The following is a 56,907-nucleotide window of genomic DNA, read 5'->3' as shown; positions in this document are numbered from 1 at the left end:
GTCGTCAGGGTTCGGCAGCACCTGCACCGCGAGTGCCTGGTCCACGGACATGAAAGCGCCGAGCCCGAGTCCGATGACGCCCTGCGCCACAACGACAATTCCCAGCGTTGGGGCGAAGGCCAGCAGCAGCAATCCCAGCACCATGATCAGCCCCGCGGCGGCCACGAAGGGGCGCCGCTTCCCGATTCGGTCGGACAGGGCGCCCCCGAGAGGCGCCGACATGGAAAGGCACACGACGGATACCACGTTGACCAGGAGGATCGCCTTCGCGACGTCGGTCTCGCCGAGTTGGAACCGTTGCCCGAGGAAGAACGGGAAGAACGTTCCGATTCCGGCGTAGCCGAACATCACCAGGAAGCGGGAGGCCATCACCCACGAGAAGTTCGGGTGCCTGCGGGGGTTGAATGCGATGGAGCCCAAGAACTCCCGGACACCGTGGCGCGGAGGCGTGTCCTCGAGCTGTGGATCCTCGAGTATCACCAACAGCGGAATGACCAGCACGACGGCGACGAGTCCGGGGACGAGGAACCTGAGCAGATCGCCGGTCAGCACGGTGACAAGAGCGCTTCCGGCGAGAATGCTCAGTGGTGTGGTGACCCCGGTGATCCCGGAGACCACTCCGAGTCGGCGCGCGGGAACCTGATCGGGAATCGTCGCCTGGGCCGCGACGAGTGCCGCGCCGAAGCCGGCCTGCGCTACGCACCATGCGATCAGGACCTGCGGCATGGTGTGTGCGAGGCCCACGCACCCGAGGGCGCCCGCCCCGACGACGGCGCCCCCGAGAATCCACGGTCTCCGCCTTCCGAACGAGGACCGCGTGCGATCGGACAGACGGCCCACGACCGGCTGGGCGATCATCCCGACGATCGCGCCGGTTCCGGCCACCACGCCGAGCGCGTGCGTCGCACTCTCGATCGAGCCCGAGATGTGTTGCAGCTTGAACGCAAGTGCGAACATCACGGGGGTCATCAGGGCGAGGTAGACACCGAAGTAGGACAGGGCGAGACCGGCCAAGAATCCGCTCGGCTCGCGGAGTTCCGGACCGCGCGATGGTGTGTCGGCTCCTGGGCCGCCCTCGTCGACGGCGACGGGGAGCGTGTGGGGTTCTGACATGGGAGTCCTTGGGATGTGATCGGAGGCGGTCGGGAGTCGGGGCTGCCGCCGGGTGTCGAGCTACCGGTCGACCCGGAGCGCCTGTTCCTCGTCGAGGTCGCCCGTGAACCCATCCGTCGAGCCGACGAGGGCGCCGTCGGCCATTCGCCACAGGTCCTTGACCTGCTCCCGGAACTGGGCATGGCTGTGTTCGGGCAGGGCGAAGACGATCGGGGCGTCACGCATGATGCCCTCGACCGCGAGCCACGCGACGTCGGCGGGCTCGATCGCCATCGGGATGACATCGGTGCCGAACGGCTCCGCGGCGCGGCGACCGAACTCGGTGGGCCGGTTGCGCTGCGAGTCGAGAATGCGGGTCGCGGCCTGACCGGGGCAGAGCGCGGTGACGCCGATGTCGTCGGCGGCGAGCTCGGACCGCAGCCCGAGCGTCAACCCGAGGATGGCGTGCTTGGCCGCGGTGTAGAGGGCCGTGAACGCGGGGTCGGGTAGGAAGGCATGAGTCGACGACGTGTTCATCACGTGCCGCCATCCGCTCTGGCGACGCATCCTCGGCAGGAACGCATACAGGCAATTGAGCATGCCCTCGACGTTGACGGAGGACAGCCAGCGCCAGTCGTCCATCGATGAATCCGTGAGGTTTCCGAGCAGCAGCACTCCCGCGTTGTTGCAGAGCAGTTCGACGGAACCGAACTCGTCGTAGCTGGCCTGCGCGAGATTCTCGACCGACTCGGGATCGGCTACATCGACCTGAACACCGAGCGCACGCACACCGAGTGCGCGCACGCTCTCGGCGACCCGCTCGGCGCCGTCGCCATCGACGTCGGCGACGACGACCGACATGCCGCGTGAACCGAGCTCCGTAGCCAGTGCGGCTCCGATCCCGCTTGCCGCTCCGGTGACCAGCGCGGTTCGGCCCGCCAGCCTGTCATCAAATCTGGACATCAGGGTCCTTTCCCGGTCTTGCAGACCACTTGAAAACTAGCCAACCGACCAGGAGGTCAGTCAGTTGTGGAGGTAGCCTACCGATTGGTCAGTCGGCACGTCCCGGATTCGCGGAACTTGCGTCGAGGCGCGTCGGCGACGGGACGTAGGCTGACCGGCTGGACCGGTTGTGCGCGGTCAACCGACGGTGAGGAGATCGGACACGATGGCGACAACACGCGACGCCGAACAGTCAGGAGTTGCCCGGCGCGCCGACATTGTCAGCTCGGCCATAACCCTGTTCGCGGCCAACGGATACCGCGGGACCTCGCTCGCCGCGGTCGCGCGAGAATCAGGGATTACGAAGTCTGGTCTGCTGCATCACTTTCCGAGCAAGGAAGTTCTGCTGACCGCAGTACTCGCGGACCTGGACCGCCAAACGCTTGACTCGGTCGAGATCGACCGAGACTACGAGGGCGCGGCCCTCTTGCGTGCGCTGGACATCGTCGACGAGATCGTGGCCCGAAATCAGCAGAACCGAGAACTGACCCGGCTGGCGCACGTCGGCATGTTCAACTCCGACGACACCCCCGAGCTCGCACGAGAATGGGCGCGGGGACGGATCGAGGCCTTCCGTGCAAACCTGGCCGGTCTCATCGAAGAGGGCGTCGGGGCCGGCGAGGTACGTGCCGATGTCGACCCCGCTGCCATGGCCTCCGTGATCATCGGGGCCATCTCCGGCCTCGAGGAGCAGTGGCTGCAGGACGAGTCGTTCGACATGGTCGGCGCGATGCGAACTCTGACCACCGTGCTGCGCCGCGACCTGCCGCTCATGCGCTGACCGCCAACGCGTCCATTCACCTCGCGACGCGGTCAGTCGCCGAGCCCCGGCGTAGGTAGACCGCCCTCGGATCGAGAGGGCCTTCCCCTCGATGGTGTTCGATCGCCAGCGCGGCGCCGATGACGCCCGCAGCGTTGCCCAACTCGGCTGCGGCAACTGCGATCCGGTTCGTCAGCAAGGGAATCCATCGAGAGCCATGCTGGCTGATCTCGCCGCCGACGACGAACAGCCGAGGGGACAGCAGATCCTCGATTGCCGTCAACACTCGACTGACTTCCCGTGCCCAGCCCTCGAAGGACATGGCCCGGGCCGACTTGGCGGAGGCCGAGGCGCGATGTTCGGCGGTGACCCCGTCAACGACGAGATGCCCGAATTCGGTGTTGGGCAACAGCACTCCGTCATGGAGAATTGCAGAACCGATGCCGGTTCCGAAGGTGAGCGCAATGACGACACCTGCTGTGCCGCGCGCAGCGCCAAACCTGTATTCGGCTGTTCCGGCCGCATCGGCGTCATTGGTCACGGCCACGTCGCGGCCCCCGAGAGCGTCGGCGAACAGATCCGTCGCATCAGTACCGATCCACGACCGATCGATGTTCGCGGCAGTCTGGACGAGGCCCCCGGCGACGGCGGCCGGGAGTGCGACCCCGACTGGACCGTCGCACCTGTAGTGCTCCGCGAGATCGGAGATAGCCGTCGCCACCGCGGCAGGCGTGGACGGCCGAGGGGTGGGAACCGTGATCCGCTCCCCGACGAGTCGACCCGCTTCGATGTCCACCAGGCCGGCCTTGATCCCGGTGCCACCGACATCGATTCCCAGTCGTGTGCTCATGTCGATCTCGATTCCTTCCGTGTGAGAACGACGGTCTGTCGCTTGCTCTCGGGCGTGTGGAGTGGTTGTGCAGCCTGATCGGCCGGGCCGACGATGCGCGCCCGCCGCGAATGGTTCGGTGCCCCTAGCTCGACGGCGAGGGGCACCGCGTCTGGAATCGGGCGCCGCGTCAGTTCGCCGGGCTCAGGCAGCTGTCGAGGCCGTCGACCAGTGAGCACGCGGTCGGTGGCCTGCTCGGCTGGTAGTCGGTCGGGACTCCACCCTGTGCGATGAGCGACCGGTAGGCCGCGACCGCCTCCGTCGGCTTCCGCTCGAGCGTCGGATCGTTCTTCACGTCGACGGTGTAGAGACCGAAACGGGGTGTGTAGCTTCCCCATTCGTAGTTGTCGGTGGTGGCCCAGTAGTTGTATCCGACGACATTGATGCCGTCGTCCTTTGCGCGCTGCAGCCAGTAGGCGGCGTCGCGGAGGTGGTCGGCGCGGGCGAAACCGTCCGGGCGGGGCTTGCCGTCCTCGGTGGGCATGCCGTTCTCGACGATGTACAGGGGCTTGCCCGGGAAGCGCTTCGCGTAGTGACGCAGCGCGTAGTAGAGGCCGTCGGGTGCCGCACTGGCCTTCCAGGGCTCCGAGAAGACGTTGGCGTAGCTCAGGTCGGTGGGGGACATCGAGTAGTAGTAGTCCAGGCCGATGAAGTCGAGCTTGTGGGCGACGCGGTCGAGGAAGGTGGTGTCGATCGCGGCCTCGACCGCCTGGAAGTAGGCCACGTTCGAGGACACCTGCGCTCCGGGCTGCACCCGGTGGATGTAGTCGTAGATCCCGTTGTGGACGGCCACCCACCGGTCGAGGGCGGCCGGGGTGTTCACCGGATCGAGGCCACCGTGGCTGATCTCCTGGAACAGGTATGCCGACGGCTCGTTGATGGTGATCCAGGACGGGTCGTACTTCGCGTACCGGTCGACGACCTTGCGTGCGTTGGCCAGCCAGTCGGTGACCATGCCCGCGTTGTTCCATCCGCCACGGTCGAACTCCCACCCGGGGTACACCCAGTGGTCGAGGGTGATCATCGGTTGCATACCCGCGGCCCGGATGCTCGCGACCACGTCGTCGTAGAACGCCCAGGCGGTCTCGTCGTAGCGGCCCTGCTGGGGCTCGAGTCGCGCCCACTCGACGCCCATCCGGTACACCCTGGCCCCGAGGGCCTTGGCGTACTGGATGTCCTCTTTGTAGCGGTGACGGAAGTCGGCCGACGTGCCGACCGGGTCCTTGGTATTACCGGCCGATTCGTAGCGGATCCAGTTGCTGTCAGGCGAATAGCCCTCCGACTGGAACCCCGACGAGGACACCCCCCACAGGAAGTCGGCGGGCAGGCTGGCGACCGGCTCTATGGACCCGGTGCTGCCGGCGCCGCCCGTGCTGCCGGAGCTGCCCGGTGCGGCCGCCGCGGGCCCGCCCGCCAGCAAGGCGAGCCCCGTCAGTGCCGCCAGTAGGGCGCTCGTTCGTCGACGCATCAGTTCTCCTCGCATCCGTGCGCCGTCGGCGCGGTGGTGATGCGGGACACACTAGCTGACCGAGTGATTGGTAGGTCAGCATTGGGTCAGATGCACGTTGGGCAGCGCTTCTTCGAGCAGTGGCGGTCAGCCGACCGCGGCCACCCTCCTCAGGTGGCCGCGATCAGGGCGAGAGCGAGCGGGGGAGTGTCCCCGGGCGATCAGCCCTTCCACCACGGGCGCAGCGGCACCTCCGCCTGGCCCTTCGGGCCGAGCTTGACGGCCAGCACCTGGTGCAGCTGCACCACATTGCGTTCGAACCCGAGCCGTGAACCGGCCATGTAGAGCCCCCACACCCGCGCGGTGCCCTCGCCGACCTCCGCGACGCAGGCGTCCCAGTTGTCCACCAGGTTCTGGCACCAGGCCTTGAGGGTCAGCGCGTAGTGCTCGCGCAGGTTCTCCTCGTGCCGGACCTCGAGGCCGATGTTCTGGATCTCGGTGATGATCCGGCCCGATCCGGTCAGCTCGCCGTCCGGGAACACGTAGCGGTCGATGAACCCGCCCGCGCGGGCCTGGTGCCGGTTGTCCGGGCGAGTGATGCAGTGGTTGAGCAGCCGCCCGCCGTCCCGCAGCTTGGACTGGATGAAACCGAAGTAGGCGGGGTAGTTGTGCACCCCGATGTGCTCGGTCAGCCCGATCGAGGAGACCGCGTCGAAGCCGGTCTCGGCGATGTCCCGGTAGTCGGAGTGCCGGACCTCGGCGAGATCCGACAGGCCCTCGTCGGCAATGGCCTTCTGCGCCCACGCGGCCTGCTCGGCGGACAGCGTCACCCCGATCACCTTGACGCCGCGCCGGGCCGCGAAGCGGACCATCGAGCCCCAGCCGCATCCGATGTCGAGCAGTCGGTCGCCCGCCTTGAGTCCGAGCTTCTCGAACACCAGCCGGTACTTGTTCTCCTGCGCGTCCTCGAGGCTCTGCTTCGGGGACTTGTACGCCGCGCAGGTGTAGGTCATCGACGGACCGAGCACGTGCTCGTAGAAGGTGTTCGACACGTCGTAGTGGTGGTGGATGACCTCGGCATCGCGGGTCTTGGAGTGGCGCAAGCCTTCCGCGAGCCTGCGCCAGCGGGGGAGGGCCTCCTGCGGCGGAGGGGCGATGGGCCGCAGCAGGTCCCAGCCGAGCGAGCGGGTGATGCTCGCGATCGTCAGTGCCGACGGCCGCCGGAAGTGCAGGTCGTCGCCCATCACCCGGAGGACCTCGTACGGGTCTCCCGGGTGGACCCCGGTGGCGTCGAGATCGCCCGCGACGTAGGCGCGTGCCATGCCGAGATCGCCAGGCGCGGTCGCCAGGTAGGTGGTGCCCCGCGGGGACTTGAGCGTCAGGCCGTACTCGGCGTCCTCCGGACCCGCGGCGCTGCCGTCGTAGGCGGTGAAGCGGACCGGGATCTCACCGTCCGCCACGGTCTCGAGGATCTCGGCGATCGAGAGCTTGTGGTGGTTGCGAGTCTGGGTACTGGCGTCTTTGAACGTGGTCACTTGCGTTGCACCGCCTTCGAATACAGGTCCAATAGTCGCGAATCGGGGTCGTACTTCTGCTTCAGGATCGAGTAGTTGTCGCCGCCGTAGAGGCGGGCGAAGTCGTCAGCGTCGTAGTAGGAGTCCGAGTACAGGGACTTGTGGCCGTCGAACCGTGCGACGGTGTCCTCGATCAGCCGGTTCGCCTCGCCGTCGCGGTCGCCGGGCGTGATCGGCACCGACGACCAGAAGCCGACGTTGACATAGGTCCGCTTCGGCTCGAGTGGATACAGCGGCCACGGTCGCACGGCGGACGCGCCCGCGGGCCCGGGCTCGCGCAACCGCAGCGGGCACAGCCACAGCGGCTCGATGGGGATCTCGCGCAGGAACCAGGCCACGAAGTCCGCGGTGTGCTCGATCGGGACCTCGACGTCCTGCACGACCCGCTCGCGCGGAGGGTTGCCCTTGCGGCGTTCGAGCCGGTCGCCGATGTCGTACTTCTGGTCGAGGGCGATCAGCTTCCAATAGAAACTGCTGCGCCGGTAGCGCTTCGGCCACAGTCGCCTGATCCGCGGATTCTGCGCACCGAACGCCCGCGAGCACCAGAACCAGTCGGTGTCCCAGCGCCACAGGTAGTCCGCGATCGTGAGCCGATCCGTGGAACGCTGCTGCAGCGACCGGTAGTAGATCTGCTGGCCCGTGTAGTCGCTGACCGGACCGCCCTCGTCGGTCTGGGTGCCGAGCGTCAGGTAGGACTCGGTCGCCGAGAACACCACACCGTCGAGGTAGTCCACCGCGACGCCCTCGTGGCTGCGATCGGTGCCGATGCGGTCCATCGCCCGTTGCAGTTCGGTGAGGTCGTCGAAGCGAAGGTGCCGCAGCGCGACAAACGGTTTCACCGGCTCCAGCTCGATGCGGAGCCGGGTGGAGTAGCCGAGGGTGCCGTACGAATTGGGGAAACCCCAGAAAAGGTCCGAGTGCTCGCCGTCGGGGGTGGCGGTGATGATCTCCCCGCCGCCGGTCAGCACGTCGATCTCGAGCACCGATTCGTGCGGCAGCCCGTTCCGGAACGAGGTCGACTCGATGCCGAGGCCGGTGACTGCGCCACCGAGGGTGATGGTCTTGAGCTGGGGGACCACCAGCGGTGCCAGGCCGTACGGCAGGGTCGCGGCGACCAGGTCCTCGTAGGTACACATGCCCGCGACATCGGCGGTGCGGGCGGCGGGATCGACCGAGATCACCCCGCCGAGCCCGGACACGTCCAGTCCGGGCGCATTCGTCTTTGCCCGCGCCCGGAACAGGTTTGAGGTCTTCTTCGCCAGGCGCACCGTCGCCGACGGCGGGATCGCGTGATAGCTGGCGAGCAGACGCTCGACACCGGCACGATGGGCCGCCGCGCCGGTGTGACCCGGCGTGGATGTTCGTCGACCCAGTCGTTGCAACGCACTCTGAGAGGCAGCCACCCCCCGACGCTATCGCCTGGGTGCGACACCGGCCACCCAAGTGGAAGGCGGTCCGGCGAAACGTCACGCAAATGTTGCGAACCGGTCGCGGTTCGGGGTTCGCGGCGCCGCTGTGATCCGAGGCACACGCGGTCGAGCGGACTGGCCCGGCTGTTCGCGGAGCGGGCACGATGGCGGGGTCGGCCACCGTCAGGGTCCGGCCAGCAGATGCTAAGGAGATCCACAGTGGGACAGGTCAGCGCCAGCAGTTCGGTCGAGGTCGCGGCGGCTCCGGAGCGGGCGCTCGCCGCGCTCACCGACTACGAGACGGTGCGCCCCCGCATCCTCACCGAGCAGTACCTGGACTACCGGATCCTCGAGGGCGGCCAGGGTGCGGGCACGATCGCGCAGTGGACGCTGAAGGCGACCGAGAAGCGTTCGCGTGACATCAAGGCCACCGTGACCGTCGACGGCAACACGGTGACCGAGAAGGACGCCAACTCCACCCTCGTCACCACCTGGACCGTCGCCCCCTCCGGCGCCGGGTCCACGGTCACCACGACCACCGAGTGGAAGGGCGCTGGCGGCATCGGCGGCTTCTTCGAGCGCACCTTCGCGCCTGCCGGGCTGCGGAGGATCCAGGCGGCCGTGCTGGCGAACCTGGCCCGCGAACTGGCCTGACACCGACCGCCGCGGCCGCTGGCCGATGTGTTCGGTCAGCGGCCGTCGAGATAGCGGACGATGCCGAAAACCACGGCCTGCGCGTACCGGGCCCTGCCCTCCGCGCTGGTCACGGCGCGGGCCTCGTCCGCGTTGCGCATGTTGCCCAGCTCCACCAGGATCGACGGCCGCTCGGACAGGTTGAGCCCGCTCAGGTCCCCGCGCGGCAGCAGTCCGCCCGCCCCGACATAGGTGGACGGGGTGAGACCGGACGTCTCGAGGGCGTCGCGCATGGACTTGGCGAAGGCGACCGAGGCGCCTGCCTGGACCGCGTTCAGCGGCGGCGCCGAGAAGCAGACATGGAATCCGTGCTGGTCCGGTGCGGCGCCGTCGGCGTGGATCGCGACCACCACGTCGGCGCCCGACGCGTTGGCGTCGGCGGCCCGCCGGTCGACGCACGGGGCGACCGACGTGTCGTCGGCGCGGCTCAGCAACACCCGGGCGCCGAGATTCTCGAGCTCGGTGCGCATCTGGGCGACGACCTCCCAGTTGAGGGAGTGCTCGGGGAAGCCGCCGTCGGTGCTCGTGCCGGTGGTCTGACATTCCTTGGTGCCGCCTCGCCCGGTCGGGACCGGCGCGCTCATGCCCGCGTCGTTGGCTCCGTTGTGGCCGGGATCGAGGAACACCGTCTTGCCCTGGAGGGTGGCCGATCGCACCAACTCGCCTGCGGTGGTGGTGGGGGCCGCGGTCACGCCTGCGGCGGTCTCGGTCGGGATGGTGCAGGCCGACAGCGCCAGCGCCGAGGCAGCGACGGCCGTGAGCAGGACGCTCCGGTACCCGGCCGACTTCGCACGCACGGACCCACGCTATCCGGATGGGGCTACGCTGACGGGGCAACACGCAGAAAGGACATCGACGTGCAGCCCGGTGGACAACCCGATATGCAGCAGCTCCTCGCGCAGGCCCAGCAGATGCAGCAGCAGCTGATGGCCGCGCAGGCAGAGATCGCCGAGGCGGAGGTCACCGGCCAGGCCGGCGGTGGACTCGTGACGGCAACGGTCAAGGGGACCGGCGAGGTCGTCGCGCTGACGATCGACCCGAAGGTGGTCGATCCCGAGGACGTCGAGACCCTGCAGGACCTGGTGATCGGCGCGATCGCGGACGCGTCGGGCAAGGCGCAGGAGATCGCGGCGGGCAAGCTCGGCCCCCTCGCGGGCGGCCTGCCCGGGCTCCCCTTCTAGAGGCCCCGGTGTACGAGGGTCCGGTACAGGACCTGATCGACGAGCTCGGCAAACTGCCGGGTATCGGGCCCAAGAGCGCGCAGCGCATCGCCTTCCACCTGCTCAGCGTCGAGCCACCGGACATCGACCGGCTGCAGAACGCGCTGCAGCGGGTCCGCGACGGGGTGCAGTTCTGCGTCGTGTGCGGGACGGTGTCCGACAAGGAGAAGTGCCGGATCTGTGCGGACGCCCGCCGCGACCGCACCGTCATCTGTGTCGTCGAGGAGCCCAAGGACGTCCAGGCGGTGGAGCGGACGCGGGAGTTCCGCGGCCGCTATCACGTGCTCGGCGGCGCGCTCGACCCGCTCAGCGGTGTCGGTCCGGACCAGCTCCGTATTCGGGAGTTGCTGGCGCGCATCGGCAATCAGGAAGACGGCGTCGACGTCTCGGAGGTGATCATCGCGACCGATCCGAACACCGAGGGCGAGGCCACCGCGACGTATCTGGTCCGGATGCTGCGCGACTTCCCCGGCCTGACGGTTTCCCGGCTCGCCTCGGGTCTGCCGATGGGTGGAGACCTGGAGTTCGCCGACGAGCTCACCCTCGGGCGGGCGCTCTCGGGGCGCCGAACCCTCTGACGCGACCGGCGGATCGAGCCACTCCGGCTACGCCGTTGCGGCGGATTCCGGTGTTAGCGTGGGTGTATGCCGGTCCTGCGGGCAGGGGCGCGAACGACAACGGGAGCTCTCGCGAGGCGCACCCGACTCGGGGTCGTCGTGTGCTCCATGGCGATCGCGCTCGCGGTGTCCCCTGCACGTGGGACTGCCTCCGCGCAGACGGCCGTCCCGTCGCCTCCCGGCACCGGCCTGCCTGCCATCGTCGACTCGATCGTGCCGCCACCGGCGCTCGGCCCCCCGCCGCGTGAGGTGCCGTCGATAGCGGCCGCACCGGGGGAGCCCGCCGGAATCCAGGCGCTGCGGATCGCGGTCATGCCCTCGGACGTCGGTGACCCTTTCTTCGACCGGTGGCCGGACTCGCTGGGGGACAGCGCGAACGGTGACGTGTTGGAGATGCGGGACGTGACGGCGGCGGCTGCGCCCCTCGTCGGCGCGCCGGTGCGGGAGGTCCGCCAGCTCAAGGTCCGGACAACCGACGCCGTGGGCGTGCCCTCCTACGCGACCGCGACGCTGATCATCCCCACCAGGCCGTGGACCGGGGCGGGCGGTCGGCCGGTCCTGGTCAACAACCTGCCCATCGATGCGCTCGGGCGGGCCTGCACGCCCGGCTACACGCTGGCGCACGGCCTGAACCTGTCCACCAATGTCGCCGACTTCGTCCCGCCGACCACCGCGTTGGCGGCCCTGCACGGCTACGCGGTCCTGATCCCGGACCACGAGGGGCCGCGGATGGCCTACGCCGAGCCGTATGTGGCGGGGCACGCGGTCCTGGACACCATCCGCGGACTGCGCCGCGCGCTGCCCGACGAATTCGGCGCGAGCAAGTTCGCGATGACGGGCTACTCGGGCGGGGCGATCGCCACCAACGGCGCGGTCAAGCTGATCGACTCCTACGCCCCCGACCTGGCAGGCGACATCGTCGGCGCCGCGCTGGGCGGGGTTCCCGCGAACTTCGAGATGCTCACCAGGAGCATGAACGGCAATCTCGCGACCGGGTTGTTCCACGGCGCGACGCTGGGTATCGCGAGGGAACGCACCGAGATCCTCGCCCTCGCCAACAACCTGGCGCAGCAGCTGGCCACCTCCCCGCTCAAGGACCAGTGCGTCGTCACGCTCGGCGCGGCGGGCGTGACGTTCCTGCCGATCGAGGTGATGGCCGACATCGACAATCCGCTGGCCTCGCCGCAGGCGCGCGAGCTCTATCGCGTCATGAAGATGGCCGGCATGGCGTCGGGCACCCCGCTGTACATCTACAACGGCGCGCAGGAGTTCTGGATCCCGGCTGAGGGGGCACGGGAGCTCTTCCTGGAGCAGTGCGGGCTCGGCGTTCCAGCGGTGTACCGGGAGGTCTTCGGCGAGCATCTGATCGCCGCGGTCACCGGCTATTTGGGGGCGCTGCACTGGCTCGACGATCGGTTGCGCGGAATTCCCGCGCCGGACGAGTGCCCGCCCGCGTGACCGCGCGGATGTCGGTGCGGGAGAGTAGGTTCGGCACCGCACACCGTCAGCAGCCACACCTCGGCCATAGGAGACAGCAGTGCCTGAACCCAAGACCATAGTCGGCGCACCGTGTTGGGTGGACCTGACCAGTTCGGATCCGCAGCGCGTCATCCCCTTCTACTCCGGGCTCTTCGGGTGGGCGGCCGACACCAATGAGGACCCGCAGTACGGCGGCTACTCGATCTTCAGCAAGGACGGCAAGCCGATCGCCGGGCTCGGCCCGCAGCAGGAGGGCAATCCGTACGGCAACATCTGGACCGTCTACCTCGCGTCGGAGGATGCGGCGGCGACCGCGGACAAGGCCGCGGCCGCGGGCGGACAGGTGATGATGCCCGCAATGGTGGTCGGCGACCAGGGCACGATGGCGATCATCGGTGACCCGGCCGGCGCCGTTGTCGGTGTCTGGCAGGCGGATCAGCACCGCGGATTCGGTCTGGTGGACGAGGCGGGCGCCCCGGTCTGGTTCGAGACGTTGTCTCGCGACTACGCGGCGGCGTTGCCGTTCTACGAGAGCGTGTTCGGGTGGAGTTACGACCCGATCGGCGACAGCGACGAGTTCAGGTACTCCCAGGCCAAGATCGGCGACGAGATGGTGGCGGGCGCGATGGACGCATCCGGCTTCCTGCCCGAGGGTGTCCCGTCGTTCTGGCAGTTCTACGTCGGCGTGCAGGACACGGATCTGGCGCTCGAGAAGGTGGTCGAACTCGGGGGCTCGGTCGTCCGCCCCGCGGAGGACACGCCGTTCGGCCGGTTGGCGGCGGTGGCCGATCCGCTCGGCGCGAACTTCCAGATCGCCTCGATTCAGCAGCAGTAGCGGCGTCGGGACGGAGCGCCTGGTCAGATCCGCTCGGTCAGCGTGGCCAGGCCGTCGCCGGACAGATCAGCCAGTCCGGCGGGCCGTCCCGTCATTGCGAGGACGAGGGGGAGCATCGGGCCCGTCACTTCCGGCCCGGACCCCGTCGACCAGTCGGCGTCGGTGGCGCGGAGGGTGAGCCCGGCGATGCGGGTCTTGGTGCCGATCAGCAGGTTCGAGCCCTTGAAGAAGTCCGCGACGCGCACGAGGGCGTCCGGCGGGTACTCGTGTGTGATGCCGAGGGGGCGCCGGATGTCCTCGGCGTGCACGATCGTCTCGCCCAGCCAGGTGTCGACCGGGCCGGGCGGAGCGGTGGACCTGTTCGCGGCGGACCGGAACTGTGCGAGGGCGTCGGCAGGGGTGCCCGCGGTCTCCCGCGCGATCTCTTTCGCGAACATCGGTTCGAAGCGGAATCCGGTCCCCGCCATCTTGCGGAGGAACCGAGCGGGCGTCATCTTCGCGGTCGCGGTCATGTGACCGAGCGTTTCCCACACCGACCACTGCCCGCACAGCGACGGAGCCGACCATTGCTCGTCGGTGAGCGAGGCTAGGTCGTCTGCGAGGGCCGACCGCTCGGCGTGAATCGTGGGCCATGGGCTGGGTAGTGCCATGGTGCCTCCCGGAGCAGTTGCCGACGGACCGCACGGTGGGTGCGACCCTGCCGCCATCGGTACCTCTGACGATCGTCCTCGGCGCCCGTTTCCGCAATCGCGTCCGGTCCCGGCGTCGCGAAATTCACCCCTGATTCGCAGGTCAGAACTATTGCCGAGGGTGCCGCGCCGGGCGTACTCTCAGGGGTGCGGATCAAGAAGAAAGGCCGGTAACGGTCAATAACTTGAGAAGCAGAGATCCGGCCGAGGATGCGATTAATCGCTACATCCCCGGCCGAACCCCTGTCTGGGGCACGTTCGTTTTCTGGCTTCTGGCGAGCGCGGCCAGGACTTCCACACCGGTCAGCAGGCCGCCGATCGGGCGTCTCGTCGTTCAGTAGTCTCCGAGGGAGGGGTCACGCGAGCGCGGCGTCCACGTAGAGCGTCTGCGACTCGGTGTACTCATCGAGGCTCTCCGGCCCGAACTCACGACCGATCCCGCTGGCCTTGAACCCGCCGAAAGGGCTCCCGAAGTCGAGGGTGAAGGTGTTGATGCCGAACATGCCGGTCCGCATGCGATCGGCGACCGCCATCCCTGCCGCGCGGTCGTTCGTCCACACCGAGCCACCCAGACCGTACGGGGAGTCCTGTGCGATCCGCACGGCGTCGTCGATGTCCTCGTACTCGATGACACACACCACGGGGCCGAAGATCTCCTCCTGCGCGATCCGCATTCCGTTGTGCACATCCGCGAAGAGCGTAGGGCGCACGTACCACCCGTGCGTCAATCCCTCCGGCATGCCCGGGCCGCCGACGACGGTGGTCGCGCCCTCGTCGGCGCCGAGCTCGATGTATTCGGCCACCCGCTGCTGCTGGGTGCGGGTCACCATCGGCCCGACGTCGACGGTGGGGTCGGACGGGTCGCCGACGTGCAGCGACTCGACCATGTCCGCTAGGGCATTGATGTGGGCGCTCTTGCGTGCGCGCGGCACGAGAATCCGGGTCTGGCTCACGCACCCCTGCCCGCTGTTGGCGAACGAGGCGAACTCCATCGCGGACGCGGTGGCCACCGGATCGGCGTCGTCGAGGATGATCGCCGCGGACTTGCCGCCCAGTTCGACGGTGCAGCGTCGCATGTCACGTCCGCACACGGAGGCGATCTGTCGGCCGGCTGGCGTCGAGCCGGTGAAGGCGATCTTGTCCACCATTGGGTGCGCCACCAGATGTTCCGATGCGGCCTTGTCCGCGGGCACCACGTTGACCACTCCCGCCGGTAGGCCCGCCTGCTCGACGAGCTCGGCCAGCAGCATTGCGTCCAGTGGGCACTCCGGAGCGGGCTTGACCACCACTGTGCAGCCTGCAGCAAGTGCCGGCGCCAGCTTGGCCATGATCAGCATCTGCGGAAAGTTGAACGGAGCGATCGCGCCGACGACGCCGACCGGAAGTCTGCGCACGATGGCGGGACCGCTCTCGGCGGTGGGACGGGGTTGTTCCCATTCATATTCTTCGGCAACGGAGATGGTCGAGCGCAGGCAGTACAGGCCGCCGGTGGCCTGTCGGGCCCGGGACAGGGTGATCGGCGCACCCATCTCGGCGCTGATGATCTGGGCGAAGTCTTCGAGTCGCGCCTCGTACAGATCGGCCAGCCGGGTCAGGAAGTCGAGGCGCTCAGAAACGGTCATACGCGGCCAGGGGCCTGTGTCGAACGCGCGGCGGGCCGCACCGACGGCCGCGTCGATGTCGGCGGGCGTGCCGTTCGGAACCGATGCGATCACCTGCTCGTCGTGTGGCGAGACGATCGAGATCGTGTCGCCTCCGGTCGACGAAACCCAATGGCCGTCGATGAAGATCGTGTTGTAGCTGTGCATGTTCACCTCTCAGATCGGTGGAATCGGAACCCGTCGGACGCCCGGGTCGGGAGAGCTGTTTCGTACGGCTGAACGGTGTCGTAGACGATGCCGCCTGAATTCCATAGCGTGAGCGCATGTCACGGACATTCAAGTCAGGATTCTTGAGTGCCGTTGTGCCACAGTCGGTTAGAAGGAGAGTGCGATGCTGAACTCGCGGTTGTCGCCGATGGGTCCCGTGCAGAGGTGGGCGACCGAGGCGCTCGAGCATTTCGTCGCCGAGGTCGATCGGGGCATGGTGATCCGCCCCGCCGTCGGCGGGCGCTTCCCGACCCTCTGCGATGTCCATGCCGAGCTGGCTCGCCGTCGGGCCGGCGGCACAAGGTCCACCCCGCAAAGGCCCTAGTGGTGTGTCTCAGATGAACCCGAGACACACCACCAGGTGGCGAAGGCGCCCCCGGCTACGAGGTCAGCTCGCCGCCGAGCGGAACCAGCCCGCGGCTCTGCAGCCCACCGTCGGAGTGGATGACACAGCCGGTCACCGACTGCGTCCGCTCCTTGGAGGCCAGGTAGACGTATGCCCACGCATGGTCGGCGGGTTCGGAGGCCACCTGCAGCGGATTGGTCTGGCGGATCAGGCCGGCCAGGTCGGGCATGTCGACCAGGCGTTGATCGCCGGAGCCCATCGCCTCCATGCCGCGCAGCTGCGTGACCGTCCCGCCCGGCGCTACAGCGTTCACCCGGATGTGTGGAGCGAGTTCGAATGAGAGCTGGGAAAGCAGGCCACGAACAGCGAACTTCGATCCGGTGTAGAGCGGTCCGCCGCCGCCGGGCAGGAAGCCGGCATTGGAGATGGTCAGCACCACGTTGCCATGTGTCTTGGACAGTTCCGGCAGGGCGGCCTTCACCGCAAGCAACGAGCCTTTGACGTTGATGTCGAACATCTCGGCGAAGGCGGCGTCGATCCGGTCGTCCTCGAGGCTCTCGAGCGACACGAAATAGTCGAAGATGCCGGCCACGGTCACCAACACGTCGAGCCTGCCGAACCGCTCGACGGTGTCGGCGACGGCCCGCTTGTGGTCGTCGAGGCTGCGGACGTCGCCCTGGGTCGCGGACACGTTCGCGCCGGGCAGCGCGCGCAGTTCCGCGATGGCCTCCTCAGATCGGTCGAGCACGCCGACCTGCGCACCCTCCTCGACGAAGCGTTCCACCACGGCGCGGCCGATCCCGGTACCACCACCGGTGATCAGCACGACCTTCCCGCTCAGCCAACCTTCATTCATGTCTGTTTCCTTTCCACAACGGTTGCGCCCACTTTCGGGGCAGAACAGGCAGGCGTCACAACGTCGCCGGGCCGATTGATCCCTCCAGCATCCGGGTGAAGACTTCGGTGGTCTGCCAGGTCAGGGCCTCCAGTTCCACCGGATCGAGCCGGATGGTCGAACCCCGCCGGGGCGAGGAGATCTCTAGCCGCTCGCCGTTTCCGGTCGAGATCACCCGCACGATCACGTCGGCGAACTCGTTGCTGAGCCGCATCGAGGTCACAGGAACACCCCGAGGTTCGCGGTCGCCAGCGTGGTGTGCGCCAGGTGTACGGTCCGGGCCGCCAGCTTCCAGCCGTCGGAGGTGTCGTGCAGGACGTCCAGTCGCTCGCCGACAATCAAATCCGATTCAATGCCGTCGCCCTGTGCCCGAAAGCACATGAAATTGCTGCGCACGTCGTACTTGCCGGCGTCGTCGATCGGATCGACGCGGACGTTGGTCACCAACCGCTGGGTACGAGAGGGCGGATCCTCGGCATAGGCATGCTCGGTGTGGAGCCGGGAAACCCGCATCTTCATCGATGCGTAGGTGTCCTTCATGTGAAATCCGACCGGCGAGAATTCCAGGTGTCGCGCCTCCGGTCCTCGCGTGACACGAATCGGCATCACGTACACGAGTTCCTCGGACAGGAGACCGAGCCAGCGGTCGAACTCTCGGTGATCGAGGTACTCGGCCTCGCGGAACAGGAACTGGGTGCATTCTCCGGTGATGTCCCGCGAGGTGTCGGTGGTGACGATCATTCTCCGTTCTCCGTTCGCTCGGGTCGGTCGGGTGTGGATACCTCGCGCAGCCACCGGCGGTAGAAGGCCCGTTGCGGGGCTTCGCCGAGGGCGGAGGTGGTGGCACGGCCGGGGAATCGCCACTCGGGGTCTTCGGCGTAGTCGCTCATGCCGTCGAGGCCGAGCTGAAAATTGAAGCGCATTCCGCTCTTTCGCGCGAAGACCGACTTGCCCGCCACTGGTGCGCCGCCCCAGACCACGGTGTCGTCCTGTTCGAGGATGCCGGCAGGGCCGTGCATGCTCAACGCGGCGACATAGGCCTCCTCGTTGAAACCCTCCGGCGCGCTGTTCCATCCCAGCGTCCAGTTCCAGTTCACGATGGTGTCTGGACCGGAGGGCTGCCACTGGCGCAGGTAGGTGAACACCGTCGGCGGGGCGCCCGGATGCGGGGATGCAGGAACACGCACCAGCCCGAGATTGGGGAAGATGAGAAAGGTTGTTGCCGAATGATTTTCGACGAACAGCTGCTGATCTGAGGTCAGTCGATCGGGCTGGAACGTGTCGGCCACCTCGGGTGGGAAGCCGGACCGATGCCACGGCGGTGGCAGGAAGCCGTCGTTGATGATCATGCCGTGGCCCTCGTCGAAGTACACGTGTCGGGACGACGCCTGCGGCCCGGCCCCGCCGGCCTCGATACCGGGAAACATGCCGACTTCCTCTGCCGAACGATGCAGGGAGGGAACGTGGTAGGCGTCGGCCATGAAGTTCTCGGCACCGGACTTCCAGTTCGCCGGAACCCTCCAGCGTTGGGGTTCGCCGATCGCGCTCATGCCTTGATCGTTGAGGCCGAGCAGCGCGTCCAGATACCACCGCATCTCGCCGAGGTACTCGTCGAGTGTCGGGGCGCCGGGATCCAACGACGCGAAGATCAGGCCGTGGACCGAATCCACATGAGGCGCGGAGGCGAGGCCCCAGAGTTCGGCATCGAGCTTCTTGTAGGCCTTTTTGCGGTACGGCGCGCCGCTCCACTCGCCAGTGTTCTTGAACACCCACGAGTGGTACGGGCAGCGGAAATGTGAACTGTTTCCCTTCTCCACCCGGCAGACCGGGCTGCCGCGGTGCGTGCACTTGTTGAACAAGACCCGCACCTGACCGTCTTCGTCGCGCACGACGATGAACTGATCCTGTCCGATGTACCGCAGCACGTAGTCGCCCGGCATCGGGATCTCGGATTCGTGCGCGACGAAACACCAGCAGCGGGCAAAAATTCGGTCCAGTTCGTGGGCGTAGAGTTCGGAATCGTTGAATATTCGGGGTGAAACAATTCCCTGTTTCAACTCCTCGTCGATTGTTCGGAAGAACTCCTCGGTTTGCTGCGAGGTCTGGATTCGCCGACCGGAGTTTGTTGTGGTCTGTTGATCGATCACGTGACAGCTCCTCGTGGTGTGCGGTGCGAGTTCTCGGTAAACTACGAGCCGCATACTGTGGTGCCAACGGAGCTGGTCCGACTGCCGGAACGTCATCGGACGCCGCCATTTCTGGGCCTCGTGTGGCGACAGTGACTATCGTTGAATGCTGAAGTACCCCCAATTGACGCCCGAGGTGATGTGATGGCCGATGCCCCGCCGCTCCCCGCCGCGCAGGGCCTGCCGGCGGACATGACGAGCCTGGTCGGACGCAGCACGGAATCAGTGGAGATTCGCCGTCTGGTGGGCCTCTCGCGGCTGGTGACGCTGACCGGGATCGGTGGCGTGGGCAAGACCCGGCTCGCGGTCCACGTGGCCCGTAAGGCCCGACGCGGGTTCTCTGACGGTGCGGTGCTGGTCGAATTGGCCGAGGTCGCCGATCCCGCCCTGGTTGCGTTGACGGTGGCGCAGGTGGTGGGCGCTCCCACCCACCAGGCGGACGTGGTGGCGACCATGATCGACTATCTGCGTGGGCGTGAGCTGCTACTGGTGCTCGACAACTGCGAGCACCTGCTCGACGAGAGCGCGGTCCTGGTCCGGAACCTGTTGTCCGCCTGCTCAAATCTACGAATCCTGGTCACCAGCCGTGAGCCACTGCGAGTCGCCGGTGAGCATGTGTTCGCGGTGGAGCCGCTCTCGGTCCAGCGCGCGACGAATGATCGGGCGGGCGCCGAGGGTACGCGGCCCGCGGCTGTGACGCTGTTCGCGGAGCGGGCCGCGGCCGCTGCCCCCGGATTCCGGGTCACCCCGGACAACGCGGAGACGGTCGAGGAACTGTGTCGTCGGCTCGACGGGTTGCCACTGGCGATCGAGCTGGCGGCCGGGCGCATGCGCGCGTTGTCGCCGAGCGAGCTTCTCGATCGCCTCGACGACCACTACCGGCTGCTCAGCGTCGGAGACCGCTCCGCGGCGCCGCGGCACCAGTCGTTGTGGGCGATGCTGGATTGGAGTTACGAACTCTGTTCGGATCGGGAACGACTGCTGTGGGATCGGCTGTCGGTGTTCACCGGATCCGTACACCTGCAGGCCGCCGAGTGCGTCTGCAGCGGCGACGATCTACCCAGGGACGCGGTCGTGGACTGCATCGCGGCGCTGGTGGACAAGTCGATTCTCGTCCGGCATGTCACTGATGGAAGGCCGACCTACCGCATGCTCGAAACGGTCCGGGAGTACGGACTGCGGAAGCTGCGCGAGAACCCTGCCGATGCGGCGATCGTCGAGCGTTATCGGGCGTACTACCGGCGTCTGGCGCGGGAGTTCGACGAGAACTGGTTCGGTCCGGGCCAGGAGCAGATGGTCGAACGGATGCGCGGGGAGCACGCCAACCTGCGCGCGGTCCTCGATGCGCTGCTCTCGGATCCCGACGGTGGACGGGCCGCCCTCGGCATGGCCTCGGCACTGTTCTGGTACTGGTTGGGGTGCGGACAGCAGCGAGAGGGCCGCCACTGGCTGGATCGATCGCTGGCGTCGGACAGCGCCCCGAGCCCCGAGCGCGCGGCCGCGCTGTGGTCGAACGGCTATCTCGCGGTGGCGGAGGGTAAAGCCGTTGTCGCCCTGGACTTGTTGCGCAGCAGCGAGGACCTCGCGCGCGAACTGGGCGATACCGTGAACCTCGCACACGCGACGCACCTTCGCGGAGTCGCCGAACACAACCTCGGCAATACGGCGCTTGGCATGGCGCTGATCGAGGAGGGATCGGCAATGGAGGAGGCGGGCGGTCCCAGCATGCTCCACGTACTCGCGCTCGAACATGTGGGCTGGGCCTACTGTCGTCGGCAGGAGCCGGAGCGGGCACTCGAGGTGCTCGAGCGGTGTCGCGATGCGTGCACGGTGCACGGCGAACGCTGGTTGTTGTCCTGGATCCTCACGTTTCTCGGCCTGGCGAACTGGATGCGCGGCGACATCGCCACGGCCGGTGAGCAGCTGCGGGAGGCGTTGGCGATCAAGCGACCCTTTCAGGACGTGCTCGGCATCGCGGTCGTGATGGAACTGCTGTCCTGGGTCGCCGTGGCGGAGGGTGACGCGCTCCGATCGGCGCGGTTGTCGGGGGCGGTTCGACGGGTGTGGGAACCGCTGGGGCACTACCCCAGTGGGTTCGAACTGCGGACCTGGAGCGAACGGACAGTGCAGGAGAGTCGAACGCTATTGGGGGACAGCTTATTTAAATCCGCCATCGCTGATGGGCGACGGCTCGACACGGAGCAGGCGATCGCCTACGCGCTGGGGGAGGCGCCGCCGGTCGAGGAGGAATCCTCGCCCGACGACGCACTCATCGCCAGCCTCACACCCCGGGAAACACAGGTGGCGCGGTTGCTCGCCGAGGGCCTGACGAACAAACAGATCGCTCAGGCATTGGTCGTCGCGCTGCGCACCGTGGAGAGTCACGTCGAGCACATCTTCACCAAGCTCGAGGTGAACTCCCGGACCCAGGTCGCGGCGCTCCTCGCCCGACAGGGTCGATGAGCCGACGGCGGCGGGACGGTCAGCGTCGGCTCGTGGTTGCCGGAATCCGCTCGGCGGCCATCCGCACGGGGGATTTTCGGTCCGACAACGTCGATGTCCGGAACTCAGAACGTCGCGGGCGCACGGTTGGCCAACACACCCGTCCGCTCCCGAGAGCGGATCGCGGTGGCCGCGTCGACATCGGCGATCAGCAAGTCCGGCTCGGCGCCCAGCCGGCCCGCGACGGCGCCGAACGGGTCGGCGACGAGGGACCGGCCAATGCCAGTCGGTGCGTCCGGATTCACCTGGACACTTGTCGTCCTCGGGTCCGCCTGGTCGCATCCGAGTATCCACGCTCCCGAGTCCAACGCCCGGGCGCGGACGAGCACCTCCCACTGCTGTGCCTTGCCTTCCCCTGCACCCCACGAGGTCGGCAGCAGCACCGCGCTCGCCCCGGCCTCGGCGAGGCGCTGGAACAGGGCAGGGAACCTGATGTCGTAGCAGGTCGCGACCCCGATCACGAGGTCGTCGACCGTGACCGTGACGCAGTCAGTGCCGGGCACCACGGTGTCGGATTCGCGATAGCCGAAGGCGTCGTAGAGGTGGATCTTGTGATACCCGAGGTGCTGACCGAGCCCGGTGAGCAGCACAGTGTTGCGCACCCGGTCACCGTCCGGGGTGAACATACCCGCGGCGATCATCACACCGTGGTCGCTGGCGATCTCGCTGACCGCGGATGCCCACGGGCCGTCGATCGGTTCGGCGACCGCGGCGAGTGGGACGCCGAAATGGGCCATCGTGGCCTCCGGGAACACCACGACCCGCGCGCCGGCCTCGGCGGCGCGCTCCACCCAGCTGCGTACGAGCGACAGGTTGTGGTTTGGGTCGGCGGTGGAGGTCAGCTGGCAGAGCCCGATTCGCACGCTTGTGTCCGCCACCGCTAGGCGTCCTGTCCCGCGCGCGGAATCCACCCGGGCCTGCTCAGCAGGTAGCGCACCATGCGCGGTGGGATGGTCAGCACCGACTCGATATCGGCGGCATCCTCCGGTAGCTGAGTCCGAACCTGAGAGTGTGCGCCGGCCTTCAGCTTGTCGATCCACTCGGGGTCGATGAGCGCCGCACGTCCGACCGCAACCAGATCCGCGCCCGCGCCCAGGGCATCGCGGGCGTCGTTCAGCGTGCGGATGCCGCCGCTCGCGACGACCGCGCTGCGCCCGGCCACCGCCGCGGCGATCGCCTCGATCGGATTGCGCGACTCCACGCGTGCTCGGGTCTTGGTCCAGTCTCGGTCCTCCGGTTGGGGGGAGTTCCGGCGGAAGTTGTCCATCGAGATGTGCACGTAGTCGACGCCGTCGGCGGCCAGGCGGTCGGCCAGGAGTGCCGAATCGTCGAGGGTGTAGCCGCCTGCCTCCGACTCGAACGGCGTGACCCGAAATCCCACGGTGACCTCCGGTCCAACTGCCTCGCGTACGACCTGGGCAACCGCCAGCGGAAAGCGCATTCGTTCGGCGACGTCACCGCCCCATCGGTCCGTGCGCTGGTTGGCCCGTGGGGAGAAGAACTGGTGGATCAGGTAGTGGTTTGCGCCATGGATCTCGATCCCGTCGAATCCCGCCTGCACGCCGAGGGCGGCCGCCCGCCCGAACGCGGTGAGCAGTTCCTGGATCTCGTGGTCGGTCAGTTCTCGCGGTATGCGGGCGCCTGGACGTGCCGAGGGGATGGGCGAGGGTCCGCGAATACCGCTGGGCCCGACCAGTTCCGGTAGCGCGATGCGGCCACCGTCGTAAATCTGCAGAACACCGAGCCCGCCGTCGCCTCGGACCGCCCCGGCCACCGCTCCCAGGCTGTCCAGGTGCGAGTCGTCGGTCGCACCGATGCCCTGCCAGGCCCGCCCGTCGGGGTGCACAAAGGCGCAGGAGGTGATGGCCGCGCCGAACTCGGCGGCACCACGCCGCGCCAGATAGTTCAACTCGGCCTCGGTCGCCGACCCGTTCGGATCGGAGGCGTCGGTCGTCATTGGCGCGAGGACGAACCGATTTCTCAGCGTCGCACCTGAATTGAGGCGTAGTGGGGACCAGGGATCGGAAGGGTCGTGCACAGCAGCTCCTGAAGAGAAGGGAACGTAGGCGGAATCGAGCAACGGAGTCAACGGTCAGTCGACCGGTGGCGGAGTTTGGCGCACCGCGTAGGACAATTCGATCGACCGGCCCGTGCGCGGATCGCCCAGCTCGACGCTCCATCCCGTGCTGAACTGGTCGACCTCGGCACGCATCGGGATCGTTCCGGACATGAGCACGGTGCCGGGGTTCAGCATGCCGCGCGCGCGCAGCTCCTCAGCCCAGTACATCGGGGTCAGCAACTCGGCGAGGGTGCCGTGCTGGATCACCTGCGGTCCGGCCTCGGTCATCACACTCCCGACGAGGGTGAGCTCGTCGATGCGGTCCGCGACGTCGGCCAGCCGCCACGCCTGACGCGCCAGCACGTCGGGTGCGGCCTGCTTGCTCCATGCCACGCCGTGCTGTTCGAGCCGCCGGTCGGTGTGGTCGCAGGCCGCGGTCAGCAGCAGCTCGCTCGGATCGTCGCCGGCGACGACCAGCGCCCACTCTGCCTCACCCGAGGTGCGTTCGTGCTGGACGGGCACCTCGTCGACCTGCATGGCAAGGTACGGCGCGATCGGGTAGATGCAGGGAATCCTGGTGGGTGCGGGTACTCCCAACTCGGCAAGCTCGGCGACGTGCGCGGCGACGTCGGCCTGGCTTCGGCCGGCGTATCCGGCGTTGAGCAGGGTGTGGACCGTAACCGCGACCTGCTCGTTGTCGGGTAGCTCGAAGGTCAGGCGGGTCATCAAGTTTCCTCACTGTCGGCGTGGCGACGCCACGGGTTGAGTCTGCGTGGCTGAGCCACGGGGCTTTCGAATGAAGGGTCAGACGGAGATGTGCTGCTGCCAGCTCATCTCCTGGGCGAGCTTGGCAACCCCGGCAGCCACGGCGCGGATGGCAGGCACCGCGTTCGCCGGCCGGAACCGGTGCACGGGACCGGAGATCGAGACTGCGGCGATCACCGCGCCGGACCAACTCCGCACCGGTGCCGCGATGCAGGTCAGGCCCGGTCGGATCTCCTGCCGGTCGTAGGCGATGCCGGACCGCTGGATCATGGTGAGTTCGCGCGCGAGCTGAGTCGGCGAAGCGATGCTCGACGACGTCGCCGGACGCAGATTGTTTGAGACACGCGCGAGTACGTCGGTGCTGCTGAATGCGAGCAACGCCTTGCCGATCGCCGTGTTGGCGGCCGGTAGCCGCGCGCCGATGCACGCTGGCGAGTTGACGCCGTTGTGACCGTGAATCTTGTCCACGTACAGCGCGTCCTCTCCGGCGAGCACGCAGAGGTTCACCGTCTCGTGGGTCATTTCGTAGAGGTCGAGTAGGTGAGGCAGCGCGACGCGCCGCAGCTCCTGGGTGTCGGGGTGCTTGGTGAGCGCGCCCAGCTCGTTGAGCCGGGCGCCCGGCGAGTACTCCGTGCCGCGCTTGGTGACCATCTCCCAGTCGACCAGGACGGCGAGCAGCCGGTGCGCGGTCGACTTCGGGAGTTGCGCGCGGCGGGCGATCTCGGAAACGCCCATGGTGGGGTGATGCGGAGTGAAGCTGCTCAGCAGCGCCAGCGCCTTGGCCACTGATGTGGACGAGTCGGGGTCGGGATGATCTCGGCCAGTGATCAACTGGATGCTCGTGCCGCTACGGGCGGTGCCGGTGGGCCGGGCCGACGTGGCGGTGCTGGGAATCGTCATGGTTGCCTCTCGGTCGCCAGGGCCGACCGCGGGGTCGGCGGGCTGGGCTGTCACGAAGTCGCGACGTGGGCTGTCGCATTCAGGTCGGGTTCGTCGAGGGCGGCGAGACCTCCCTCGACGGACGTCCACCGAACGTGCGCAGGGTGTCCGTCACCAGGGCTGAAGTGGGCTGACAGCTCGGGCAAGACGGGTATGTCACCTGGGCGGATTGCTGGGTGGTTGACCTGTTCCTCGACGTTATGCCCGCAGTGGTCTCCGTCACATCGGGGGAACTACCGAGGGACTACCCAATTACAGCTCGGTGAAGGCCGGGCAGCCGAGCGGCGAATCAGCTCGGTGCTCAGCACGTCACGCCGATCGACCCGAGATGGGTGAACTGTGCGGTGATCGTCGTTCCACGGGGCACGGGGACGGCGTCGGTCATGCCACCGGTCATCACGATCCAACCCGCCTCGATCGCGTGGCCCCGCTCGGCCAGCGAGTTGGCGGCCATGGCCAGGGCCTCTGCCGGATGCCCCTGCACCGCCGCGCCGACCCCGGTCGCCGCGAGCTGTCCGTCGACCTCGAGAAGGCATGCCTCGAGCGGGAGGTTCAGGACCGCGGGATCCGCGCCGACCGGACCGGTCACGTAGTAGGCGGACGACGCGTTGTCGGCGATCACGTCCGGCAGCGTGAACCGGAAGTCGAGGTAGCGGCTGTCGATGATCTCGAGGCTTGCGTACACCCGGTCGACCGCGGCCAGCGCCGTGGCGGCCGTGACGCCAGGCCCGGCCAAGCGCCGCCCCATGACGAAAGTGATCTCGGGCTCGATTCGCGGATGGATGAGCAGATCCTGGGGAAGCGGGGAACCGGCCGGCAACGTCATCGCGTCGGTGAGCCAGGCGGTCAGCGGTGCGGACACACCCATCTGGCGCTGCTTGGCGGGCGAGGTCAGCCCGAGCTTTACACCGACGATGTTCTCTCCGCGCTCGATCCGCTGACTCAGCGCCTCGTCCTGGATGCGATAGGCCAGGGCGATATCCAGCTCGGGGTAGGCGTCGGTGAGCGGCGCGCGCGCCGTGCGCTCCGCCTCGGCGCGCAACAGCTGACTCGCAATCGAGTCGACCGATCGCAGCGGCTCCAGTGTCTGGACCGTTCCACCGGGTTCTACGTTCATGCCTGATCCTCACATCGTTGTCGTGCATGGTGAACGCTCACCCTGACCTGACCGGCCGAACGTGAGAATCTCCGCGGTCCGTCCCCCGGAACATCACAGGCGAACCGCTGCATCGGTGCATGCGCTTGCCGTCCTGTGGAACGCGGGTGTTGCCGGACGGTGTGCCCGTCACGATCCTGGTGCCTCGACATTCAGAGTTGGAGCGAAAGGAAATTCACCCATGGCCAGATTGGCGGTCGACGGCGTCGAGGTCTACTACGAGGATCAGGGGCAGGGGGAGCCGCTGCTGCTGGTGCACGGCGCAGCCGCCTCCGGACGGTGGTTCGGTGACCTCGTTCCGCAGCTTGCCCGCGAGTACCGGGTGATCGTGCCCGACCTTCGGGGGCTCGGGCGAAGCCAGCGGGTCGCGCCACTGACCCGACCGCAGGTGTGGGTGGAGGACCTCTGGCGGCTGTTGGACGAACTCGGGCTCGACCAGGTCCATGTGGCAGGGGTGTCGCTCGGCTCGCGGATCGCCGGCAGGCTGGTGCTCGACGACGCCGCCCGGGTGCGCACGCTGACGGTCGACGCACCGATCATCGGCCTGAGCAACAGCGGAAATGCTTCGCTCAATACGGTTTTCACCAATGTCGATCCGGACGGCGAGCAGGCCCGCGAATGGCAGAGCCTGCACGGCGATGACTGGCGTGACGCCGTGGACTTCTACGCGAGGACCCGCAGCACCGCCGAGTTCCAGGAGTACTTCACGCTGCGGCCGCATCTCGCCGACCTCACAGTACCCACCCTGGTGTGCCGCGGCGATCTCGACGACCCGATCCACCCGGTGGACGACGCGTTCATCTGGCACAAGCAAGCACCGAACACCCAACTCTTCATCGCGCCCGGTCTGACTCAGTCATCGGTGATGCTCGAGCGCACAGAGCAATTCGTCGTCGAGTTCGCCTCGTTTCAGGCGCGGTGTGCGCTGGCGTCGGCGGCATGAGCCGGGTACTCGTCACGGGATTCGGGGCATACGCCGAGGAGGCAGACAACCCCAGCGGGGTGATCGCGCGCCGGTTCGACGGGCAGCGGATCGCCGGGTGCGACGTCTTCGGTCGCGTTCTGCCGGTGGACACCGAGTCGGTGCGGGGCGCACTGGCCAACGCCATCGAGTGCTCGCGCCCGGACGTCATCGTCATCACCGGGGTGGCACCAGGGCGCACCGCGCCCGCGCTGGAGCGTGTCGCAATCAATGTGCGGGACTTCCCGATTCCGGATACCGATGGACGCACACCGATCGACGAGTTCGTCGAGCCGGGGGCACCCGCCGCCTACCTGAGCACGTTGCCGGTCAAGGCGATCGTGGCGGGTTGGCGTCGCGCGGGCATTCCGGGCTACGTCTCGAACACAGCCGGCACCTACTTGTGCAACCAGACGTTCTATCTCGCCCGGCACCTCTCTCGTGAGACGTCAGCGCGCGTTGGGATGGTGCACATACCTGTCGTTCCCAGCCGCGCGTTCGAGATCGGTAGTCCGCCACCTCCGTCGATGTCGATGGATGCCCTCGAGCATGCTGTGTCGCTTGCCGTTTCGATCGCTGTCCAGCACGACGGAGCGGACCTGCGCATCGGTGGCGGAGCGATCAGTTGACCTGTGACCGCTCAGAGGAGCTGCAATGATCGAAATGTCGGAGCAATCGAGTAGCCGAACCCTGGAGGTCGACGGGAGCGCGGTTCACTACCACGACATCGGCTCGGGCGAACCGCTGGTCATACAACAGGCATTCGGGCCGCTACCCGGCACGACGGCATGGTTGACCTATCACCGGATTCTCGCGGACCTGGCCGCCGATCATCGCTGCATCGTGGTGGACTACCCCAATTTCGGGCGCAGCAGTCCCCGCGAGTTCCATGAGCCCGTACACGACCTGTATGTACGGAACACACTGGCGGTGCTCGACGAGCTCGGGCTCGACACCGTGACGATGCTCGGCGTGTCGACCGGCGGGACGGTCGCGCTCGACATGGCGATGACGGCACCCGAACGCGTCGGCAGACTCATCGTCGGCGGCTGTAGCGCGTCCACCGGCGGCGACCCGTACCTGCTCGCGCCTGCACCCACCGAGGTGGGGCGGCTGTTCGACGAATGTCAGTCGGGTCCGGCCGATCGCGACAGAATCGCGCGGTTGCTTCGCGGCATCGTGTTTGACCCCGATCTGATCGGCGACGACCTCGTCGAGCGGATGTATGCGTGGCGGCTGCGAGAGCCCGAGCATGCCGAGGCATGGACGCGTTCGACGATCGTCGCCCGGAGCAACCTGCAGGCGCTGTCGACGATCAAGGTGCCGACTCTGGTCGTGCACGGACGGTTCGACCGCATGGTTCCCCTGGAGGGGGCGCTGATGCTGCTGGGCTACCTACCGACCGCCGACCTCGTGGTGCTGAACAACTGTGGCCATTGGCCACCGTTCGAGCGTCCGAGCGACTTCGTCGCTGCTGTGCGGGCGTTCCTTGCCGCTTGACCACACTCGACGGCGCCCTGTCGGCGTTCCGACAGGCGGATCGAGGGCGTTGTCGAGACCGGGATCCCTCACCCAAGCTGACCACCCAAGCCGGAACCAACACAACGGATTCCGGCGGACCATCAGGAAGGCGACACGCGATCATGACTGAAGTTGTCGGGCTCGGCTACGTGGGACTCTACGCGACGGATCTGGAGGCCTGGCGCACGTATGGGACAGAAGTTCTTGGCCTGCAGGATGTTTCCGCAGCGGAGAACTCGGACGATCAAACCGTGCTGCTGCGAGCCGACGAACGCGGCTGGCGGTTCGCGATCCATCGTGGCGATGCCGGCGGCGCGGCCTATGTCGGGTGGGAGGTCGCCAACCGGCCGGCCCTCGACGCGCTCGGGGAGCGGCTTGCCGCGGCCGGTGTCGCCGTCGAGGAGGATCCCGACTGCGCCGCCGTGCGCCGGGTCGAGGGCCTGCTGCGGTGCACCGACGCCGATGGGAACCGCCTCGAGTTCTTCTACGGCGCGCGCGTGCCGAAGCGGCCGTTCGTCTCCCCGCGCGGAGTTCGTTTCGTCACCGGTGATCTCGGCCTGGGACACGTCTTCTTCTTCGTCACCGACCTGTCGGCGGCCAAGGAGTTCTACCTCGACACGCTCGGATTCCGGCTCAGCGACACCATCGAGTTCCACGGGCGCAAGGTGCATTTCCTGCACGTCAATCCGCGTCACCACAGCCTTGCCTTCGTACAGAACGACAAACTGGCTCCGGCCCTGGGCCACTTCATGCTGGAGGTGGACCACATCGACGACGTCGGTCGCACCCTCGACGAGGTGAACACTCGCGGCGTGCAGCTCACCGAGACACTGGGCCGACACACCAACGACCTGGCGATCTCGTTCTTCATGAAGAACCCGTCGGGTTCCGAGGTCGAGTACGGCTATGACGGTCGACTCGTCGATGACGCCACCTGGCGGGTGTCGAACTACGACGCGACCAGCCTGTGGGGCCACCACCGCGACTGAGCCGCGGGTGCGTGAGTGCGAGGACCTCACCCATGACACAACACCGGCATTGACCAGAACACCGAGATGACAGAGACATAGAAATGACTGAAACCTACGTCGTGGTCGGCGCGAGCCTGGCCGGCGCGCGCGCGGTCGAGGCGCTTCGTACCGAGGGGTTCGACGGCCGCGTCGTCCTGGTCGGTGCCGAGAACCATCTGCCCTACGATCGCCCGCCGTTGTCCAAGGAGTTGATCCTTGGACACAAGCAGCCCGGCGAGACACTGATCCATCCCGCGGAGTTCTATTCCGACAACGACATCGAGTTGCTGCTTGGTGCCCGGGCGACACGCATCGACGCCCACGGTCGCCGCGTCGAGCTCGACCGCGGACGGTCGATCCCGGCGGACAAGGTGCTGCTGTGCACCGGAACAACACCACGGCGTCCGGACGTCCCCGGCATGGATCTTGACGGCGTGCACCTGCTGCGCACAGTCGACGACTCGATCGCCATCCGCGACCAGCTACGCGCCGGCGGATCCGTCGTCATCGTCGGCGGCGGATTGATCGGAATCGAGCTCGCAGCATCGGCGCTGGCGTTGGGCAACGACGTCACGGTGCTCGAGCGTGATGCCGGACTGATGCGCAGGGTGCTTGGCGCGCAGATCGGAGATCGCCTCTCGAGGCTGCATTCGGACCGTGGCGTGCGCATCCGGACCAACGCGGAGGTGGCGCGGATCGAGGGCGATCGCCGCGCGCGCCGGGTGCACACCACCGACGGGTTCGCGGTCGCCGCCGACCTCGTTGTGATCGGAATCGGTGTCGTACCCGCGATCGACGCTGCCCGCGACTCCGGTATCGACATCGACAACGGAATCGTCGTCGACGAATATTGCGAAACGTCGATGCCGAATGTGTACGCCGCGGGAGACGTCGCCAGCCATCCCAACGAGCTCGCCGGAGAACGTATCCGGCTCGAGCATTGGCAGAACGCACAGAACCAGGGAATCGCGGCGGCACGCTCGATGGTTGGCCGCCGCGAGCCCTACCGGGATGTGCCGTGGTTCTGGTCCGATCAAGGTGACACCAATATTCAGGTCGCAGGCCACCCGCGGGTCTCCGACGATCTGGTGTGGCGCGGCGACCCGGAATCGGTGGAGTTCACCGTGTTCCATCTGCGCGATGGCGTGCTCGCCGGTGTGGTCGGGGTCAACCGACGACGCGACGTTCGAATGGCAATGAACCTGATCGACAAGCGGGTACGCCCGGATCCGGCGTTGCTCGCCGACCCGGCCGTGGACATACGCAAGATCGGCGAGGCCTCGTCGCTGGACAGCGGCACATATCGGTGAAAAGGAGGAAGCAATGACAACTACGGAGAAGTCGGAGAACCTGGTCCGGGTATGTGGGGTAGAGGAACTCACGGCCGGAAATGTGACCCGGGTGAACACCCAGCCCCCCATCGCGGTCTACAACATCGACGGTGAATTCTATGCGACCGCTGACTGGTGTTCGCACGACAAGTCGTCGCTGTCGGACGAGGGATTCATCGAGAACGGTCAGATCGAATGCGGATGGCATTTCGCCAAGTTCTGCATCAAGACCGGCGCGGTCACCGCACCGCCGGCCTCGGCACCGTTGGCGAAGTATGAGGTTCAGGTCGTCGATGGCGCGATATACGTCGTCGTCGAGAGCTGAAGACTCGTTCCAAAGCCCAGAACAGGTACATCGACTGCGCACGAGGGCGCTGATTAGCTGTGACGCAGACATTGAACGACATCGTCGGAGTGCGACAAGTCTCTCCAAACCGAGACCGCGCAAGAAATGAAAGGGGGATAATCGTGGCCGTTGACGCCGATTATCTGCATTCGTTGGTGAATTGGAATCAGGGCAGCATCGGGCCCGAGATCTTCATCAGCGACGAGATCTACAAGCTAGAGCAGGAACGCATTTTTGGGCGTTCGTGGCTGTTCCTGGCACACGACAGCATGATCCCGAATCCGCACGACTTCTTCGCGACCTATATGGGCGGAGACCCGGTGCTGGTCGTGCGCCAGCCGGACGGCAGCGTCAAGGCGTTCCTCAACGCCTGCCGGCACCGAGGCATGCGCGTGTGTCGCGCGGAAGAGGGCAACACCCGCTCGTTCATGTGCACCTACCACGGCTGGACCTACGACAGCGCGGGCAAGTTGCAGAGCGTCCCCAACCAGGAGGACGCGTACTTCGGCAAGCTGTCGCTCGAGGACAATGGCCTGATCCAGGTAGCCCAGGTCGACAGCTACAAGGGAATGATCTTCGGCAACTTCGACCCCACCGCGCCGCCGCTGCACGACTACCTGGGCGATCTCAAGTACTACATCGACGGCTGGGTCGACCACGCCGAGGGTGGCATCGAAGTCCTTCCGGGCGCGATCAAGTGGACGATCAACGCCAACTGGAAGCTGGCTGCCGAGCAGTTTGCCGGCGACACCTACCACGCTACGACCACCCACCTCTCGTCGTTGCTGTCGTTCGGTCCCGGCTTCGACGCCAAGGACGGTGCGCACGTTTCCCTCCGCGAGGGACATGGCGAGAGTTTCCTGTTCGAACGGCACACCCGATTCGAGGACGATCCACTCGGTCAGTACAACGAGGAGAAGCGCCGGATTGCGCGCGAGCGGGTGGGCGATCGCGCCGACATGGTCGCGAATTTCAACGCGTTTCCGAACTTCTCCGGCCTACCGGGCTCGGCCAATATTCGGGTGTGGCACCCCAAGGGGCCCAACAAGTTCGAGATCTGGTCGTTCACCGTCGTGGAAAAGAACGCGCCGGAGGAAGCAAAGCGCGCCCAACAGATCTCGGCGTCGTTCACCGAGGGTGCTGCCGGCGTCGTGGAGACCGACGACGGCGAGAACTGGGGCATGATCAGCGGCGTCCTCGAACAGGGATATCAGGCGCGGAAGATGGCCTGGAACTATGAAATGGGGCTCGGCACCGAACGCGAGCACCCGGATTTCCCCGGCGAGTACCACGATTCATTCTTCGGCGAGGCCGGGCAGCGCGGCTTCTACCGACGGTGGCTGGAGTTCATGACCACCGAGGCGTGGCCTGTGATCCCACCGGAGGAGCGCAACGGAACCGCCGACGCAGTCACAGCTGGCAGCAACACGGGAGGTGCGCGATGACGGTTGAGGACGTAGTCGTGGAAGCCGGCGCGAACGTGCTGGAGCAGGTCCTGCTCCAGCACCGGGTCGAGCAGTTCCTCTACCGTGAATCGCAGTTGCTTGACCACTGGCAGTGGGGGCAGTGGCTGGAGTTGTTCGCCGACGACATTCTTTACTGGATGCCTGTGCGTAAGAACCGACTTCGTCGCCAGCGTGACGCAGACGAGGTCCCCGAGGGCATCGAGATGGCGCACTTCTACGACAACTTCAGCTCACTCCAGTTGAGGGTGAACCAGATGCACTCAGGAACCCATTGGGCGGAGGATCCACCATCGCGGTGCCGACATCTGATCACGAACGTGCTCGTCACACCGCGCGACGGCGAAGAAGCTGCAGGCATGGAGTCGCCGGAGTACGACGTGTCGTCCAACTTCCTGCTCTACCGCAACCGGCTCGAGTCCGAGACCGACATGTGGGCGGGCGAACGCCGGGACGTGCTGCGCGTGGTTGGGGAGGGCTTCAAGATCGCCAAGAGGACGATCCTGCTGGATCAGAACGTCGTGCAGTCAAAGAACCTGAGCGTCCTTTTCTAGGTCGCTGCTCGGCGTCGAGACTTGCTCCGACGACACTCGGCCGTTCAGGCCGGAATGGAGATGGATGACCATGGTAGTCAAAGAGATTGATGGGTCTGGCGACCTGGCGACCCTGCACGCGACGCTCGTGGAGCGTGCGCGCGCCCTGGCACCGCAGATCCGAGAGCGGGCCGCCAAGACGGAGGCTATGCGTGCGGTCCCGCGCGAGTCGATCGCGGAGATCGTCGCGGCCGGGCTGGGTGGGCGAATTCTCGCCCCGCGCCGGTTCGGTGGCGATGAGCTCTCGCTCGACACAATGTACGAGGTGTCGTTGGAGCTCGGTCGAGCCTGCGCCTCTACGGCCTGGTGCGCGGCATTGCTTCCGCACGACGCGCACATGGTCGGGTTCTTCCCTCAGGCCGCACAGGAGGCCGTCTGGGCTGACGGGCCTGATGCATGCGTTGCAGCATCGCTCGCACCCGCCGCAACTGTGCAAAGGGTCGACGGCGGGTATCGGCTCACCGGCCGGCACGGCTTCGCCAGCGGAGTGGACCACGCGTCCTGGGTGATCGTGAGCGGACTGATCAAGGATGGCGGCCGACCCGCAAATCACCACTTCCTGGTGAAGCCAGGCGACTACACGATCGACGACGACTGGTACGCCGCGGGGATGCGGGGGACCGGCAGCAAGACGATCGTCGTAGACGACGTCTTCGTGCCCGACGGCTTCGTGCTCGCGGCGGCGGCGTTGGTGGCAGGAGACGCTCCCGGTAGGGAGGTCAACCAGGGTGCGCTCTACCGCCAGCCGTTGGCGCTGCACGCTGGGCTGACGTTCCTTGGCCCCATGATGGGTACGGCACTGGACGCCTACGACCACTTCGTCGACTGGGCGCGCGGACGAGCACAGACGGCCGGATCGGAGATCGTCCAGGAGGCGGTCGCGCGGACCGCGGCCGACCTCGACCTGGCACAGCTTGCGGTGCGGAGAATCCTGACCGCGGCACGGACCTCCGGGACCTTCGAGCTGGCCGACCGCGCGGAGATCCTGCGCGACTACAACCGCGTTGCCGAATTGCTCGTCGACTCGGTCGATCGGCTGTTCGCGTTGAGTGGCACCTCCGGGTTCAAGGAGACCAGCCCGATGCAGCAGAAGTGGCGCGACATCCACATGATGGCCAGTCACGTCTCGTTCACCCGCGCCAACTTCCAGCATTACGGCCGGATGGTGCTCGGACTCGAGCGCGATCCGAAGCTCGTCGTCTTCTGAGTCCTCGGCACTCGACCGATTCGCAGTCCTCATTACTCCGCTTGATCCTCGGAAGGAAGTAGACCCATGGCTGCTGTCAGCCAACTCAGTTATGTCGTCGGGACGTCCAGCGACGTCTCGGGGTGGAAGAAGTACGCGACGGAAGTCCTAGGGTTGGAGGTGTCGCGAGACAGCGACGACAGCCTGCTCTACGTCCGTGCCGACGACCGGCACCATCGGATCGGCGTACGGGCAGGCCACGAGGACGACGTCGCCTACGTGGGATGGGACGTGGCGTCGAAGGCGGCTCTCGAAGCCGCCGCTGCGCAGCTCGACGCCGCAGGAGTAGAGGTGACGGCCGGCACGCCGGAGGAGGCGGCCGATCGCCGGGTCATGGAGTTCGTCCACTTCACCTGCCCGTACTCGGGCGTGCGGATGGAACTCGTGCTCGGGCACGAGAAGATCTTCATGCCGAGGTTCCATCCGTCCCGGGACCTGGCCGGCTTCAACACGGGCGAGATGGGCATGGGGCACGTTGTGCTCTACGCCGCTGACATCGCCGGAGCGGCCGACTTCTATTCTCGGGTACTGGGCTTCGGTGTCAGCGACTTCGCCAACATCCCGAAAGTCGGGCCGTTCGCCGTGTTCCTGCACTGCAATACCCGGCATCACTCGCTCGCTTTCATGAACATTCCGGGTGCGCAGCGACGTATTCAGCACGTGATGTTCGAGACGGTCAGCATCGACGATGTCGGCCGCAGCTACGACCTGTGCCTGGACCGGGGAATCACGAGCACTTCGACGGGGCGACACCAGAACGACCACGTTTTCTCCTTCTACTTCCGCAATCCGTCCGGATGGCACTTCGAGTACGGCTGGGGGCCGCGGATGGTCGATCCCGAGACCTGGACGGCCGAAAACTATGACTTGAGTTCGGGTTTCGCGTGGGGACACGACGGCCTGATGAAGATGGTGTGACGAACGTGGACCTCACAGTGCAGCCTTTCATCGTGGGCCTCGGCGGAACGCTGAGAGCGGGTTCGTCGACGGAGTCGGCCCTGCGCATCGCGCTGGATGCAGCTGAGGAAAGCGGTGCGCGCACGGAGTTGTTCGGCGGTAGCGAGCTCGCCCGCCTACCCATGTACGACCCGGACGTTCCGAACGGAGAGGAAGCGCATCGGCTGATCGAGACTCTTCGTGTCGCTGATGGCGTGATCATCGCTTCGCCGGGCTACCACGGATCGGTATCGGGTCTCGTCAAGAACGCTCTCGACTACGTCGAGGACCTGCGCGAGGACGGAAACCCGTACCTGTCCGGCCGGGCGGTCGGCTGTGTCACCACTGCCTACGGTTGGCAGGCGGCCGTCACGACACTGCAGACGCTCCGCAGCATTGTGCACGCGCTACGGGGGTGGCCGACGCCCCTCGGCGCGGCCATCAACTCGGGCATCACACGCATCGACTACGGGCAGCAGCTCGACGAGCGGGTCGAGTTTCAGTTGCGAACGGTCGGCCGCGAGGTCTGTGCGTTGAGCCGTGTAGCACGCTCGACCGCGAACGGCTTCGCGGGCGTGACGTCCGAGTAGCCATTGTCCCGACAGCCCACGGGAATCGCCCCGGCGTTCGATGATTCGAGCGCCGGGGCGATGTGCGTTGGTGTGGTTGTGCTCAAGCATCCTCGAATATAGCGAAATGCTTTCCGGCCGTGAGCCCGCCGTCGACGGCAAGCACCGCACCGGTGATGTAGCTGGCCTCGTCCGACGCGAGGAAGACCGCGGGACGAGCGATCTCTTCCGGCTCGGCGTATCGCTTCATCGGGCACAGGTCGTCGAGCAAGGAATCGTGGCCCGGAACCCGGTCGAGGTAGTCCCGGATCCGTGGGGTCATCGTGCTGCCCGGGCAGACGGCGTTGACGCGAATACCGTCGGCGGCGTAGTCCATCGCCATGTTCTTGGTAAGCAGCAGCACACCGCCCTTGGCGGCACTGTATGCAGAGCAACGGTTTTCGGCCAGGATGCCGGCGGTTGACGAGATGTTGACGATGCTGCCGCCGCCGGCGCGTCGCAGCTCGGGGATGACGTGTTTCGAGCAGCGGTATACCGAGGTGAGGTTGATGTCGATCATTCGATACCAGTCGCTGTCGGCCATTTCGTCGACTCGCTTCGGCAGACTCGCGCCGGCGACGTTGAACAGCGCATCGATTCGGCCATAGCCTTCGAGCGCCGCCGCGACTGCGCCGGACATGGCTTCCGAATCTGTTACATCGACTGTGGCCCAAGTAGATTCACCGCCTGCTCGCTCAATCTCCTCGGCGGTGGAACGGGCTGCATCGGCCTTCAGGTCCGCGACGACGACGGAACCGCCCCGCGAGGACCACTCGATGGCGATGGCTCGCCCGATGCCTGCGCCGGCGGCGGTGACAATGGCGGTGCGCCCCGAAAGGGGTAGTAGTGGAACTGGTGACAACACGGCAAGTCTGCCTTTCCATCATGTGGCACAGTAGGTTTGGAGGAATCTGGGTCTTGACCCGGAGTGAATTGGATCATAGTATTTGCCGCATCGGCAGCAGCTCGTTCTGAGCGCCGGAATCATCAGGGCGGATCGTCTAGGCCGTATCAAACGGCCAGTGCCCGCAAGGAATTCGATGCGGAGGCCACTCCCATGGTGCACACCACCATAACCGAACCAGAAACCGTGACCGACTACGAGCAGGTTCGTGCGTCGATCGCCGCACGCTTCACCAACCCGCTCGACCTTCCCAAAGAGATCTTCTCCGATCCAACGGTCTATCGCGAGGAGCTGGAACGGATCTTCTACGGCCCGTACTGGCATCCGGTCGCGCACCGTGCTGAACTCGGCGAGGTCAACAGTTTCAAGACGACCTGGCTTGGTGAGGTCCCGATCCTCGTCAGCCGCGGGGCCGACGATCGCATTCGTGCGTTCGTCAACACCTGCACGCACCGCGGGACCCTGCTCGAGCAGCGTGAGGTGGGCGTAGCCCGAGAGTTCCAGTGCCCCTACCATCGCTGGCTTTTCAACAGCAGTGGCGAGTTTTGTGGAGCGCCCGGCGAGCGTGAGTTTCGGTCCGACTTCGATCGCAAGGACTACGCCCTGGCCGAGCTGCGGGTGTCGGAAATCGCCGGCCTGATCTTCGTGACACGGCACCCGGAGACTCCGCTGCTCGAGACCTTCCTCGGTGAGTGTGCCGATCCCGTACGCGACTGTCTGATCGACGACGGGGACCTGACGTTGCTCGGCTACCAGAAGGTCGTGTACAAGACGAACTGGAAGACCTATTTCGACAACGACTTCTACCATGCGCCGCTGCTGCACACAGGGTTCCGCATCATGGGTTGGCAGGGCGGCAAGGGCGACGTGCGTATCACCCAGCCAGTGGGACACTTCTCGGTCGGCTACCAGAGCACGCCCTACGTCGACAACGGATATCTGGCCGATCCGAGCGTCGTGCAGTTTCGCGGCACCGATGATCGAGCCAGGGTCGTGGCTCTGCGCCCGGTCACCGTGATGACCAAGCATGTGGACACCATCAACGTGCGGTTTGCGCGGCCACGCGGTGTGGATCGCACGGAGGTCAGCTACGCGTTCTTCGGGCACGCCAGTGACACCGAGGAGTATCGACAGCACCGCGTTCGCCAGGCCTCAAATCTCCTCGGCCCCAGTGGGTTCATCACGATCGAGGATGCCGCGGTGTTCAACCGTCAGCAGATGACGGCTGACGATGGCACGCTTGCCCGTTTCGTCAAGGGAGTCGATGGACGTCCCGAGGATGCCACCCAGAACGACGAGATCGGAAATACCGTCGGCTGGGCCAACTACCGGAAGGTGATGGGCTTTGATCACTGAGACTGCCACCGAGATTCGCGCGGTCGACGATCTGCTCGGCCGTTACTCACAGGTACTCGACGAGCAGGACTGGGCGCTGTGGCCGGACCTGTTCGCACAGGAGTGCTCGTACACTGTGCACACGCTCGACAACATTCAGCGCGGCCTCCCGTTGGCCTACATGTACGACGACAACCGGGCCCGTGTGATCGACCGGATCAAGTTCATCACCGAGGTGTGGGCGGGGACAATCGAGCCCTACCGGACGCGGCATGTCACCCAGCGCACTCAGGCGGCGCCGCTGTCCGAGAACCGGTGGGCCGTCCGCGCCAACTTCCAGGTCAGTTTCACGGAGAACGACTCGCTCTCCGGTCTTTTGGCGACCGGCTACTACGAGGACGTAGTGGAGCTGGGCGAGGACTGTGCCCGGTTCGTCAGTCGCGCTGTGCGCCTGGACAGTATGCCGGCGCGGTACCTGGTGTATCCGCTGTAACAAGGCGGCCTGGCCGCAGGGGACGAACTCGAACCGTCCTCGTTGCACAGAGCAACCCATCCCCATCTCTGACCCACGAAATGGAACCACGATGGACATTTCAACCGCGATCAAGAAATCGCCGATGAGCCGCTTCCAGTATCTCGCGTTGACGGCTTGCCTACTGGTCCTGACGATCGACGGATTCGACGTCTTCGTCATGGGATTCGTCCTTCCACACCTACCCGATGGCTTCTTCGCCAGCAGCGCGGAGAAGGGGTACCTGCTCAGCGCGGGGCTCGCCGGAATGGCGGTCGGTTCATTGCTGCTGTCACCGCTCGGGGACCGGTTCGGCAGGCGCAAGCTTGTGCTCTGGTGCCTGGTGATCAACTTCATCGGCCTGGTGGCATCGGCGATGGCACCGAACGTCGAGGCCCTCACGCTCGCACGCCTCGTCACGGGCCTGGGTATCGGTGGTATGACCGCCAGCCTGACCGTGCTCGTCCAGGAGTACTCGTCGGAGGAGCGCCGCAACGCCGTCATGGGCGTCTACACGATCGGATTCCCCCTCGGCTCGCTCGTCGGTGGATTCATCGGCACGATGCTCATCGGCGCCTTCGGCGGGGCATGGCAGGCGATGTTCGTCTTCGGTGCCGTCATCACGGGTGGCGCCTTCTTCCTGACATGGAGGCTGATCCCCGAGTCGATCGACTTCCTCATCGCCCGTGACACGCCGCGTGACCGCGCCGAGATCGCCTCGGTGGCTGTCAAACTCCGCAATCCCGCCATCGATCCCGAGGCGCGCCCGGCGTTGCCGGTGACGATCGGATCCAACGGCTCGATCCGCGGTCTGTTCGAGAGGGGTATGTACTACCGCACCCTCCTGTCGTGGCTGGCCTACTCCTGCGTGATGGCGATGTTCTACTTCGCCAGCTTCTGGACCCCGGAGTTGATCAAGGTGTCCAGCGGCAGTAAGGACTTGGGCACCACCGCGGGCCTGATCCTCAGCCTCGGTGGAGTCGTCGGGGCCCTCGTATTCGGCGTGTGGACGCTGCGGATCTCCGCGCAGAAGCTGCTATGGATCGCCATGCTTGTCACGGCCGTCGCGATTGTCGCTTTCGCGACGTTCTTCACCCAGTCGGATGTCGCGATAGCGCTGACGGTGGTCATCGGCTTGTTCACCTTCATCTCGATCACCGGACTGATGGCCGTGGTGCCGCAGCTCTACGCGGTGCGTACCCGGTCGACCGCACTCGGGTGGATGATTGGCATCGGCCGACTCTTCTCGATCGCGGCGCCGATCGTGGTCGGGTACGCGCTGATGGTCGCGGCGCCTCGCACGTTGTACTTCTACTCGGCGGTGCCGATGCTGATCGGCGCGGCGGCGACATACGCGCTGTGGCGTCACGTACGGGGCGAGGTGGCCCCGATGGACGCCGGCGCTGCCTCTGCGGTCGCGACACACACGACATCGCGCCCCGAGGTCGGCAATGAAGAGGCTGTGGCCTCGTGATCGCGGCGCCGCTCAAGCCCGGATGGTTTTCCGGCCGCATCTCTTGTCCCCTGACCCGGCACCTCTGCCGGCCCGACAAAATCGAGACGGAACGATCATGAGTATCCGCAAGTTCACGGCCACCGCGATCCTGGCGATCACCGCAACGAGCATCGCCACCGGCACCGCTCACGCTGTACCCAGGACGACCGATGCGCCGCAGACAAGCCAGAACGTCGAGAACGCCGTCGACTGGACCGTCACCGGTGACGGCAAACAGGTCATCGTCCAGACCGCCGCCGGGACGCTGGGCACCGAGAACAACCACCTCGTCGTCCGCGACGGCCGGGGTGCCGTAGTCGAAGCCGTCCCTCTGGCAATCGCATTCGACGGCCTGGCCCATCCGGTCGCCGCCCAGGTCGCCGGCAATACCGCCACCCTGACAGCGAACACCGACGCCGGCGCCGCCACCGTGGTGCCGAAATTCGGCAACGCGCGAGATATCGACCTCCCCGCCGCCATCGGCGGGGTTCAGCCCGCGATCAGCCTTACCTCTGCGGTCGGCGGCTTCCTCGGCGCTGCCACCGGACTGGTCGGCGGCTGCCTGCTGGGGGCGACGGTGGCGGGCGTGGTCTCTGCTCCAGCCGCAATGCTTTTCGGCGCTGGACCGCTTGCGGGCTGCGTCGGCGGGGCGCTGTTGCTCGGCGCCACGTCAGGATTGGCTGGCACCGCGATCGGCGGGCTTGGCTCCGCGCTGGCGAACGCGCCGCAGTTCATTCAGCTCCTCAACCAGCCCGCGGCGCCGAAGAAGTAACCGACCGGCCGGGACAACTTCTTCTCGACATGAGGGTTACCTTCCGAAGGAAGAAGGTCTGCCTAATGCCCGGTGTATTTCACCGAGTGACGAGCGCGGCCGTCGCCTCTCGGCGAAGCGGTCGATGTGCCGAGTATCGGCGCCCCGCCTCCGATAAAGCCGGGGTGGATCTGGCTGCGGCCACGTTCACATGTGGGCGAGGCCCAGTCATCCATACCGTTGGGAGGATTCTCGAATGCCATTGCTCATCTTGCATGCTGTAATCGCCTGTGCCAGTTGGTTCGTACCCCGCCGCTGCGCAGGTTTGATTCAACGAATTCTCACGGATGTCGCCATCGCGCGAGGCAACGCAAGGTGGGTTGCCATGATCGGGACTGCGCAGGGAGAGTCATTGAGTTGCCGTTCGTTTGCTGACGAACTGGCCGGTGGGGGTGGGGTTGACCGTCAACTCATAGCAGGGCACCGACCCTCGTGAGTGCCTCGGGTTGGGTTGAACCGGAACGAGTTTGATGGGCAGCCGCGACTGTGGTCGCCGCGTACGGCTGGGGGATGTAGAGCGTGGTGGTTCGCAGGCTTCGGCTCGGCCGCGACTGCGGTTGTGCCACATGGCGGAACGCCGCGCTGGTTTCGGGCCAGTGCCTCGGCAATCCTGAACACTGCTCTTCCGCACGGCGGGTGATCGCCGTGGTTCAGGCTTCTTCTGGAGGTTTGCATGACCGACCTAGCATTTCGCTCCGCACGCGAGCTCGCTGCCGCCGTCGCGGCGAAGGAGGTGTCGAGCCTCGAGCTGCTCGACCACTACCTCGCCCGGGTGGAGCGGCTCGATCCGCAGGTGAACGCGATCGTTGCCCGGGACGAGGAGGGTGCGAGAGCCGCGGCATTGGCGGCCGACCGCGCGGTATCCCGCGGCGAGCCCCTCGGCCCCCTACATGGTGTCCCCGTGACGATCAAGGACAGCCTCGAGGTTGCGGGCATGCGGACCACCGGGGGTTCGACCCGCTGGGGACATCATGTCTCGACGAGCGACGCCGAGTCGGTCGGGCGGCTCAAGAACGCGGGAGCGGTCGTGTTCGGCAAGTCCAACCTGCCGGCCGACGCCCGGGACTGGCAGACGTACAACGAGGTTTACGGGATCACGAACAATCCGTGGGACCCGACCCGCGGACCTGGCGGTTCGTCCGGCGGGTCCGCCGCGGCAGTCGCTGCGGGGCTGACCGGTCTGGAGCTCGGCGGCGACACGGCAGGCTCGATTCGGGTGCCCGCCCACTTCTGCGGCGTCTACGGGCTGCGTCCGTCGTACGGGATTGTGCCGAGGCACGGGAGCGTCTCGGGGCATGCTCCTGGGACGCTGGCGGAGTTCGACATGGCGGTACTTGGCCCGCTCGGCAGGCATGCCGACGACCTCGACCTGGGTCTCGACGTGCTCGCGGGAGCAGACCGCGACCACGCCCCGGCATGGCGGCTGGAGCTGCCTGCCGCCAGGGCGAGCACTATGCGGGAGTTCCGGGTGGCGGCATGGCTCGACGACCCGTTCTGCCCTGTCGACAGCGAGCTGGTCGCGATCATGCAGGCGGCGCTGGAGGCGGTGCGGGCCGAGGGCGCCACCGTGGTCGAGGGCAAGGGGCCGGTCGGGCTCGACGAGACGATGTCTCTCTATCAGCCGTTGCTGATGGCGCAGAGCGGGCTGATCGAGCCGGACGAGTCGTATGCCGGGCTCGTGGAACTCGCGGCGGCGGAAGGGGCCGCGGGCGGGTTCGCGTCGGACCTGACGATCCGCTTCCGTAGCTGGCACACGCTCGACGAACGTCGGCAATACTCCCGCCGCCGCTGGGCCGAGTTCTTCCGAGACATCGACGTGCTCATCTGCCCGGTGAGCCCTACGGCGGCATTCCCCCACGACCATCGACCCGATCCCGGTTTCTCGGTCCGAACACTGCGGGTGGATGGCGCCGACCGGCCGTATCGCGAGATGCTCCCGTGGATGGCGCCATCGGCCCTCAACCATCTGCCCGCGGCGGTGGCGCCTGTCGGGGCGACCAGGGACGGGCTTCCGGTCGGTATCCAGGTGATCGCGCCCTACTTGCACGACCGCACCGCGGTGCGGTTCGTGCAGTGCCTTGCGGAGGTCATCGGCGGGTTCCGCCGTCCGCCGGGATTCTGACGCCACCGGGCCAGCTCGCGAGCGAAGAACGCCGCCGCCCTGCGCAGTATCTCGGTTTCCTGTACGCAATTCGGCGCGTTCCTCCGTGTTCACGCCGGGACTGGTCCCGTCCTCGACCTCGGCCTTCTTGAGCCAGTTGTGCAGGGTCGGCTCGGAGATTCCGAAGTCCTTGGCGATCTGTGTCCACGAGGCCTCACGCTTGCGGGCTACCGAGACGACCGCGACGGAACTCTTCGGGGTACGGCGTGAGCCGGATTGATGATCCTGACCTGTGAGGACGAATCCTCACAGGTCAGGAGTCAACCAAACCGGGGGACTCCCGACTGGCATAACCAAAAGTCATCTTTGCGACCATGAATCAACGGACTCAGCGAGGCCCAGTGCGTATCAGCAGTCATCCCATCGGCTTCGAATCACATTTGGCACCAAACCATCTCGACGAGCCGAGAGGGGGCAGCGCTCGGTGTCGCGGCCTGCTCCTTGTCTTCGCTATCATCGCGGCGTCAATCGCCCTTCGGCCGCCTCTCACTGTGATCGGGCCGCTCTCAGACACGGTGCACGAGTCGACCGGTTTGTCGTCGAGCGCCATCGGGGTGCTCACCACGCTTCCATTGATCATTTTCATGCTGCTGTCTACGCAAGTGCCGCGTCTTTCACGCCGTCTCGGGATCGAAGGTGCCATGTCGGTTGCCTTCGTGCTCGTAGCGTTGGGCAGCCTGATGCGGTGGGTGCCTGCGACGTTGGCTCTCTATCTCGGAACGGCGGTCCTTGCTTGCGGTCTCACGGTTCCGAATGTTCTGCTGCCCAGTATCATTCGCCGCGACTTCCCTTCGCGGATCGGGCCGATGACCAGCATGTACACCACCTTGATGGCAGGTGCCGCGGGCGTTGCGTCGTTTCTTGCCCTTCCTCTTGCGATCGACGTCGGGTGGGGCTGGCGAGTGACCGCTGCCTCCACCGGGCTGCTTGCCGCCATCGCAGCGCTCGCATGGCTCCCGCTCACCCGCGTGAGCCAGCAGGCGTCGGCTCGACCTGCCGTACAGAACCCGTTGTGGCGTTCGAGCACTGCTTGGTGGGTCGCACTGTTCTTCGCCACCCAGACACTGACGTTCTACTCCGTCGTGGCCTGGCTCGTTCCAGTCCTCACTTCCAAGCACCTGACGCCGGCCGTGAGTGGGGCATTTCTGGGTGGATTCTCGGTTGTGGGGATCGCCAGCAGCTTGCTCGCTCCCACTCTCGCCGCGCGACTGCGCAGCCAAAGCGCAATTGCCGCAGCGTTCGGGGGTATTCAGGTGGTTGGAGTCGTGGGTCTGGCTTCGGCCAATGACATGACCGCTGGGTTCTTCGCCCTTGTCTTCGGTATGGGGGCAGCCGGCAGCTTTGCGGTTGCCTTCGCCCTGTTCGGCCTGAGGGCCCCCAACCATAGGATGTCGAGTCAGCTTTCTGGGATGTCGCAAACCGTCGGTTACGGCGCTGCGGCAGTGGGCCCAATCTTGTTCGGGTACTTTCACGATCTGTTCGGCAATTGGCGCGTCCTTCTCGGCGCCCTCGTCGTCCTGGCTGTCGCCAGCATCGTGTTGGGTACCCTCGCGGGACGCCCCAAGTTCGTGCCCGCCGGAGTCACGGGCGTGGATCACCCCGAGGAGATCCATGTCCGGTAAGTCCGTGAAGCCCTTCACGCCGCTCGACCAAGAGGTGTGGCGGGTCCACGACTCCGGAACCTTTGGGGTGCTGAGGAAGTCGTAGCGTGATCGACTTCGGCGGGGCCATGCATGATCCGAGCCTCTCGGCATCCTCGATCGCATGTAGGCCAGCGCACAACCCTTTCCGCCCACCGGAACGAGAGGTTGGTCCGTCCGGAGGACTCCCCATTACCGTGCCATCCATCCACAGGTCCCGGTGGCAGGGTCTCATCCTTGTCCGATCCCTCGTCAGTCGACTGGAGGAAGTCACGCATGCATGACGCAGATGACCTGCAGAACCCCGGCGTGCGAGACCCCATTGTGACGATGCGCGGGATGGTGAAGAGGTTTCCCGGCGTGTTGGCTCTGGACTCGGTGGATCTGTCACTTTATCCAGGCGAAGTGCACGCCTTGACGGGCGAGAACGGCTCAGGGAAATCGACGTTGGCGAAGCTGCTGGCCGGGACGCATCGCGCCGACGCCGGCGTGATCACCATCGATGGGCAGGTGGTGAGCATAGCGAGCCCACGCCAGGCCCTGAGCCACGGAATCGTCACCATAAGTCAGGAATTGACACTGAATCCCACGTTGAGCGTGGCCGAGAACATCTATCTGGGGCGGGTGCCTGTGGGGAGGTTCGGCACGGTGTCCTGGCGTTCGATGAACGCTGCCGCTCGCGAGTTGCTCGACCGGCTCGAGGTCGGCATTGACGAGACCGCATCAGTGGGCGATCTCCGACTCGAGCTGCAGCAGGAAATCGAGATCGCGCGTGCGTTGTCGATGCGAGGACGGGTTCTGATTCTCGACGAAGCGACCAGCAGTCTGTCGGAGAAGTCGGCAGCGCGCCTCATGGAGGTGGTCGAAGAACAACGCGACAAGGGTGTCGCGGTCCTGATGATCACCCACCGGATGCCCGAGATCTATCGCACCGCGACGAGGGCGACTGTACTTCGCGATGGTGCATTGGTGGACACGGTTGGCCTGCCGCACACCCCCGAGCGGGAGTTGGTGTGCTTGATGGTCGGTCGCGAACTCGGTGACTACTACGGCTCGCGGACGTCGACGGCGCCTGATTCCGGATCTTCGGCGGTCCCGGCGCTGCGATTGAGCGGTTTGCGCACCGCTGACGGAGCCCTGCAACCCACCGACCTGGACGTGCGGCGCGGCGAGATCCTCGGCGTGGCGGGACTGGCCGGCTGCGGGAAGCTGGAGCTTGGGTTGGCATTGGCGGGTGCGATTTCGTCGCTCGGCACCGTGGAGGTCGACGGCGCGGCCATCTCACTGCGTACACCGTTGGATGCCAGGCTTGGGGGCATCGGTTACGTGCCTGACGATCGTAAAGGTGCAGCACTTCTGCTCGAACGAAGTGTCACCGAGAACTTCTCTCTGGCAAATATGAAGCGGCTCATGCCGTTCGGCTTCCTGAGCAGCGCATTGGAGCGGACCGTCGTCCAGCGTTCGATCGAGCGGTACGCGGTGCGAACGGCGTCGGCTAACACAACGGTCGGGGTGCTCTCCGGCGGCAATCAGCAAAAGATTGTCCTCGGGCGGACCTTCGACCTCGGCTGCCCGGTGTACGTACTCAACGAGCCGACACGTGGCGTCGACGTCGGATCGAAGAGCGCGATCTACGCATTCCTGCGCGCCGAGGCCGACCGGGGCGCCGCCGTCGTTCTCATTTCTTCGGAACTACCCGAGTTGCTGGGGACGAGCGACCGAATAGTCGCGATGTACCGGGGCGGAATCAGCGGCGAGTTCACCGGTGACCGGATGACCGAGGAACTGGTCAACGAAGCCGCGGTATCGGGCAGGAATGCGCCGGCCGTAACCCATCAGTCAGCATTGTGAGGACGAACGTGACGAACACATTCGATGTCCAGGCGCCTGCCGATTCTCTTGAGAAGAGGCACAAGCGCCGGACCGGGTTCCCCTTGCGTCTGCACGATCAGGGCGGCGTGCTGATCGCACTGGGTGCCGTCCTCGTATTCCTGTGCCTGACGCAACCGGCATTCCGAACCTGGTCGAACGTCGTCAACATCGTGGGGTCGAACAGTGTGGCGCTGATACTCGCTCTCGGTGCGACGTTCGTCATCATCTCGGGCGGAATCGACCTGTCGACGGCCGCAGTGGCAGCTGCGGCAGGAATGGTCTTCGGCCTTGCATTGCAGGCGGGGTGGCCGCTGGTCGCCTCGATGCTCGCCGCACTTACGGCTGGCGGGGTGTTTGGGCTGGCGAATGGACTGCTGATCGCGCGTGCCAGGTTGTCATTTCTGGTGGTGACCCTCGGTATGGCTTCCATCGCAACGAGCTTCGCGCTCATCGTCGGTGATGGAACTACGGTCAATGTCTTTGCAATCGAGCAGTTCTCGCCGGTTCGTACCTTTGCTACCGGAACGGTCGGCGGCGTTTCGATCGTCATCGTGTTCGACCTCCTGATGATCGGGGCATGTGCCTTCGTGCTCAAATACACCCGATTCGGGCGTTCAGTGTTTGCGATAGGGTCGAATTCTGAGGCGGCGCGAATGAACGGAATCAACGTCCCTCGCACGACCGTTTACGTGTATCTGCTTGCGGGGGCGGCAGCAGGCATCGCGAGTCTGATTCAGGTCGGACGCCTCACCGGGGCGGCACCACAAATCGACGTCTCGCTACTCAACGGTGTGTTGGCGGCGGTATTGATCGGTGGCACTTCATTTTCCGGTGGTCGTGGCAGCATCGGCGGAACCGCGCTGGGAGTTCTCTTTCTCGGCGTCGTGCAGAACGCGATGACGCTCACTGATGTGTCGACGTTCTGGCGACAAGCCGTCAACGGTGCACTGCTCATCATGGCGGTGTGGCTGGGACTTCTGCAGAGCAACGGCATGTCGGTGCGCTCCGTCTTTGACAGGTACACGCGCAACCGAGCGGTGTCGAACAAGCAGGAGGAAATCGGATGAGCAGCGTTCAGGGCGAAGGTCATTGGACACAAGTGGTTAGGAAGTCCACTCTCGCAGGCGTCGGTGCGATCGCGCTCGCAGGGGGACTCGCCGCGTGCAGCTCGGGCGCGGGTGCGGGATCCGGCGTGGGGCAAGGCGAAGTCACCGTCGCCTATTCCTCGCCCGTCATGGCCCAAGAGGCTCAGCAGGACACGGTTTTCGGCCTGGAATCGGCTGCCGAGTCACTCGGGTGGAAGATCAAGGTCTACGACGCCAACCTCTCGGCGGATGCGCAGGTGTCAAACGTCCAGACGATGATCGATCAAGACGTTTCGGCGCTGACGTCCTGGTCGTTGGACGCGGGTGCGGTCGGCGGGGTGTACTCGAATGCTCGGTCCGCGGGAATACCGGTTATCGGGATGAATTCGGGAGGCGCTGGCATCAGTTCGTCAACCTGGTGGGCGGTCAACCGCTGTGATCCCGGTGGGCCGCTCGAGCAGCTCGCGAAGATGTTCGCCGTGGCCAAGCCCGGCATGAAGATCATCATCATGGGTGGTCCGCCGGTTCCCTCGGTAGAGGCCAATACCGAATGCTTCACGAGGGCTGCTGAAGGGGCGGGCCTCGATATCATTGCCTCGCAGTCGAACACCCAGGACACCACTGCGAACGCCGCCGCGCTTGCCCAGGATCTGTTGACCGCGCATTCGGATGTCGAAGCATTCTGGGCCTACAACGATGCGTCCGCCCTCGGTATCTCCGCCGCAATCGCGGGCAGCGGCCGGACGGTCTCCACCGGAACCGGTGGCGGCATCATGGTCACCGGCATCAATGGAGATGCCGCAGCTATCGACGCCATTCGCCAGGGCCGGATGACCGCGACGATCGACGCGAACGCCGTCGCCAACGGTTGGGTGGCTGTGGCCGCAATGCGTGACGCCATCAACGGCGAGACGGAGAAGACCTACGTCGTCGACACGGATATCGTCGACGGGAACAACATTGCCGACTACATAGCGCCCCGTGAGCGCACCTACTCGCTCGATCACCTGCCGCTCGTTGGCAGGTAGATTCAGGTGCCATTTCCAGCTGTATGTAAATCAGGACAGCTGAGCTTGCTCTACAACCCAGGCAGCGATCTGTGCTCGGGAGGTGAAGCCGAGTTTGGCGAGCACGTGCTCGACGTGCCCGTCGACGGTGCGCTGTGAGATGACAAGATGGGATGCGATCGCCTTGTTGGTCAAGCCCTCGGCGACAAGGTCCGCCACCTGCCGCTCTCGCTTTGTCAGAGTCACCTGCATCCGGGTAAGTGAAGCAGGGCTGGAGACTTGCTCGTTGAGAGCGTAAGCGAAAGCGGCATCGGAGTTCAGTGCCCTCCCTTCCCGGTAGGCGGAGTGAAACGCACGCTCCCCGAGGGCCCGTCGTGCTGTGCGCTCGGATTCTTCATGGTGGATCAGTAAGTGAGGAAGGAAGGCCGGCGTGCTCCCTGCGACCTGCTGGAGTGTCTGGGCGGCTCCCATGAGCACGACTGCGCGTTTCGCACTGCCGTTGCTGGCCGCGATCCAGGCAAGTGCTTCTATACACACCGCCGAGCCGAGGGGTTCATCCGCATGTCGAGCCAGACGCAACCCTTCCTCCAGCAATTCCGCTGCGCGACTGGAACTACCTTGTCGCCACAATGCGACGCCCATGGCCCAAGCTGTATAGGATCGGTAGACAGACTCACCGCGCGCTTTTGTGATTGCGAGGACTTCCTCATAGTAATTCTGCGCTTGCGCAGTCTCATTGAGAGAATCACATGCAAGCCCGAGCATCTCCAAGGCCTCGACTTGCAGAGTGAGTTCGTCCGCGGTGCGGAATACCGCAAGTGCGTCCTTCAATCGCGAGCAAGCGTGAGCATGTTCCCCCTTGAATAGCGCCAGGAGGCCCTCTGCGTGGTCGACGTAGGCCGTCGTCACCGGATCTGATATCTGTTCGGCTAGCGCGCGCCCCTCCGCCACGAGGGCGGCTCCTGTATGGAAGTCTCCCTGGACCTCTGCCATTACGCTGTTGGTATATAGCGCCTTGATCCTTGCGGCGGTGGCCTGGCCGGCATTGCGGGCCAGGAGGCGATCGAGCCAATGTCGTCCCTCAGTGTGTAGGCCTCGGGCGCTCCAGTACAGATACAACGCCGCTCCGATCCGCAGGCCGGCTTCGATGTCGCTGTTGTCCGGTTCAGTTAGGCAGAACTCCAGCGCTTCACGCAGATTCGGCTGCTCCCGCTCGAACCGTGCGATCCACACCAGCTGACGCGAGCTGATCCACTCGGCTTCCGCGACGAGCGCCAACTGCTGATACCAGTCCCGGTGCCGGCGACGAAGTTCCGGATAGTCTCCGTTTCGCTGCGCCTCCTCGCGGCCATAGTCGCGCAGGGTTTCGAGCATCCGGAACTGCACCACGATGCCCTGCTCCTCCCGGATCAGGATCGACTTGTCGACCAGGGAGGTCAGCACGTCGAGCATATTCTCCGGGTCCAGTCCGCCACCGCAGACCTCTTCTGCCGCATCGAGTTCAAAGCTGCCGGCGAAGACCGACAGTCGCGACCACACGAGCTGCTCCTGCGGTGTACACAGGTCATAACTCCAGTCGATACACAACCGCAGGGTCTGCTGCCGTGGCGGCGTGCCCCGGCTTCTCCTCGTCAGCAACGCATATCGGTCCGTCAGCCGCTGCAGGATCTGTTCGGGGGACATCGCCCGCAACCTGGCCGCCGCCAACTCGATCGGCAACGGCAACCCATCCAGCCGTTGACAGATACGGGCAACCACCACTCGGTTGTCGTCGGTGAGCACAAACGTCGGAACGGCCGTCGCCGCGCGTTGGGCGAACAATGTCACAGCGTCGTAGCGGGGCATGCCCTGTAGTGACGGCTCACGATCGGGGACTGTCAAGGGGGGCACCCGCAGCACGGCTTCACCATCAATTCCGAAGGCCTCGCGGCTGGTCGCAAGGATGCGTAACCGAGGACAGGTCCTCAGCAGCGTCTCGGACAGCTCCGCCACCGCTCCCACCAACTGCTCACAGTTATCGAGGACGAGTAGCAGGTCGCGTGAAGCGAGATAGTCCACGATGAGCTCGTCCAGCCGCCTCGCCGTCCGATCACGCAACCCGAGTGCGGCCGCCACGACGTCCACCAACAGTGATTCGTCGCGCAGTTCACCGAGCTCGGCCAGCCAAACGCCATCCTCGAAGTTGCGTTCCGTCATCGTCGCGAGCCGCAGTGCGATGCGCGTCTTCCCCACCCCACCAATCCCGGTCAGTGTCACCAGTCGGGAAGACGTCAGCAAGTTCTTCGCTTCAGCCAGTTCGCGTCGGCGACCGACAAAGCTTGTCAACTCCAGAGGAAGGTTGCCCTTCAACCGGGGTGTGAAGGTCTCCTGCGGCTCACGCTGAACACCACCAACCGATTGGCCGGGCAGAGCCATCTCGTCGACGGGGAGACCGTGATGGCTCTGAGCTTCCCGGAGCGCGTTACCCAGTTGGGTTGCGGACGGCCGGTCGCTGGGATCGCCGGACATCGCACTTTCGACAACCGCGCTCAGATCGTCGGCGATTCCATCGTCCCGGAGGTCGGGAATGGGCTGGCTGGCGATGCGCACGAACTGCGCCACGAGTTGCTCACCGCTTCGGCGTTCGAAGGCGGCATGCCCGGTGATCGCACAGAACAGAGTGGCGCCGAGCCCGTAGGTGTCTGAAGTCGTACTTGGGGCCTGACCTCCAAGGACCTCGGGGGCGGTGAACGCCGGCGAACCTGTCACTACCCCGGTAGCAGTCTGGAATCCGCCGGCAAGGTGGGCGATTCCGAAATCGGTCAACGCCGGCTCGCCATATTCGGTGAGCATTATGTTCGCAGGTTTGACGTCACGATGAAGAATGCCGAGGAGGTGTGCGGTTTCCAAGGCACCCGCGAGCTTCACTCCGAGCCGGAGCACGTCCTCAAGCGACAACGGACCATGGCGACGAATCAGTGCATCGAGGGAGCCGCGCTCGTGGTATCGCATGACGATGAACGGGCGACCGCTCTCGGTAGTACCCACCTGCAGGGCCTCGACGATATTGGGGTGCCCCGTCAGGCGCCCCATTGCCCGCTGTTCTCGGAAGAAGCGTGCCCGGTTGTCCTCGTCGAAGTCGCCGGCGAGCACCTTCACGGCCACCGTTCGGTCGAGCGCCGCCTGCGTGCACCGGTACACGACACCAAACCCGCCGCGACCGATCTCCTCGGCGTCCAGGAATCCGGCAGCTCTCAACTCGGCAGCCACCGCGGGACCCAGGTGGCGCTGAGTCTTGAACGGGTCGACATTGGCCATCGAACTAAGTCGATTTCATCCGGTTTCGCAACACCCTCGATGATGCAGCACTACGTCTCCTCACTGGCAATGACGGTGAGCCACCGCCCGCCGTAGTGGTGGACCCTGTCTCTATCCTGGATTCTGCCACCCTCGCTAAAGCGGTAATAGCCTCGCGATTTCAGGGCGATTCAACCGACGGCCGGGTAGCGGTCCAGGTGCCGCGTCGCGAGATCCGGCCGAGGATGCGATGAATCGCCACACCCCCGGCCGACCCCCTGTCGGGGGGCAGTTCGCTCTCCCGGAGCTCGGCGAGCCGTCCGGCGCACGGTGCAATCCGGGTTGCGGTCGCCCGACCCCTTACCGCTCGTCGATCGTCCAGGTGATGCCGAAGGGGGCGAGTGCGTCGAGGAACCCCTCGGCGTCGAAGGCCTCGGCCGCCGTGAGCACGCCCGCCTCGGCAGCGCCGTCCGCGAGCCGAACCGCCGCCTCGACCGCCATCAGTGCCGAGTCGACGTACGAGTCCGGCCCGCTCACCACGCCGCGAACCGCGCGGCCGTCCGCGCCGAAGGCGTCGACCACGAAGTCGTAGCTCAATCCCGGAGTTGGCTCGTTCGGCAACGATTCGACGATCTCCGCGCTCAGGCCGCTCAGCTGGCTGTGGAATGCGGTCTCCAGCACGCCCTCCACATAGGAGACATCGGAGTGGCGTGGGATCGTGAGCACCGGGGGTTGCGGGAACTTCGACACGATGGTGGGCTCGGTGGCGCCGGGGAAGGTCATCTCGCCGCGCCTCGCGGTTCCGCCGGTCTGCAGTCCACCGTCCTGGAAGTGCCAGCCGCCGCTGCGAAACCAGTCCAGGCCGGCCAGCACCGTCTGTGCACTGCCCTTCGACCCGTTGCCTTCCTTCGTGCCGACGAGACTCATCGTGATCTCCACCGGACCCGTCAGCCGTCGCGAGGTCAGGTAGCCGAGGAGGTCGCCGGGGAGATTGCTGTTGGTGATGCCGGGGACCGCCGTCACCCCGGCCCGCACGGCACGGGCGGCGTAGTCGTCGAACACGCGCTTGAGGAAGAGCTGCTCGCCGGACAGGTCGGTGTAGTGCGCCCCGGCGTCGATCGCGGCCGCGAGCACCGCTTCGCCGTGGTCGACGTACGCGGGCAGGCTGCTGATCACGGCGTCGGCGCCGGTGAACGCGGCCACCAGCGCGTCGTGCTCGCCGAGATCCGCGACCCGAACCTCAGCGGCGGGCAGCCCGACGGCCGCGGCGGCGGCGTGCATCCGATCGGCGTTGCGGCCCACCAGGATCGGGGTGATGCCGCGGCGGTTCAGCTCGGTGAGGAGGGAGCCGCCCGTGATCCCGGTGGCGCCGTAGATGGCGATCGTCTTGACGGTGTCGGTGGAGTTCGCTGTTGTCATGACTCAAACAGTATGGAGATCGAGTGAGCGAACCAATGGCTGATTTGCTCAGTTCTATGCCTCAAGCGCTCATCAGGTGAGCGGTAGGGTGAGGTGGTGGACATTCTCAGCGAAGCCGTTGTCGCGATCCGCACGGGCAACCCGACCTCGGGCATGTTCGTCCGTCACGCGCCGTGGGGGCGCAGGTATCCGGTGGTGCCGGGCGCCGGCTTCCATGTGGTGCTCGAGGGCTCCTGCTGGCTGGTGCCGCCGGGCGGCGCACCCATGGCGCTCGGTGTCGGCGACGTCGTCTTCATGCCTCGCGGCGCAGACCACTCCCTGGTGGACAGCCTCGGCAGTTCGGTCACCGAGACAGCACAACCGGGCGAGCCGAGGGAGATATCCGGACCGGGCGTGCGGACGGCATTGCTGTGCGGGGCATATGGACTGGGCAGGCAGCAAAGTCATCCGCTCTTGGGGGAGCTGCCCGAATTCGTCCATCTCCCCGCACGTCTCGGCCGCCATGCCGCGCTGCGCGGCGCCGTGGACCTACTCGTCGCCGAGATCGCTGAACCGAGACCGGGTAGCGACGCGGCAGTTCCCGCATTGCTGGACACCCTGTTGCTGTTCATCTTGCGTGCGTGGCTCGACGACCAGGCTCGGGATCACACCACCGGTTGGGCGGGTGCTCTCGCGGATCCAGCGGTTGCCGCCGCACTGCGCGCCGTCCATGACGATCCCGCCCGCTCGTGGACGGTGCCGGACCTCAGCGACGTCGCCGGCGTCTCGCGGGCGACTCTGGCCAGGCGGTTCACCGCCACCGTCGGCGAGCCGCCACTGACCTACGTGACCCGATGGCGCATGCTGACCGCCGCACGCCTGCTGCGCGAGACCGACGGCCCGATCGGCGTGGTCGCCCGAAAGGTCGGCTACAGCTCCGAATTCGCCTTCGCAAAGGCGTTCAAGCGCGAATACGGACTCGCTCCAGGGCAGTATCGTCGCGCCGAGGACAAGCCCCCACTCGTCGCGGTCTGACCGGATCGTGCGCTCTGCGCAACTCGCCGAGTGCACGATCCGGCCGACGGCGAGACGATCAGCTGAGCAGCTTCGCCTTGAGGTCGGCGATGTCCTGGCTCGTCAAACCGAGTCCCTGGCTCACGTAGTTGTCGAAGCTGCCGTACTTCTGGTCCGCAGCGGCGAATGCGTTGTCGAGCCAGGCCTGCTCAACGGGATTGGGCCCGCTGATGCTCCCGAGGCTGCCCAACCCGCCGCTGTTCGGGTCGACGTACTCGTTGCTGAGCATGTAGTCGGCGTTCACGGTCTCGCGGGGGACACCGAGGATCGTGAGCAGGACCGCGGACAGCCAGCCGGTGCGGTCCTTACCGCTCGTGCAGTGATAGAGCACCGTGTCGGGGGAGTTCTTGATGTCCAGCAGGACGGCCTTGAATGCGGCGGAGGCACCGGCATCGGTCGGCATGACCTTGTAGAACTCGGCCAGGTTCAGCATCGCGATCGCGTTGGCGGGGTTTGCGCCAGCCACGTCGCGGTTCACCCAGGTGGCACCGGCGGGGAGCTTGTCCTGGGCGCGTGAGATCTCGAAGCTGCTGCGCAGGTCTTCGACCGTCTTGACGTTCAGCTGCACGAGCTTGGCCAGGTCGTCCGCGGTCAGCGCGTTGAGGGCATCGCTGCGCAGCACCAGCCCGGACGTGACGGTCTTCCCGTCGGTGGTGGTGTAGCCGCCCAGATCGCGGGCGTTCGGAGCGCCGGTCAGGTGCAGCGAATGGTCGGTCGCGGCGATCGCCACGACCGGCGTCGGTGCGGCCGCGGCGATCGCCGGGACGGGAGCGAGCAGGAGGCCTGCGGTCAGGGCGAGGGCCGCCGCCGACTTGGTTCTGGTGAGGGTGCGCTGGGACACGTGGATTCCTCTTTCGATCGAGAGACATTGGCATGGTGCTCGAGCGAGAACGGCTCCGAGGCTAGCGGCGTGTCGGATCGAGAGGGGGCTATTTCGTTAAAATACGGTATGTAATTGCAAAAGGGCTGCAGTGCTGCAGTGCTGGAAACCGAGCCCGACTAGCGGCCGACCGCGAGGCGTTCCCGGCGCAGCCGGTCGACCTCCTCGAGCTCCAACGGCTCGAGGGCGTCGACGCCGAGCGCGCGGGCCAACAGCAGATCCGCCAGCTCCGGGTTGCGGGCCAGCGCGGGCCCGTGCATGTAGGTGCTGATCACCGAGCCCTGCACCACGCCCTCCAGTCCGTCACCGACGCCGTTGCCGACACCGTGGGTGACCCGGCCGAGCGGCTTCGCGTCCGCGCCGAGGCTGGTACCGCCGCGATGGTTCTCGAACCCGGTCAGCGGCTGGGTCAGCCCGTCCAGCAGCGGTCGGGTGATCACCTCGCCGATCGAGCGCTCGGCCTGCGGCGAGGTGGTGACGTCGAGCAGCGACACGCCCTCGACGCGTTCGCCGGCCGAGGTCTCGTACCAGTGTCCGAGCACCTGGATGGCCGCGCAGATCGCCAGCACGGGGGCGCCGCGACCGGCTGCCTTCTGCAGTCCGGGGTAGCGGGCCAGGTGCCGGGTCGCGAGGCGCTGCGCCGAATCCTCCGCGCCACCAAGGGTGTACACGTCCAACGACTCGGGCACCGGATCGGACAGCGTGATCTCGACGATCTCCGCGTCGATACCGCGCATCCGCAGGCGCTGACGCAGGATCAGCGCGTTGCCGCCGTCGCCGTAGGTCCCCATCACGTCGGGCAGCACCAGCCCGATCCGCACCGTCGACTCAGGCATCCCTGTTCTCCTTCGCGATGGCCGTGTTCAGGTCACGGAACGCCGTGTAGTTGGCCAGCACCTCGACCCGCCCGGGTGGACAGGACGCGATGGCGCGCAGCGGGTTCGGTTCCAGCGTGTGATCGACACCGGCGTAGGTCAGGCGGACCGCGAGGTCCGTGGCCCGCTCGCCGGCCGCCACCACC

Annotated in this window: 53 protein-coding genes (2 of these 53 cut by a window edge); 29 read left to right on the top strand and 24 right to left on the bottom strand. The window is 66.2% G+C overall.

What is annotated here, in order from left to right:
- Together RM1_RS10390 and RM1_RS10385 are read right to left on the bottom strand one after the other, a co-directional pair.
- Positions 1–1,113, bottom strand: partial view of an MFS transporter gene (locus RM1_RS10390; RefSeq protein WP_072751210.1) — the 5' portion only. The gene continues 192 nt to the left of window position 1, outside the view; the window shows 1,113 of its 1,305 coding nt (coding positions 1–1,113); its start codon is at positions 1,111–1,113; its stop codon lies off the left edge, out of view.
- Between the two features lie 60 nt (positions 1,114–1,173).
- Entirely contained in the window at positions 1,174–2,055 is an 882-nt protein-coding gene (locus RM1_RS10385) for an SDR family NAD(P)-dependent oxidoreductase (protein WP_072751209.1), read from the bottom strand.
- 205 nt (positions 2,056–2,260) lie between these two features.
- Here RM1_RS10385 and RM1_RS10380 point away from each other — a divergent pair, with 205 nt between their 5' ends.
- On the top strand, positions 2,261–2,875 hold the full coding sequence (locus RM1_RS10380; RefSeq protein ID WP_072751208.1) for a TetR/AcrR family transcriptional regulator: 615 nt from the start codon (positions 2,261–2,263) through the stop codon (positions 2,873–2,875).
- Positions 2,876–2,891: 16 nt separating this feature from the next.
- On the opposite strand, the gene ppgK is transcribed toward RM1_RS10380, so the two are convergent.
- The 4 genes from ppgK to RM1_RS10360 form a co-directional block, all read right to left on the bottom strand.
- Positions 2,892–3,704 (bottom strand): polyphosphate--glucose phosphotransferase, encoded by an 813-nt coding sequence (gene ppgK, locus RM1_RS10375; RefSeq protein WP_072751207.1) that lies wholly within the window; start codon positions 3,702–3,704, stop codon positions 2,892–2,894.
- A 169-nt stretch (positions 3,705–3,873) separates the two neighbouring features.
- Positions 3,874–5,211: a family 1 glycosylhydrolase gene (locus RM1_RS10370; RefSeq protein ID WP_245816198.1), complete on the bottom strand. Its 1,338-nt coding sequence runs from the start codon at positions 5,209–5,211 to the stop codon at positions 3,874–3,876.
- A 200-nt stretch (positions 5,212–5,411) separates the two neighbouring features.
- Positions 5,412–6,725, bottom strand: coding sequence for a class I SAM-dependent methyltransferase (locus RM1_RS10365; protein WP_072751205.1), 1,314 nt, complete (start codon positions 6,723–6,725; stop codon positions 5,412–5,414).
- A complete protein-coding gene (locus RM1_RS10360) occupies positions 6,722–8,137 on the bottom strand; it encodes an FAD-binding oxidoreductase (protein WP_072751255.1) in 1,416 nt (471 codons plus the stop codon). The genes RM1_RS10365 and RM1_RS10360 overlap by 4 nt, the downstream gene beginning before the upstream one ends.
- A 255-nt stretch (positions 8,138–8,392) precedes the next feature.
- On the opposite strand from RM1_RS10360, the gene RM1_RS10355 reads away from it, so the two are divergent.
- Positions 8,393–8,827, top strand: a complete 435-nt coding sequence (locus tag RM1_RS10355) for an SRPBCC family protein (protein WP_072751204.1) — start codon at positions 8,393–8,395, stop codon at positions 8,825–8,827.
- A gap of 35 nt (positions 8,828–8,862) precedes the next feature.
- Here RM1_RS10355 and RM1_RS10350 read toward each other — a convergent pair whose 3' ends face one another.
- On the bottom strand, positions 8,863–9,582 hold the full coding sequence (locus tag RM1_RS10350; protein WP_218019692.1) for an Rv3717 family N-acetylmuramoyl-L-alanine amidase: 720 nt from the start codon (positions 9,580–9,582) through the stop codon (positions 8,863–8,865).
- A 165-nt stretch (positions 9,583–9,747) separates the two neighbouring features.
- Here RM1_RS10350 and RM1_RS10345 point away from each other — a divergent pair, with 165 nt between their 5' ends.
- From RM1_RS10345 to RM1_RS10330, 4 genes are all read left to right on the top strand, one after another.
- Positions 9,748–10,047, top strand: coding sequence for a YbaB/EbfC family nucleoid-associated protein (locus tag RM1_RS10345; protein WP_245221069.1), 300 nt, complete (start codon positions 9,748–9,750; stop codon positions 10,045–10,047).
- A gap of 8 nt (positions 10,048–10,055) precedes the next feature.
- Positions 10,056–10,664, top strand: a complete 609-nt coding sequence (gene recR / locus RM1_RS10340) for a recombination mediator RecR (RefSeq protein WP_027501651.1) — start codon at positions 10,056–10,058, stop codon at positions 10,662–10,664.
- A gap of 66 nt (positions 10,665–10,730) precedes the next feature.
- Positions 10,731–12,161, top strand: a complete 1,431-nt coding sequence (locus tag RM1_RS10335; protein ID WP_245816196.1) for a lipase family protein — start codon at positions 10,731–10,733, stop codon at positions 12,159–12,161.
- A gap of 79 nt (positions 12,162–12,240) precedes the next feature.
- Positions 12,241–13,017 (top strand): VOC family protein, encoded by a 777-nt coding sequence (locus RM1_RS10330; protein ID WP_072751200.1) that lies wholly within the window; start codon positions 12,241–12,243, stop codon positions 13,015–13,017.
- 23 nt (positions 13,018–13,040) lie between these two features.
- Here the strand turns inward: RM1_RS10330 and RM1_RS10325 are convergent, their stop codons facing one another.
- Both RM1_RS10325 and RM1_RS10320 read right to left on the bottom strand, forming a co-directional pair.
- Entirely contained in the window at positions 13,041–13,667 is a 627-nt protein-coding gene (locus RM1_RS10325; RefSeq protein WP_072751199.1) for a maleylpyruvate isomerase family mycothiol-dependent enzyme, read from the bottom strand.
- Positions 13,668–14,062: 395 nt separating this feature from the next.
- Complete coding sequence (locus RM1_RS10320; RefSeq protein WP_072751254.1) at positions 14,063–15,514, bottom strand: aldehyde dehydrogenase; 1,452 nt, start codon at positions 15,512–15,514, stop codon at positions 14,063–14,065.
- Between the two features lie 184 nt (positions 15,515–15,698).
- On the opposite strand from RM1_RS10320, the gene RM1_RS10315 reads away from it, so the two are divergent.
- Positions 15,699–15,899, top strand: coding sequence for a hypothetical protein (locus RM1_RS10315; RefSeq protein ID WP_072751198.1), 201 nt, complete (start codon positions 15,699–15,701; stop codon positions 15,897–15,899).
- A gap of 55 nt (positions 15,900–15,954) precedes the next feature.
- Here the strand turns inward: RM1_RS10315 and hcaB are convergent, their stop codons facing one another.
- Genes hcaB through RM1_RS10295 form a run of 4 tightly spaced genes read right to left on the bottom strand, consistent with a single transcriptional unit; the run spans position 15,955 to position 19,058 of the window.
- The gene (gene hcaB, locus RM1_RS10310) at positions 15,955–16,776 is read right to left on the bottom strand and encodes a 3-(cis-5,6-dihydroxycyclohexa-1,3-dien-1-yl)propanoate dehydrogenase (RefSeq protein WP_072751197.1); all 822 of its coding nucleotides are present in this window, start codon (positions 16,774–16,776) and stop codon (positions 15,955–15,957) included.
- Between the two features lie 55 nt (positions 16,777–16,831).
- The gene (locus RM1_RS10305) at positions 16,832–17,029 is read right to left on the bottom strand and encodes a dihydrodiol dehydrogenase (RefSeq protein ID WP_072751253.1); all 198 of its coding nucleotides are present in this window, start codon (positions 17,027–17,029) and stop codon (positions 16,832–16,834) included.
- Positions 17,030–17,034: 5 nt separating this feature from the next.
- Positions 17,035–17,556: an aromatic-ring-hydroxylating dioxygenase subunit beta gene (locus RM1_RS10300; RefSeq protein ID WP_072751196.1), complete on the bottom strand. Its 522-nt coding sequence runs from the start codon at positions 17,554–17,556 to the stop codon at positions 17,035–17,037.
- Positions 17,553–19,058 (bottom strand): aromatic ring-hydroxylating oxygenase subunit alpha, encoded by a 1,506-nt coding sequence (locus RM1_RS10295; protein WP_245816194.1) that lies wholly within the window; start codon positions 19,056–19,058, stop codon positions 17,553–17,555. The genes RM1_RS10300 and RM1_RS10295 overlap by 4 nt, the downstream gene beginning before the upstream one ends.
- 87 nt (positions 19,059–19,145) lie before the next feature.
- Between RM1_RS10295 and RM1_RS10290 the strand changes: the two genes are divergently transcribed.
- Positions 19,146–21,464 (top strand): ATP-binding protein, encoded by a 2,319-nt coding sequence (locus tag RM1_RS10290; RefSeq protein ID WP_072751195.1) that lies wholly within the window; start codon positions 19,146–19,148, stop codon positions 21,462–21,464.
- Positions 21,465–21,568: 104 nt separating this feature from the next.
- Here RM1_RS10290 and RM1_RS10285 read toward each other — a convergent pair whose 3' ends face one another.
- From RM1_RS10285 to RM1_RS10265, 5 genes are all read right to left on the bottom strand, one after another.
- Complete coding sequence (locus RM1_RS10285; protein ID WP_092667716.1) at positions 21,569–22,381, bottom strand: carbon-nitrogen hydrolase family protein; 813 nt, start codon at positions 22,379–22,381, stop codon at positions 21,569–21,571.
- Between the two features lie 2 nt (positions 22,382–22,383).
- Positions 22,384–23,541, bottom strand: coding sequence for an oxidoreductase (locus RM1_RS10280; RefSeq protein ID WP_072751194.1), 1,158 nt, complete (start codon positions 23,539–23,541; stop codon positions 22,384–22,386).
- A gap of 54 nt (positions 23,542–23,595) precedes the next feature.
- Complete coding sequence (locus RM1_RS10275; protein ID WP_072751193.1) at positions 23,596–24,288, bottom strand: DUF2848 domain-containing protein; 693 nt, start codon at positions 24,286–24,288, stop codon at positions 23,596–23,598.
- 78 nt (positions 24,289–24,366) lie between these two features.
- The gene (locus tag RM1_RS10270) at positions 24,367–25,227 is read right to left on the bottom strand and encodes an IclR family transcriptional regulator (RefSeq protein ID WP_083576643.1); all 861 of its coding nucleotides are present in this window, start codon (positions 25,225–25,227) and stop codon (positions 24,367–24,369) included.
- A gap of 340 nt (positions 25,228–25,567) precedes the next feature.
- On the bottom strand, positions 25,568–26,383 hold the full coding sequence (locus RM1_RS10265; protein ID WP_092667715.1) for a 2-keto-4-pentenoate hydratase: 816 nt from the start codon (positions 26,381–26,383) through the stop codon (positions 25,568–25,570).
- Positions 26,384–26,603: 220 nt separating this feature from the next.
- Between RM1_RS10265 and RM1_RS10260 the strand changes: the two genes are divergently transcribed.
- The 11 genes from RM1_RS10260 to RM1_RS10210 all read left to right on the top strand — a co-directional run bounded on the left by RM1_RS10260 (position 26,604) and on the right by RM1_RS10210 (position 36,419).
- Positions 26,604–27,365 carry an alpha/beta fold hydrolase gene (locus RM1_RS10260; RefSeq protein ID WP_072751192.1) on the top strand — a complete coding sequence of 254 codons (762 nt, stop codon included), beginning with the start codon at positions 26,604–26,606 and terminating at the stop codon, positions 27,363–27,365.
- The gene (locus tag RM1_RS10255; protein WP_072751248.1) at positions 27,362–28,012 is read left to right on the top strand and encodes a pyroglutamyl-peptidase I; all 651 of its coding nucleotides are present in this window, start codon (positions 27,362–27,364) and stop codon (positions 28,010–28,012) included. Before RM1_RS10260 ends, RM1_RS10255 begins: the two co-directional genes overlap by 4 nt.
- 25 nt (positions 28,013–28,037) lie before the next feature.
- Positions 28,038–28,883 carry an alpha/beta fold hydrolase gene (locus tag RM1_RS10250; protein WP_245816191.1) on the top strand — a complete coding sequence of 282 codons (846 nt, stop codon included), beginning with the start codon at positions 28,038–28,040 and terminating at the stop codon, positions 28,881–28,883.
- Between the two features lie 143 nt (positions 28,884–29,026).
- Positions 29,027–29,893, top strand: coding sequence for a VOC family protein (locus RM1_RS10245; protein WP_072751191.1), 867 nt, complete (start codon positions 29,027–29,029; stop codon positions 29,891–29,893).
- A gap of 83 nt (positions 29,894–29,976) precedes the next feature.
- Complete coding sequence (locus RM1_RS10240; RefSeq protein ID WP_072751190.1) at positions 29,977–31,224, top strand: NAD(P)/FAD-dependent oxidoreductase; 1,248 nt, start codon at positions 29,977–29,979, stop codon at positions 31,222–31,224.
- A gap of 13 nt (positions 31,225–31,237) precedes the next feature.
- The gene (locus RM1_RS10235; protein ID WP_072751189.1) at positions 31,238–31,570 is read left to right on the top strand and encodes a non-heme iron oxygenase ferredoxin subunit; all 333 of its coding nucleotides are present in this window, start codon (positions 31,238–31,240) and stop codon (positions 31,568–31,570) included.
- A 143-nt stretch (positions 31,571–31,713) separates the two neighbouring features.
- Positions 31,714–33,036: an aromatic ring-hydroxylating dioxygenase subunit alpha gene (locus RM1_RS10230; protein WP_083576641.1), complete on the top strand. Its 1,323-nt coding sequence runs from the start codon at positions 31,714–31,716 to the stop codon at positions 33,034–33,036.
- Positions 33,033–33,608 (top strand): aromatic-ring-hydroxylating dioxygenase subunit beta, encoded by a 576-nt coding sequence (locus tag RM1_RS10225; protein WP_072751188.1) that lies wholly within the window; start codon positions 33,033–33,035, stop codon positions 33,606–33,608. The genes RM1_RS10230 and RM1_RS10225 overlap by 4 nt, the downstream gene beginning before the upstream one ends.
- Positions 33,609–33,672: 64 nt before the next feature.
- Positions 33,673–34,854: an acyl-CoA dehydrogenase family protein gene (locus RM1_RS10220; protein ID WP_245816189.1), complete on the top strand. Its 1,182-nt coding sequence runs from the start codon at positions 33,673–33,675 to the stop codon at positions 34,852–34,854.
- Between the two features lie 66 nt (positions 34,855–34,920).
- Positions 34,921–35,811 (top strand): VOC family protein, encoded by an 891-nt coding sequence (locus RM1_RS10215; protein WP_072751187.1) that lies wholly within the window; start codon positions 34,921–34,923, stop codon positions 35,809–35,811.
- A gap of 5 nt (positions 35,812–35,816) precedes the next feature.
- Positions 35,817–36,419 carry an NADPH-dependent FMN reductase gene (locus RM1_RS10210; RefSeq protein WP_092667727.1) on the top strand — a complete coding sequence of 201 codons (603 nt, stop codon included), beginning with the start codon at positions 35,817–35,819 and terminating at the stop codon, positions 36,417–36,419.
- Between the two features lie 82 nt (positions 36,420–36,501).
- On the opposite strand, the gene RM1_RS10205 is transcribed toward RM1_RS10210, so the two are convergent.
- A complete protein-coding gene (locus tag RM1_RS10205; RefSeq protein ID WP_072751186.1) occupies positions 36,502–37,302 on the bottom strand; it encodes an SDR family NAD(P)-dependent oxidoreductase in 801 nt (266 codons plus the stop codon).
- Positions 37,303–37,494: 192 nt separating this feature from the next.
- Here RM1_RS10205 and RM1_RS10200 point away from each other — a divergent pair, with 192 nt between their 5' ends.
- From RM1_RS10200 to RM1_RS10160, 9 genes are all read left to right on the top strand, one after another.
- Positions 37,495–38,697, top strand: coding sequence for an aromatic ring-hydroxylating oxygenase subunit alpha (locus RM1_RS10200; RefSeq protein ID WP_072751185.1), 1,203 nt, complete (start codon positions 37,495–37,497; stop codon positions 38,695–38,697).
- A complete protein-coding gene (locus RM1_RS10195; protein WP_072751184.1) occupies positions 38,687–39,169 on the top strand; it encodes an aromatic-ring-hydroxylating dioxygenase subunit beta in 483 nt (160 codons plus the stop codon). Before RM1_RS10200 ends, RM1_RS10195 begins: the two co-directional genes overlap by 11 nt.
- 91 nt (positions 39,170–39,260) lie before the next feature.
- On the top strand, positions 39,261–40,661 hold the full coding sequence (locus RM1_RS10190; protein ID WP_072751183.1) for an MFS transporter: 1,401 nt from the start codon (positions 39,261–39,263) through the stop codon (positions 40,659–40,661).
- Positions 40,662–40,758: 97 nt separating this feature from the next.
- Positions 40,759–41,454, top strand: coding sequence for a DUF8020 domain-containing protein (locus tag RM1_RS10185; RefSeq protein WP_072751182.1), 696 nt, complete (start codon positions 40,759–40,761; stop codon positions 41,452–41,454).
- Between the two features lie 712 nt (positions 41,455–42,166).
- Positions 42,167–43,615, top strand: coding sequence for an amidase (locus tag RM1_RS10180; protein ID WP_072751181.1), 1,449 nt, complete (start codon positions 42,167–42,169; stop codon positions 43,613–43,615).
- A gap of 530 nt (positions 43,616–44,145) precedes the next feature.
- Positions 44,146–45,276: an MFS transporter gene (locus RM1_RS10175; RefSeq protein WP_083576639.1), complete on the top strand. Its 1,131-nt coding sequence runs from the start codon at positions 44,146–44,148 to the stop codon at positions 45,274–45,276.
- A gap of 294 nt (positions 45,277–45,570) precedes the next feature.
- Positions 45,571–47,145 (top strand): sugar ABC transporter ATP-binding protein, encoded by a 1,575-nt coding sequence (locus tag RM1_RS10170; protein WP_083576638.1) that lies wholly within the window; start codon positions 45,571–45,573, stop codon positions 47,143–47,145.
- A gap of 8 nt (positions 47,146–47,153) precedes the next feature.
- Entirely contained in the window at positions 47,154–48,233 is a 1,080-nt protein-coding gene (locus tag RM1_RS10165; RefSeq protein WP_072751179.1) for an ABC transporter permease, read from the top strand.
- On the top strand, positions 48,230–49,279 hold the full coding sequence (locus RM1_RS10160) for a sugar ABC transporter substrate-binding protein (RefSeq protein WP_083576637.1): 1,050 nt from the start codon (positions 48,230–48,232) through the stop codon (positions 49,277–49,279). The genes RM1_RS10165 and RM1_RS10160 overlap by 4 nt, the downstream gene beginning before the upstream one ends.
- Before the next feature lie 30 nt (positions 49,280–49,309).
- On the opposite strand, the gene RM1_RS10155 is transcribed toward RM1_RS10160, so the two are convergent.
- Positions 49,310–52,555: a protein kinase domain-containing protein gene (locus RM1_RS10155; protein ID WP_072751177.1), complete on the bottom strand. Its 3,246-nt coding sequence runs from the start codon at positions 52,553–52,555 to the stop codon at positions 49,310–49,312.
- A 339-nt stretch (positions 52,556–52,894) separates the two neighbouring features.
- Entirely contained in the window at positions 52,895–53,953 is a 1,059-nt protein-coding gene (locus RM1_RS10150; protein ID WP_072751176.1) for a saccharopine dehydrogenase NADP-binding domain-containing protein, read from the bottom strand.
- A gap of 96 nt (positions 53,954–54,049) precedes the next feature.
- Between RM1_RS10150 and RM1_RS10145 the strand changes: the two genes are divergently transcribed.
- Positions 54,050–54,967 (top strand): AraC family transcriptional regulator, encoded by a 918-nt coding sequence (locus RM1_RS10145; protein WP_072751242.1) that lies wholly within the window; start codon positions 54,050–54,052, stop codon positions 54,965–54,967.
- A 58-nt stretch (positions 54,968–55,025) separates the two neighbouring features.
- On the opposite strand, the gene RM1_RS10140 is transcribed toward RM1_RS10145, so the two are convergent.
- The 3 genes from RM1_RS10140 to RM1_RS10130 all read right to left on the bottom strand — a co-directional run.
- Positions 55,026–55,847, bottom strand: coding sequence for a tyrosine-protein phosphatase (locus RM1_RS10140; RefSeq protein ID WP_072751175.1), 822 nt, complete (start codon positions 55,845–55,847; stop codon positions 55,026–55,028).
- Positions 55,848–56,005: 158 nt separating this feature from the next.
- Positions 56,006–56,722: a type 1 glutamine amidotransferase gene (locus RM1_RS10135; protein WP_072751174.1), complete on the bottom strand. Its 717-nt coding sequence runs from the start codon at positions 56,720–56,722 to the stop codon at positions 56,006–56,008.
- Positions 56,715–56,907, bottom strand: partial view of a MurT ligase domain-containing protein gene (locus RM1_RS10130; protein WP_072751173.1) — the 3' end only. It continues 1,067 nt past the right edge of the window; only the last 193 of its 1,260 coding nucleotides appear in the window; its start codon lies beyond the right edge, outside the window; the stop codon is at positions 56,715–56,717. The genes RM1_RS10135 and RM1_RS10130 overlap by 8 nt, the downstream gene beginning before the upstream one ends.

Source organism: Rhodococcus maanshanensis NBRC 100610, from assembly GCF_001894865.1.
Lineage (GTDB): Bacteria > Actinomycetota > Actinomycetes > Mycobacteriales > Mycobacteriaceae > Rhodococcus_G > Rhodococcus_G maanshanensis.
The sequence above is the reverse complement of the archived record's forward strand: the minus strand, read 5'-3'. Positions and strand labels throughout refer to the sequence as shown.

What these genes read in the sequence shown, in the direction of transcription:
- RM1_RS10240 (WP_072751190.1), top strand. Translation starts at nt 29,977, where the DNA reads ATGACTGAAACCTACGTCGTGGTCGGCGCGAGCCTGGCCGGCGCGCGC.
- RM1_RS10160 (WP_083576637.1), top strand. Translation starts at nt 48,230, where the DNA reads ATGAGCAGCGTTCAGGGCGAAGGTCATTGGACACAAGTGGTTAGGAAG.
- RM1_RS10250 (WP_245816191.1), top strand. Translation starts at nt 28,038, where the DNA reads ATGATCGAAATGTCGGAGCAATCGAGTAGCCGAACCCTGGAGGTCGAC.
- RM1_RS10245 (WP_072751191.1), top strand. Translation starts at nt 29,027, where the DNA reads ATGACTGAAGTTGTCGGGCTCGGCTACGTGGGACTCTACGCGACGGAT.
- RM1_RS10315 (WP_072751198.1), top strand. Translation starts at nt 15,699, where the DNA reads ATGCTGAACTCGCGGTTGTCGCCGATGGGTCCCGTGCAGAGGTGGGCG.
- RM1_RS10225 (WP_072751188.1), top strand. Translation starts at nt 33,033, where the DNA reads ATGACGGTTGAGGACGTAGTCGTGGAAGCCGGCGCGAACGTGCTGGAG.
- RM1_RS10325 (WP_072751199.1), bottom strand. Translation starts at nt 13,667, where the DNA reads ATGGCACTACCCAGCCCATGGCCCACGATTCACGCCGAGCGGTCGGCC.
- RM1_RS10300 (WP_072751196.1), bottom strand. Translation starts at nt 17,556, where the DNA reads ATGATCGTCACCACCGACACCTCGCGGGACATCACCGGAGAATGCACC.
- RM1_RS10335 (WP_245816196.1), top strand. Translation starts at nt 10,731, where the DNA reads ATGCCGGTCCTGCGGGCAGGGGCGCGAACGACAACGGGAGCTCTCGCG.
- RM1_RS10180 (WP_072751181.1), top strand. Translation starts at nt 42,167, where the DNA reads ATGACCGACCTAGCATTTCGCTCCGCACGCGAGCTCGCTGCCGCCGTC.
- hcaB (WP_072751197.1), bottom strand. Translation starts at nt 16,776, where the DNA reads ATGAATGAAGGTTGGCTGAGCGGGAAGGTCGTGCTGATCACCGGTGGT.
- RM1_RS10150 (WP_072751176.1), bottom strand. Translation starts at nt 53,953, where the DNA reads ATGACAACAGCGAACTCCACCGACACCGTCAAGACGATCGCCATCTAC.
- RM1_RS10380 (WP_072751208.1), top strand. Translation starts at nt 2,261, where the DNA reads ATGGCGACAACACGCGACGCCGAACAGTCAGGAGTTGCCCGGCGCGCC.
- RM1_RS10385 (WP_072751209.1), bottom strand. Translation starts at nt 2,055, where the DNA reads ATGTCCAGATTTGATGACAGGCTGGCGGGCCGAACCGCGCTGGTCACC.
- RM1_RS10200 (WP_072751185.1), top strand. Translation starts at nt 37,495, where the DNA reads ATGGTGCACACCACCATAACCGAACCAGAAACCGTGACCGACTACGAG.
- RM1_RS10345 (WP_245221069.1), top strand. Translation starts at nt 9,748, where the DNA reads ATGCAGCAGCTCCTCGCGCAGGCCCAGCAGATGCAGCAGCAGCTGATG.
- RM1_RS10320 (WP_072751254.1), bottom strand. Translation starts at nt 15,514, where the DNA reads ATGCACAGCTACAACACGATCTTCATCGACGGCCATTGGGTTTCGTCG.
- RM1_RS10185 (WP_072751182.1), top strand. Translation starts at nt 40,759, where the DNA reads ATGAGTATCCGCAAGTTCACGGCCACCGCGATCCTGGCGATCACCGCA.
- RM1_RS10235 (WP_072751189.1), top strand. Translation starts at nt 31,238, where the DNA reads ATGACAACTACGGAGAAGTCGGAGAACCTGGTCCGGGTATGTGGGGTA.
- RM1_RS10275 (WP_072751193.1), bottom strand. Translation starts at nt 24,288, where the DNA reads ATGACCCGCCTGACCTTCGAGCTACCCGACAACGAGCAGGTCGCGGTT.
- RM1_RS10260 (WP_072751192.1), top strand. Translation starts at nt 26,604, where the DNA reads ATGGCCAGATTGGCGGTCGACGGCGTCGAGGTCTACTACGAGGATCAG.
- RM1_RS10370 (WP_245816198.1), bottom strand. Translation starts at nt 5,211, where the DNA reads ATGCGTCGACGAACGAGCGCCCTACTGGCGGCACTGACGGGGCTCGCC.
- RM1_RS10265 (WP_092667715.1), bottom strand. Translation starts at nt 26,383, where the DNA reads ATGAACGTAGAACCCGGTGGAACGGTCCAGACACTGGAGCCGCTGCGA.
- ppgK (WP_072751207.1), bottom strand. Translation starts at nt 3,704, where the DNA reads ATGAGCACACGACTGGGAATCGATGTCGGTGGCACCGGGATCAAGGCC.
- RM1_RS10155 (WP_072751177.1), bottom strand. Translation starts at nt 52,555, where the DNA reads ATGGCCAATGTCGACCCGTTCAAGACTCAGCGCCACCTGGGTCCCGCG.
- RM1_RS10305 (WP_072751253.1), bottom strand. Translation starts at nt 17,029, where the DNA reads ATGCGGCTCAGCAACGAGTTCGCCGACGTGATCGTGCGGGTGATCTCG.
- RM1_RS10190 (WP_072751183.1), top strand. Translation starts at nt 39,261, where the DNA reads ATGGACATTTCAACCGCGATCAAGAAATCGCCGATGAGCCGCTTCCAG.
- RM1_RS10135 (WP_072751174.1), bottom strand. Translation starts at nt 56,722, where the DNA reads ATGCCTGAGTCGACGGTGCGGATCGGGCTGGTGCTGCCCGACGTGATG.
- RM1_RS10220 (WP_245816189.1), top strand. Translation starts at nt 33,673, where the DNA reads ATGACCATGGTAGTCAAAGAGATTGATGGGTCTGGCGACCTGGCGACC.
- RM1_RS10170 (WP_083576638.1), top strand. Translation starts at nt 45,571, where the DNA reads ATGCATGACGCAGATGACCTGCAGAACCCCGGCGTGCGAGACCCCATT.
- RM1_RS10215 (WP_072751187.1), top strand. Translation starts at nt 34,921, where the DNA reads ATGGCTGCTGTCAGCCAACTCAGTTATGTCGTCGGGACGTCCAGCGAC.
- RM1_RS10255 (WP_072751248.1), top strand. Translation starts at nt 27,362, where the DNA reads ATGAGCCGGGTACTCGTCACGGGATTCGGGGCATACGCCGAGGAGGCA.
- RM1_RS10290 (WP_072751195.1), top strand. Translation starts at nt 19,146, where the DNA reads ATGGCCGATGCCCCGCCGCTCCCCGCCGCGCAGGGCCTGCCGGCGGAC.
- RM1_RS10295 (WP_245816194.1), bottom strand. Translation starts at nt 19,058, where the DNA reads ATGACGTTCCGGCAGTCGGACCAGCTCCGTTGGCACCACAGTATGCGG.
- RM1_RS10270 (WP_083576643.1), bottom strand. Translation starts at nt 25,227, where the DNA reads ATGACGATTCCCAGCACCGCCACGTCGGCCCGGCCCACCGGCACCGCC.